Raw genomic sequence first — 50,267 nt, 5'->3', positions numbered from 1 at the left:
CCGGTGTCTGGAGGCGGGCCCGGCGTCCTGGTGTGACGCCCGTGGGCCCGGGTCCGGCGCTCGGCTCCCCGGTACGTCACCCACCATGGGCAACGACTGTCCGCCCTGGCAACCATGTGACCTGCGAAGACACTTCGTAGACGGAACCCGCGCCGACGGCCGGCCCCCACACCACAGCGCCCGTACGCGAACGGCCACTACTAACCGGCCCGGTCTATGACCCACGTCCTGTGCCCCACCCCACAGGACGGCGGCGCTTTTCCCCGGGCCGGGACACCGAGACATCGGCACTCAGCGACACGGCGCACACACACAGCCACCCCTCGAAGGCACACATCTTGTCCAGCCAGCCCACACGACAAGCCAAGAAAGGCGTGGGCCGGGGAACGGGCGCAGAGAGAGGGCGCGGCAGGATGGCCACGGCGTCGTCCCGAGGAGGAGCCAGGACACCAGGCCCACCAAGCCCCCGGCCGGGCGAGACCGCTGCGGTCATCCGGCCGCCGGGCCGGGGGCCAGGAAGTCCCAGGCCGCGATATCGCGGTAGCGCATCGGGCCGGGGCCACGGCCGATGTTGCTGCCGACCAGATGGAGGCGTTCGGCCGGCCAGTCACGGCCGGAGAACAGGGCGAGCCCGGCGGCCGCCTCCACCACGGCACGCTGCTCACCCCGGCGGGAGCGGGCCAGCGTCAGGTGGGGACGGAACGGGCGGTCCACGAACGAGACACCACATTCCCGCACCACCGCCCGGACCTCGGTGGCCAGCAGATGCAGCCCGGCGCGGTCTCCCTCGACCCCGCTCCACAGGACCCGGTCGTCGAAGTGGCCGCCCCCGCGCAACGCCAGCCGCAGACCGCTGCGCCGCGCCGCGAGCGCTGCCAGCGGGGGCATGAGGAGCGGGACGGTCGCGACCGGGTGCTCGCCGAGGAAGGCCAGGGTGATGTGCCAGTCCTCGACGCGATTCCAGCGCATGTGTGGAAACGCGTCGGTGACCGGCCGCAGTGCCCGGGTGAGCTCCTCCTTGGCTTCGTCGGGCGGAGCCAGCGCCAGGAACAGACGAGTCGTCGCGGTGCCGGGCAGCCCGTCCGCGAAGGGCTCGGGGCGGGCGGCTTCGGGCGGTTCTTGCACCCGCCCACCGTACCGACCGCTCACGGGCGCCCTCCCGCAGGACCGACGGTCCTCTCAGCAGTCCGCGTCGCGCACCTGTGCCCGGTCACCGAGGGGTGGCATCCGTCGGGTTGGTCAGTCGCCCTCCGGTACCTCGATGATGCTGCCGTGCCGGTCGAGGGTGTGGTCGCGCCAGTAGACGTCCCACTGGTCGTCGACCTTCCGCGGCACCTTGCCCTTCGGGTAACGCACGTACCCCTTCGGCGGTTCCTGTTCGTCAGCGACGCACGCGGAGCCGGTGGCTCCCACCGTCATGACGGGGTACTCGCCCCCGCTGCAGATGGCCTCCTCGTAAGCACACCCGGTCAGGGACAGGACCGCGGTCACACCGGCCAGGGCCATGGCCACGGACGGCCGGAGCAGGGTTCTTCCGCATACGGTGGTGCGACGGTGGGCGCTGAAGGGGGTGGACATCGAGGTCTCCTGTCGGTCGGTCCGTCACCCTCTACGCTTCCCTGTCACGTTCCCGGTGCCCTGAGCGGACGTACTCACGACCGGCGCCACACGTACTCACTCACTCACTGGACACCCCCCTCTCGACCGCCCGTCGCCGAGCCCGTCCGAACGTCTCCCCGAACGGCGCGCGCCGCGAGCCGCGCGGAGCCGCACCGCCTGGCCCACCGCCTGGCCGGTTACCGTCGGTCAGGATTCGGCGACCCACGCGTGAGCGCCGCTGTACTCGTTCGCCGCACTGGTCTGCCATGCCTGTTCCCAGCTACCGGGGTCCCGGGAGTGGTAGAGGCTCTCGGGGCTGTCGGGCACTGAGCCCCAGGGCAGGTCACCGCGGCGATGACGGCCGGAGCGGCTGGAGTCGACGGCCGCCGGGCGCGCCGCGAGCCGGCCTTCAGCGGCCAGCGCCTGTGCTCTGAGCAACAGGACCCTGATGTTGATCCCGAGTTCGTCCGCGACCGTCTGCAGGTCGAGACCGGACTGCCAGCTCCATTGCAGCACGGAGTCCATGCTGGCCGACCAGGTGACCGGATCGCCCGGACCGGGCACGGGGTCGGTGACGCTGACGGGGACGTAGGCCGCGGTCTCCGGCGCGGGAGGCTGCGGCTGGTCTCGCTGGGAGAGGAGCGAGGGCTCCGCGGGCGGGGGCGGCTGTTCGCCCTCCGGCGGCTGTGCGGCGGGCTCGGGCACCGGGGGGCCGGGGCGAGCGGCGAGGAATTCCTCGGCGACGGTGCGCGCGTCGCTCTTTCCCACTGTGCGTCGTGCGACACGCACTTCCCGCTCCTGCAGACCCATCAAGTCGGCGACGGCCCCGTCGCTGCCCACCGTGACGGCGAACGCGGCGAGCGTCCGGGTCCGTTCGGCCTGGGCCTCGTCGAGGACGGCCTGGGCTTGGCGCACCCTTTCGTCACTGCCGCAGAACGCCTCCGCCAGGCGGGTGTTGCGCTCCCATACTTCACGTAGTTCCACGCGCGCATCAACGTTTCTGCAGCCCACCCGACACCCGCTCCGACATCGCATCACTCAAAGGGGTTACTCGGCACGAGCTGTCGATACGGCATGACCGATCGGCTGTGTCGTCCGAATTGACTGCGGCGTGACGAGCGGGAGTCGCTGTGCCGGCCGCGTCGGATCGTCTCATGGAGCGTGGTCCCGGCGTGTGAGGGACGGGTCGGGGCGGCGGACTGTCCGCTAGGCTGACCTCCGCTATGCGTGCTGAGACTGACCTGCGGAAACTGCTGAGTGGCCTGAGCCCGGAGCTCAGGCCGGGCCGTTATGTCTTCGCCTTAGCCGAAGCGGGTGTTCCACCGGGGCTCGCGCCCGTCGTCACGGTCGCCGAGCGGGAAGGTCTGACGCTGGTCGTCCCTGGTGAGGACGCCGATGCGACCGGGCTCCCCTACGACTACGTGGCGGCCTGGATCACGTTGCGTGTCCATTCCGCCCTGGACGCCGTCGGGCTCACGGCCGTTGTCGCCCAGGAACTCGCCGCGGCGGGGCTGAGCTGCAACGTCGTCGCCGGGTTCCATCACGACCATCTTTTCGTCCCGCATGAGCGAGCAGCCGAGGCGGTCGCCCTGCTGGAGGACCTCGCGGAGCGGTCCGCATGACCTCTCCCGCGCGGGGCCCTCCGCCCCGGTCCGGGGCTCAGCGGTTCAGTGGACGGCGAGGGCCGGGTCACTCACGCCCGGCTGACCGGTCTCGACGTGTCCGGCGAGGCGGCGCAGGAACGTCGCGTCCTGGTCCGAGACCACGGACAGGTCGTACCAGCCTCCGCTGGACTTCGGGTCGATCCGATGGACGACTTCGGTGCCGGGGCGCACCGTGAGGGTCTGCTTCCTTCCGTCGTAGGCGTTGGTGACGGTCAGACGGCACGTCGAGGTACCCGCGTTGCCGAGGGTCAGCTCGACGTGGCCCGCCGGAAGGTGGCGGGCGCCCACCTCCGGCCCTGCTTCTCGACCCGGGGCCCTGAAGGCGCGCAGGAACCCGTTCGGCCCGTGCACCGTCAGGTCCACGACTCCGGCGGCGTAGGCCGTGTTCCAGGTGTCGGAGATCTCCTTGGCCGCCTCCGTGGTGTACGTCCACGGCCCGTCGGTGCGATTGCCCGCGGTGACGTGGAAGCACGCGCCCGCCTTGGGGCCGCCGCTGAAGGTGAGGCCGAAACGGCCGGTGTCCGGCGTGGCGGTCCCGCCCACGTGCGGCTCGTAGGCCAGCGGGCGGGTCGGGCGGGTGCCCGGTTCCTGGCGTGGCAGCGCGGGGTCGGCCGGGGGCCTCGGGACGTAGCTGGGGTGGCGGTCGCGGGCGGGCGGGCTCGTACGCCTCGGTGCCGGGCAGCGCGACGGGCCAGGTGTCGCCCAGCGAGAAGTCGAAGGCCGAGGTCCGGAGGGAGGTGTCGTCACCCACCGGTCCCGCCGCGTGTGCGAGGGGCCGTCTTGACGTCGGCCGGTTCCTGCTCGGCGGGAGGGGCGTGACGTGCGGGGGCCTGCCTCCCGGCAGGGCCGGGAGACACGACGGGCTCGCGTCGGGAGCATCCTCGTCAGAGGACGTCCAGCGGCTGCTTTCGGGTGGGCGGGGGGAAGGCCGCGTCCAGGGTCCGGAGGTCCTCGTCGGTGAGGTGCAGATCGAGCGCCGCCCGGTTGTCCTCCACGTGCGCGACGGTGGACGCCTTGGGAATGGCGATGACGTCGTCTCGCCGCAGTACCCAGGCCAGTGCCACCTGGGCCGGTGTCCTTCCGTGGGCGGCCGCCACGTCACGCAGCGCCTCGTGCCCGAGCAACCGGCCCTGTTCGACCGGTGAGTACGCCATCACGGGGATCGCCAGTTCCCCGCACCGGGGGAGCAGGGAGTACTCGGGGCCGCGGCGGGTGAGGTTGTAGAGCACCTGATCCGTCTGGAGGCCCGCTCCTTCGGGCAGGTCGGCGAGGTCGTCGACATCGAAGTTGCTGACCCCCCACGCCCCGACGCTGCCGTCGGCCACGAGTGCTTCGAGCGCCTCGACCGTCTCGGCGAGCGGCACCGCGCCACGCCAGTGCAGCAGGTAGAGGTCGATCCGGTCGGTGCCCAGGCGACGCAGGCTCGACCGGCAGGCTGCGACGGTCTTGCGGGCGTCGGCGTTGGACGGCAGCACCTTGCTCACCAGGAAGACCTCGTCGCGGCGGCCGCGGATCGCCTCGCCGACCAGTTCCTCGGCGGAGCCGTTTCCGTACATCTCCGCCGTGTCGATCAGCGTCATCCCGAGGTCGACGCCTCTGCGCAGCGCGGCGAGTTCGTCGGCACGCCGTGCGGGGTCGTCCCCCAGGCGCCAGGTGCCCTGCCCCAGAGCGGGCACCGCGGCTCCGGAAGGGAACGTCACTGTCCGGACCGCTGGCATGCGCATCCCTTTCGGTTCGGCTTCGGCAGGAGTTCGGGGGTCGTGGGAAGAAGGAACTCCGGACCAGGGTCCCAGGCCACTGGAGCGCGCGCACGTCCGTGCCCGTCAGGAGGTGGCGGGCCGGCACACGGTCCGGGCGAGTTCCTCCCGCAGGCCCTGGTGGCACCTTCGTCAGTGGTGCCCGCCGGATCGCGTCGGCGGTGTCCGCGGACTCGGACCGCTCCGCACCGAGGCGGCCGGCCGGTGCGGGAAGTCCGGTGCGGGAAGTGGTTCCCGGGGCATTTGTCCGGCCGTGGACGCACACTGGAGAGTGCGCGTCACCGTCAGGGTCGTGCGGGTTCTAGCCCATGGAGGCTTTCCATGCTGAACGCCATCGCGGATGTGTTGCGCAGTATCGGTGGTGCCGTCGCCACGCTGGTCACTCTGCCCTTCCGTGCGGTCGCACGGCTGTTCGGCGGGGCCTCGGCCAGTACGCGTGGACGGCACTGACCGGCAGACGCCACAGACCAGAGGCCGGGCCGGGCCGGTTCTCATCCGGCGCCCGGCAGCCGGACCTCCACCGTCCCGTCGTCGCGCACGCGGGTGAGGAAGGACGGCTGCGGGGCGGTCGCCGGGCCGCGGACGTTCCCGCCGTCCGACAAGCGGAACACGCTGCCGTGCCAGGGGCATTCCACGCAACCGTCCCGCACCGCGCCCTCGGAGAGCGGACCGGAGAAGTGGCTGCACCGGTCGGCGAGGACGTGGATCTCGCCGCCCGTCTGGCGGACGACGAGGAGGGGGACCTCGCCCAGTTCCCGGCGTACCGCCCGGCCGACCGGGAAGTCCTCCACCCGTCCGACGGGCTGCCAGTCCGGGCTCAGCAGATGCGCCACCGGCTCCGCCTTGTTGGCGCCCGCCGCCTGCCGGTAGGCGAGGTGGCCCCCGATCATGCCGCCGGCGCTCACCGCGAGGAGTCCGGCGAGGCCGAGAGATTTGCCGAGCGCCTGCCGCTCGCGGCCACGGGCCACCCAGGAGGCGGTGTACAGCCCCACGCCCGCGATGTTCGCCATGGCATGCACCAGCCCGGTACGCATCTGCTGCTCGTGCTGCTCGGCCCAGTCCACCCAGCCGGCCAGGCTCGCGGGGCCGGCGGCGAGGACGCCCGTGCCCACCAGCACGCGGGCCGCGCGCCCCGTGCCCGGTACGGCGTCCAGCACCGACGCGGAGATCCAGGCGCCCATGGGCACCTGCACGAGGACCGGGTGCAGGGGATGCCCCAGCGGGAGGCCGTGCAGCACATCGCGGTACCTGCCCAGGGGCAGGCCCCGGACGACTCGCTGCACACGGCCGACGGCGCCGTCGAGTCGCGAGGCGTCGCCCAGCGCGTCGAGGGAGCGCAGCAAGGCGGCGCCGGCACGGGCGAGAGCGCCCTCGGGCCGACCCTCGCCCGAGGTGGGTACCGCTGGTTTCCAGGACATCGGGGAGAACGGCATGGTGTCCGGTTAGCCGCTGCGACGGCCCGCCAAACAGCCGGAGCGGCCTTTCACCCCGCTGGTCGCCGGGCGGCGGGGGCCCGCCGTCCCGCGCTCCCTACGCCGGGAGCGGTCCGACGTGCCGGTTTCGCCGTACGCGAGCGTCAGGTCACCGCGACCGGCGCACCGGAGGAGGCGCGCATCCTGTGGCGGGCACCCGCCCCGGCGACACGCGGTGTGGTCACGCGCACCGTCCGGTCGGCAGCTCCTGCCGCGCCACCCGCTACGAGACCGGCCGCCTCCTCGGGCGGCCGGTGCCGGGGTCAGGGGTGGTCGGGCCGCTGGTCGGGCGGGGTTCCGCCGCCCCGGCCGCCGCCCTTGCGGCCTTTGTCGGTGCCGTGGGAGTGGCTGCCGGCACCCTTGCCGGGCGGTCCGGACTCGTGGGCCCTGTCCTCCCGCGCGTCGTGCGGCGCGGCGCTCCTCTTGTCGCCGCGGCGTTGGGCGGGCTGCTGGGAACTCGGCATGATGACGACTCCTTCCACAGGCGATGGGCGCCCCTGCCAACGTACAACGGGCCGATCGGGTCGGCGCGGGCAGTGACCGGCGCCCCGTCGCCCCGGTGACGGGACCGCCGCCCTGGCGCTCTACGGCACGGTCCCGCCGTGGTGGGGGGCACCGGGTGGTGCCCCCCCTGGTGGGCGGAGGGGCGGGGCGGACGCGGTCACACGCTTCCACGTCCACCGGGGCGGTGACCCGCGCGCGGTCCGTCGGTGGCACGGCTCATTCCGCGTGCACCAGGACCTCGTCCATCCCGGTGCCCTCGCGCCATTCCCGCAACAGGCGGTGGAAGGCGACCGGCCCGTCGCCGTAGCCGTTGGCGCGCCTGCGGGGCATCCCCTCGTTGTTGTAGTAGCCCGGCGTGCACTCGGCCTGGAACGCGTGCTGATCGGCGGCCTTCTCCTCGATGGTCGCCACCCAGGCGTCCTGCGCCTCCCGGGTCGGCTCGACGTACCGCGCGCCGCGCTTGCGTGCGGCGGCGACGATCTCGGCGACGTGGGTGGCCTGCTCGTCCAGCACGTGGAGGAAGTTGACACTGGCGGCGTTCTGCAGGGACCCGAGCTGGAAGAGGTTGGGGAAGCCGTGGGTGGTCAGGCCGTGCAGGGTCCGGGGGCCCTCCTCCCACGCCTCGGTGAGCGTGGTGCCGCCGCGTCCGTAGGCGGGGAACAGTCCGGAGGCCAGTCCGGAGACTCCTACGGCGAAACCGGTGGCGAAGACGAGGCAGTCCACTTCGTACTCCACACCGCCGACCACCACGGCGCGTTCGGTGAAGCGCTCGACGCCCTGGGTGTCGGCGGTGTCGACGAGGTGCACGTTCGGACGGTTGAAGGTCTGCAGATACGTGTCACTGAAGCCGGGCCGCTTGCACATGTAGCGGTACCAGGGCTGGAGCAGTCCGGCCGTCGCCGGGTCCTGGACGATTTCGGTCACCCGGGCCCGTATCTCGTTCATCTTGGCGAGGTCGGCCAGTTCCTCGGTCTCCTCGCGGACGCCGTCGGGGAGGTCGCGGTAGGCGTCGCTGGCGATGAGCTTCTGTTGCAGGCGCGCGGTGCCGGTCCACCCGTCGGCGACGAGGTCCTCCTCCACGCTGCCGCCCGTGACCAGGGTCAGGAAGTTGTCCCGGCGACGGCGGTGCCAGCCGGGGGCCAGCCCGGCCGCCCACCGCGGGTCCGTGCGCCGGTTGGCGCGTACGTCGACGGACGAGGGCGTGCGCTGGAAGACGTACAACTGGTGAGCGGACGCCCCGAGATGGGGCACGCACTGCAAGGCGGTGGCGCCCGTGCCGATCACTCCCACACGTTTGTCCCGCAGGCCCGTGAGGTCTCCGTTCGCGTCGCCGCCGGTGTAGGCGTAGTCCCAGCGGCTGGTGTGGAAGGTGTGGCCGCGGAAGGTCTCGATGCCCTCGATGGCCGGCAGTCTGGGCTCGCTGAGGGTGCCGGTGGCGCTGACGACGTAGCGGGCGCGGACGCGGTCGCCGCGGTCCGTGGACACCGTCCAGACGGCTGTCTCCTCGTCCCAGCGCAGTGCGGTGACCTGGGTGCGGAAGCAGGCGTCGCGGTAGAGGTCGAAGGTGCGTCCGACGGCGCGGGCGTGCTGCCGGATCTCCTCGCCGGGCGCGTACTTCCAGCCCGGAACGGTGCCGGTCTCCTCCAGGAGCGGCAGGTACACGTAGGACTCGATGTCGCAGTGGATGCCGGGATAGCGGTTCCAGTACCAAGTGCCTCCGAAGTCGGATCCCTTCTCGATGACCCGTACCGGCCCGACGCCCTGCTGGCGCAGCCGCGCGGCGGCGAGCAGACCGCCGAACCCGCCTCCGATCACGACCGCCTCGACGCTGTCGCGCAGGGGTTGGCGCGTTTTTTCCGGCGGGGCGTAGGGGTCTTCGTCCCAGTAGCCGAACTCTCCCGTCAGGCGCGTGTACCGGCGGCCGGGGCCGGTGGGCATCCGCCGGTCCCGCTCCGTGCGGTAGCGGACACGTGCCGCGGCGAGTTCCTGTGCGACCGGGGCCGCCTCGGGCACCTGTCCTTCGGCGGAGGGCGAGGAGCCGGAGGGGTCGGCTGGGGGCGGTGACGCGGTCATGTGGGGGCTCCTCGGGGGCGGTACCGGTGGGGGCATGAGGAAACAGCCGGTCCCTTGACCCGCGAACCCGACCGCATGTGCAGCGTACATGTTCTGTGTATGAAACACATGCGGTGTCCGCGCGGGGCGAGATAGCGGGATGAGCGGTACTCCCCCGTGTGTCAACGCGTCGGCCCCGCACGCTGACGAGGCGTGCGGGGCCGACGGGGTCGTTGTTCAGGGTCGTGCGAGGTCTCCCAGCCGGGCCTCTTCCGGCGAGGTGATCGCGGACCAGTTGAGAGGCGTCGGGCCCGTCGGCACCTTCAGGGGCGGAGTGTGGGACGCGGTGGCGCCCAGCTGCTGGCGCGCCGGTGGCACCACGCCGGTGTGGGGGACGGCGCCGTGCGGCAGGGAGCCGGGGAGGTCGGCGTCGGCGTAGCGGCGCACCTCGCGGTGCCAGTTCAGGATGCCGGCGAGCCAGTCGCGCAGCTCGCCCATGTAGGCGTCGAGCGCCGCGACGGCTTCCGGCTTCAGCGCGAAATCGGCGCAGAGAACGGGGAGTTCGTGGGCGACGGCGTGCTCGAACTGCTCCAGCCGGGAGCGCATGAGGTCCGCGACGATACCCAGGGCCGTCGGATAGTCGCAGTCGAAGAAGTTCTCCACGACCAGGACGCAGTTGTGCAGCTCCCCCTCGTACTGGATCTCCTTCTGGTACGAGAAGACGTCGTTGATGAGGAAGCCGTAGTCGCTGACGGCGTTCTCGATGGCGCGCAGCGTACCGCTCCGCAGCACCTCCTCGGGCAGGACTCCGGCGTGCCGCATGCGGCACAGGCTCATCGTCAGCTCCGAGCCGAAGGTCGCGCGCCGCATCTCCAGGTAGTCCACGGGGTCGGGGACACGGTGCTGGGCCTGGTTGAGCAGTTCCCACAGCCAGCTCTCCAGCATCGCGTCGACGGCCGCCCGGAAGGCGGTGCGGCGCGGGGCGTCCATCGGCCCGGCGGTCCTGGCCCACAGGTCCGCGAGGGACACCTCGATGGGGGCCTGGGCGGCGGCGGCGCCCGCGGCGGGATCCTCCAGCGGCATGCAGGCGAGGAGTCGTTCGTGTTGCGCGCGGGCGGCGGCCAGGCCGCGCGGGCGTCCGAAGACCAGGGGGTAGTAGTCGTCGCCGTAGGTGCCCCAGGTCAGCCACTGGGCGCTCAGTTCCAGTTCCTCGGGTTCGGCGTCGGGGTCGAGACCCGCCGAGCACAGGGCGAAGTCGTAGCCCGCGAGTTTCTCCCGGTCCCAGATGTCCTGGAGCAGGCCGGTGCGTTCGGCCCAGTCGAGGGAGGCGGTGCGGGCCTGCTCCAGGTGCGGGCTGAGGCTGACCGGGTAGGGGAGGGTGAACTCGGGCAGTACGGAGGGGCCCGTCCTGCGATGCGGGGTGCGGGTGTGGGAGCGCAGCCGGGCCCGGGACGGCTTGCCCAGGAGCGCGGCGAGGTGCATGGCGCTGGTCCCGAGTACGCCGAGGGCGCCGTCCGGGCCGCCGGTGAGCGCTCCTTCGTTCATGTAGCGGCTGGAGCGCAGGTGCCATTCGTGGCCACCGGACTGCCAGTCCTGAAGTCCCTTCACGTACGCGGCGAGAGCGGCGCACTCGGCCGGGTCGAGGCCGTGTTCGGCGCTCAGTGCGGGCAGTTCCGTCAGCGCCGTGTTCTCGAACTGCTGGAGACGTGAGGTGAGCAGGTCGTTGACGGCTTCGGCGGCCTCCGGGGTCGTGCACCCCAGGAAGGTCTCCAGGACCAGGACGCCGTTGCTGAGTTCGCCCTCGTCCTCGACTTCGCGCTGGTAGGAGAACAGGTCGTTGCGCAGGTGGACGGCGTCCGAGAAGGCGTCGGTCAGGACCCGCAGGGGCCGGGTGCCGGCGACGCGAGCGGGGAGTTCGGCTCCGGCCGCGTACTCCACCAGCCCGGCCGACCAGGGAGCGCCACCGACTTTGCGCCGCATCTCGATGTACTCGACGGGGTTGGAGATCCGGCCCGCGTTGATGTTCGAGAGCTCCCACATCGACTCGTTGAGGAGGTTGCGGGTGGAGCGGGCGAAGCGCTCCCGCCAGTGCGCCGACATCGCGGGGACGGTGCGCCGCCACAGGTCCGCGAGCCCTGCCTCGACGGGTGTGAGCGGTTCCGGGAAGCCCTCCGCGAGGTCCGCCGGCATGAAGGCGGGCAGCCGGTCCAGGTATGCCTTGGCTCCCTGGCGGTCCTGGGTGCGCTTGAACAGTTCGAGGAAGTGGTCGTCGAAGAAGAAAACCCACACGTACCAGTCGGTGACCAGGCACAACGCGTCTTCGTCGCAGTCCGGGTGCGTGTAGGCGCACAGCAGGGCGTAGTCATGGGCGTCCAGATCGCTCTGCTCCCACACCCCCGAGCCTTCGAGCATGCCCATGGAGCGCGCCCAGTCGCGGGCGTGCTCGCGGGCCGGGGCCACATGGCGGTTGAGGCGAGCCGGGTAGGGGACGTAGAAATCGGGAAGGGCAAAGGGCTGGGGCACGGAGAGACCAATACATTCCAGGGGCGGGCAATACCGACCCGGGAAGTATCCGCGGAGAATCCCCGGACCCGCAATACGTTCCTTTTTTCGGGCAACCGTACACACTGTTCGAACCATCCTCCGACCGGTCCCGCCTCTGGGCCTTCCTCCGCGTTTCCCCCGGTCAGCACGGCATCGTGAGACAGGGGACGCCACCCGGCGGCCGCACTCGCACAGCCATACGGCAATTCACTCCGGAGAGGACTGCCGGGAAATCCGATCGGCTGTAAAAATGGCACCGCATTTTCCTAACGAGGAGGCATTCTTTTGTCCGTCCGCACCGAATCCGAAGCACTGGACCAGCCCCAGCAGAGTCTCGGGGCCTCGGCGGCACGCAATCTCGCCACCACCACCAAGTCGGCCCCACAGATGCAGGAGATCACCTCCCGCTGGCTGCTGCGGGCGCTGCCGTGGGTCCAGGTGCAGGGCGGCACCTACCGGGTCAACCGTCGCCTCGCCTACACCGTCGGCGACGGCCGCGTCACCTTCGTCCAGACCGGGGACCGGGTCAGCGTCGTCCCCGAGGAACTGCGCGAACTTCCCCCTCTGCGGGACTTCGAGGACCAGGACGCGCTCCAGGAACTCGCCGGGCGCTGCGAACAACGCACCTACCCCGCCGGCAGCGTCGTCGCCGCGGCCGGCGATCTCGTCGACAGCGTGCACCTGCTCGCCCACGGGCGTATCGCCCGCGTCGGCACCGGCCCTTACGGCGACGAGACCAGCCTCGGCCTGCTCGCGGACGGCGCCTACTTCGGTGAGCAGGCCCTGCTGTCCGACGAGGCGGTCTGGGAGAGCTCCGCGCGCGCCGAGACCGAGTGCACCGTTCTGGTTCTCAGCCGCGCCGACGTCCTCAACCTCGCCGAGCGGGCCCCCTCGCTGGCGCAGCAGTTGCGACGCGCGGCGCTCGTGCCCGAGCAGCGCACCAACAAATACGGCGAGGCGGCCATCGACCTCGCCGCCGGTCACGTGGGCGAAGCCGTCATCCCGCACACGTACGTCGACTACGAGGCATCGCCGCGCGAGTACGAGCTGTCCGTCGCGCAGACGGTGCTCAAGGTCCACACCCGGGTCGCCGACCTCTACAACCAGCCCATGAACCAGACGGAGCACCAGCTCCGCCTGACCGTCGAGGCCCTGCGGGAACGCCAGGAGGACGAACTCGTCAACAACAAGGAGTTCGGCCTCCTGAGCAACTGCGCCTACGACCAGCGCCTGCAGCCGCACGCCGAGGTCCCGAGCCCCGACGACATGGACGAGCTCCTCTCCCGCCGGCGCGGCTCGAAGCTGTTCCTGGCGCACCCCCGTGCCATCGCCGCCTTCGGCCGTGAGTGCAACCGCCGGGGTCTCGTCCCCGAGAGCATCGACGTCAACGGGCACCGCATCCCCACCTGGCGCGGGGTCCCGATCTATCCCTGTAACAAGATCCCGGTAGCGGCCGACCGCACCACCTCGATCATCTGCATGCGTACCGGCGAGGAGGACCAGGGCGTCGTCGGGCTGCACCAGACCGGTCTGCCCGACGAGATCGAGCCCAGCCTCTCCGTACGCTTCATGGGCATCGACGAGCAGGCCATCATCTCCTACCTCGTCACCGCCTACTACTCCGCCGCGGTCCTCGTTCCCGACGCCCTCGGCATCCTGGAGAACGTCCAGACCAGCCGCTGGAGCTGATCAGGCACCAGCCCGCCGCGCGCCGCCCCCGCACCACCGTCATGGTGCGGGGGCGGCGCGCGTCCGCCGCGTGACGGCCGCCCCGCGAGCGCCCACAGGCCGCGGGACGCCGGTCAGGCCGGCCATGCCGTTCGGGCGCGAGGCCGCGGTCCGTTCAGTCGAGGCGGACCGCGAGCAGCGCGATGTCGTCGCCGTCGTCCGCGGGCAGGGCGTCCAGCAGTTCGGCGCAGATGTCCTCGGCCGGCTCCGGGGCACCGGCGAACGCGGTCCGCAGCGTCTCCATGCTGCTGTAGAGGTCCTCGCCACGCCGTTCGACGAGCCCGTCGGTGAACAGCAGCAGGCTCGTGCCCGGCTCGACCGCCACGGTCGTGGCCGGTGGCTGCGGCACCCCGACGCCGAGCAGGGTGCCGTGCTCCCGCACGTAGCGCGTCGTACCGTCCTCGGCGCGCAGCAGCGGCGGGAGGTGACCGGCGTTCGCGACCTGCACCGAGGAGCGGTCGGGGGCGACCAGTACGAGGCACAGCGTCGCCGTCATCGCGGGCTGGAGGGTGCGCAGGAGATGGTCGAGGCGCTCCAGGACGATGTGCGGCGGGTGGTTCTCCAGCGCGTAGGCGCGCAGCGCGTGGCGCAGTTGCCCCATGACCATGGCGGCGTCCAGCGAGTGCCCGGCGATGTCCCCGATCGCCAGGAGCATCCCCTCGGGCGTCGCCAGTGCCTCGTAGAAGTCGCCGCCGATCTCCGCGTGCGCCGAGGCGGGCCGGTAGCGCACCGCCATCTCCATACCGGCCTCCCGTGGCAGGCTCGCCGGGAGGAAGCTGCGCTGAAGGGTCAGGGCCAGCGTGTGCTCCTGGTCGAAGGAGCGCTGCGCTTCCAGGGCCAGCGCGCACCCGTGCACGAGCTGGGCCAGTACGTGGCGGTCGTCCACCGACCGCAGCGCCTGCGCGGGCACCGCGAGACACACCGGGGCCCGGCCCGCCTTCACCTGGGTCATCACCACCGCGTCGCGGCCCGCGAACCCCGGCAGCAGTCCCTCCGAGCGGGTCAGGAACGCCTGCCCGCCCGCCAGGTCGGCGAGGGCCTGGCCCGCCACGACGTCGAGCAGGCCCGTGGGCGCCGGCGACGGCCGGGCCCCCGCCTCGTCGGCGACCGCCTGCACGTCCCTGCCCCGGGGTGTCTGCAGCACCACCGAGGAAGGCGCGCCCAGCAGCCGGGTCGCGGCGCGCGCCGCGACCAGAGCGAGCTCCTCGGCACTGCTCGCGCGGTACAGGTCCAGGGTGAACGTGTTGAGCAGGGCCAGGCGTTCCGCGAGTCCTTCCGCGCGCGCACGGGCGCGGGCGTAGCGCAGCACGGCGTGCAGAGTGGCGACCAGTTCGTCCGGCTCTATGGGCTCGGTGAGGTAGGCGTCGGCGCCCCGCCTCAGCCCTTGCGTACGGTCGGCCGCCGCCACCGCGGAGGCGGAGATCTGGAGCACCGGCAGCCCCTCGGTCGCGGGCGCCGACCTGATTGCCTCGCACACGTCCAGGCCGCTCATGTCCGGCAGGCGCACGTCCACGACGGCCGCTTCGACCCCGTGTGCCGGATCGGCGAGCAGGGCGAGGCCCTCCTGTCCGTCCGCCGCCTCCAGCACGGTGTGGCCGGCGCGGCGCAGCCAGGTGCCGACGAGGTAGCGGTTGTCCGCGCTGTCGTCGACGACCAGGACGACGGCCGAGTCGTCGTCGGAGGACTCGGTGACCGTCGCCACGGCGGGCGCCAGCAGGAACGGCCCGTTCGCCGACCGGCCGGGCTGCTGCGGCACGCCGCCCCCCTCCGGGACGCCGTCCGGGAACGCGGTGGGCCGGTGCTGGGCGCGGGAAGGGTCCGGTCCGCCGGGTGCGGCGGTGTCCGGTCGTGTGTGGTCCCCTCTCATGGCCTCTCGGCCACCCCCTCGTGGGCGGAGCGCCGCCCGTGAATCAGTGCGGACAGCGTCGGCAGGGACACCGACGCCTTGTCGAGGACGGCTCGGGCGGGCGCGAGTCGCGCGTGGTCGAGACTGTCGCGTGCGGCGGCCGTGACGACGATCACCGGCGTCTGCGACAGTTCGGGATCGGCGGCGAGCGCGGCGAGGATCTCGTAGCCGTCCGGTCCGGGCATCTGCAGGTCGAGGACGACGGCCGAGGGGCGTCGCGCGCGGATCGTGTCGAGGGCCTCGCCCGGCTCCGTGACCTCGACGACCTCGTCCGCGAGCCGGCGGACCGTCGGGCGCAGCGCGGCGAGGAAGGCGGGGTCGTCGTCGACCGCGACCAGCCGGGCGAGCCGGGGCGGGTCGGGCTCCTCCTCGCGGGCGGGCGCGGGGCGTCCGGCGGGGGCGAGCGGGATGTCGACGCGCGCGGTGGTGCCCCGGCCCGGTGTGCTCTCCAGCCGCAGGGTGCCGCCGAGGAGTTCACTGAGGCGCCGGGCGTACGGCAGGCCCAGGCCGGTGCCGGGCCGGCCGCGTTGGTGGACGCCGCGCACCTGATAGAACTCCTCGAAGATCTTTTCCTGTTCCTCGGGCGGGATGCCCACCCCGGTGTCGGACACGGTGAGGAGCAGCCGCGTTCCCTCGGTGGTCTCGCGGGTGTCGACGGAGAGCCGCACCTCGCCGGTCTCGGTGAACTTGACGCTGTTGGACAGCAGGTTGCGCAGGACGCGGGTGAGCATCACCTCGTCGGTGACCAGACCGGGTACGGCCGTCTCCGGGCCGCCCGGCACGATCAGCGTGACCTGCGGCCGGTCGACCGTGCCCTGGACGGTGCCGCGCAGCTGCAGCAGCAGCGCCCTCAGGTCCACCGGGCTCCACTGCGGTTCCAGGCGGCCGGACTCGGCCTTGGCCACGTCGAGGAGTTCCTCCACGAGGGCCAGCAGTGTCGCGCCGGAGCCGGCGATGAGGGAGACCTGGCGCCGTTGTTCCTCGGTCAGTTCCTGTTCGGGGGCCGCCGCGTCGGCGGGGGTGAGCAGGAGCCGGGCCAGGCCGATCACGGCGTTGACGGGTGAGCGCAGTTCGTGGCTGACGTTGGCCCAGAACCGCGTCTTGGCCTCGCTCGCCTCGCGCAGCTGGCGGCTCTTGTCCTCCAGTTCGGAGTACAGGGCGACCACGCCCTGGTTGGTGCGCTCCAGTTCGGCGGACAGCTCGGTGTACAGGGCCATGACGCCCTGGTTGGTGTTCTCCAGTTCCTCGTTGAGGCGCCGCAGTTCCTCCTGTTGGCTGCGGGCCTCCTCCAGCGCGGCGATGAGGTCTCGTGTCTGGGCGTTCGAGTCCTCCTGGGCGCTGGCTCCGCCCTCGGCGTCGAGCGCTCGGCGGGTGCCTTCCAGCATCGCGTCCCAGTCCCCTCCACGGTCCGGCAACGGCTGGCCCACCGTCACCACCCCGTCGGCTTCACGCACGTCGAGGTGGGCGACGAGCCGGCCGACGGCCTCCAGCGCCCCCGTCGGCGGTGTTTCCCCGCCGTCCCAGGTGAACTCGGCGACCAGCAAAGGGGCGGGCCGCAGCCGGACGGCGAGCGACACGCGCAGCAGCGGTGCCGGCAGCAGCGCCCGGCCCAGCTCGCTCAGGGAGGTGACGAGCCGGACCTGATCGAGTCCTTCGAGGCCGAGCAGCCGGCAGGCCGTCCGGCCGTGTCTGCGCAGCGCGAAGACCTCCTGCTCGGAGAAGATCCGCAGGCGCAGGAGTACCTCGTGGTCCGCCGCGGGGCGCGGCTGCCCGTTCATCCGGGCACCTTGACGACGACGATGCCCGCGTCGTCCCTGCGCACCGCGGCCTGGTTGAGGATCTGGGCCGCGATCGTCACCGGGCTCTGCCCGAGCAGCCCGGGGAGATCCTCCATGGTCCACCGGGGTGTGAGTCCGTCCGAGTGCATGACGAGGGCGCCCCCGGGTGGCAGGGGCTCCTCGAAGGTGCGCAGTGTGGGCAGTTGGTGTCCGACGATGCCCGGAGCGGAGCTGAGGGCGCGCCTCCGGTCGTCGCCCACCACGAACACGCTGATGTTGCCGACGCCGCAGAAGCGCACGAGGCGGTCGGCGATCTCCACCCTGGCGACGCCGAGCGCCGCGCCGCGCGTTCCGCGCAGTGCGGTGTGCAGCTCGTCGACGAGGTCGTCGGGACGTCTGCCACGGCTTCTGCGGAAGGTGTCCCTGGCCAGGTCCCCGGCGCGGGCGGCGAGCGGCCCGTGCCCGAGGCCGTCGCACATCAGCACCAGCAGGGCCGGTCCCGCGGAGGACACGGTCATGGCGGAGAACGCCGAGGAGGCCGCCCCGGGTACGAAGGGCCGTCCCGCTCGTGGTCGGGGCGGCGGCAGGGGGCCCGGGTCGTGGTCGGTGTGCGCGGTCCAGGAGTCGCCGCACGCGCTCTCGCCGCCGATGGGCCTGGTCACGCCGGCCACCATCTGTTCGGGATGCCGCTGTCCGCCCTCCCGGGCGCGGACGGGCCAGAACCGGGCGGTGAGGACGGTTCCCCGGCCGGGCAGTGAGTGGATGGTGAAGTGGTCGGCGAGCCGGTTGATGGTACCCAGGCCCACCCCCATGGTGCCCCTGCTGGACATGCCGTCCACGAGGGCGCTCGCCACGTCGGTCATGCCGGGGCCGCTGTCGACCGCGAGGAACTCGACGGCGGCCTCGTCGGTCGTGCGCAGAAGACGGATCAGCAGCGCGCCGTCCACCGCGTGCCGCTGGAGATTGGTGGCGGCCTCGGTCACGGCGAGTTCGACCTCCGAGGTACGCCGCGGGCCGAAGCCGGCGCGCCGCGCCAGATCGGCGGCGGCGCGCCGGGCCTGGGCCGCGAGGGCCACGTCGACCCGCAGCCAGGCCACGTCCTCGGTCTCCAGGACGGCGTCCTCGTCTACCGTCCCCACTTGGTCACCGTCACTGTCGTGCCGCTTCCGACGGTGGTGTCGAGCGCGAACTCGTCGACGAGCCGGCGTGAACCGCTCAGGCCGAGGCCCATGCCGTTGCCGGAGGTCCAGCCGTCCGTCAGGGCGAGATCCAGGTCGGGGATGCCCGGACCGGAGTCGCGGAACACCAGCCGTACCCCTTGCCGTGCCCCGTCGGTGACCTTGGCGACCTCCATCTCGCCGCCGCCCGCGTGCACGAGGGTGTTGCGGGCCAGTTCGCTGGCCGCGGTCACCAGTTTGGTCTGGTCGACCAGGGACAGCTTGCTCTCCTGGGCCAGTGTGCGCACCAGTTGCCTCGCCTTGACGACGTCGTTGTTGCCGGTGATGCCGACGACCTGTCCCGGTGTCGCGGCCGGGCCCGGGTGCGTCATCCGAGGGCCGGACCGAGTCGGGCGGCGCGGCGCAGCATGACGAGGCCCTGTTCCAGGTTGAGCGCGGTGCGCACTCCGCCGAGCGAGAGCCCCAGCTCCACCAGCGTCATCGCGACGGCCGGGCGCATCCCGATGACGACCGTCTCGGCGTCGAGGACGCGCGAGACGGACGCCGTCGTGGCGAGCATCCTGCCGACGAAGGAGTCGACGATCTCCAGCGCCGAGATGTCGATCACGACGCCGCGGGCGCCGGTGGCGACGATCCGTTCGGACAGGTCCTCCTGGAGGTCGAGGACCGTCTGGTCCTCCAGGTCCGTCTGGATCGACACGAGGAGCACGTTGCCGATCTTCAGGATGGGCACGCGGTCGCTCACAGCAGTCCCCCGAGCTCGACCGTGTCCTCACCCACGGCCTTGATACGGCGCAGGGCGTGAGCCAGGGCGTCGGCGAGCGTCGCCTTGGTGACGATGTCCCCGAACTCGATTCCCAGGCCCACGATGGTCTGCGCGATCTGCGGGCGGATGCCCGAGATGGTGCACTCCGCGCCCATCATGCGGGCCGCCACGACGGTCTTGAGCAGGTGCTGCGCGACCTGGGTGTCCACGGCGGGGACCCCGGTGATGTCGATGATGGCCTGCTGCGAGTTGTTGTCGAGCAGCGCCTGGAGCAGCTTCTCCATGACGACCTGGGTGCGGGCCGAGTCGAGGGTGCCGACCAGGGGTACGGCGATGACGCCGTCCCAGAGTTTGACGACGGGGGTGGACAGCTCGAGGAGCTGTTCCGCCTGGGCGCTGATGATGGCCTCGCGGGTCGTGGCGTGGGCCTCGACGGTGAACAGGCCCAGTCCGTCGATCAGGTGCGAGAAGTCCAGGAAGGCGGTGATGTCCGCGCCCGAACCGGACAGCGCGGGCTGGAGCACCTCTTTGAGGGCGAAGATACCGACGGCGGTCTCGCTCGGGGTGAATCCCTGCCGGGCCCGGTTGCGGGACAGTTCGAGCAGCAGGCCGCGGACCTCGGTGAACGTCTCGCTCCGGTGGTCGAGGCTGCCGCCGCGCAGGGCGTCGACTATCGCCCCGTACAGCTCGCCGAGTTCCCTCTCGACCTCGGCGGTGCTGACCCGTCCGGTGACCGAGGGGAGTGTCTTCGCCACCCATTGGGCCGACAGTGCCTCGCTCTGGTCCGAAAGAAGGGCCACCAGTCTTTCGTTGCTGCCGGTTCCTGCCATCACGTCCCATTCTTCGGAAGTTGTGCATGCGATCAGCCAGAGCCTACGCCAGATGGGTGATCCCCCACGCGTGCGTGGGGGTTTCCCGGCGAACCGGCATGGGTGGGCTCCGGACCGGCGCACCGGTCCCCCCGGGAGAGGGTGGTACCCCCGAATCACGTCTCCACGCGTAGGCTGCCGTATCGGGGGGAATCGAACAGGCGGCAGTGACGGACGAGGACGGGCGGGGGCCGGTGGACCAGGCAGAGACGAAGGCGGCGCCACCCGTGGAGGAGGTGGCCCACTGGGCCGCCGACCTGGACGAGAGCCGCAGCGAACTCATCGCGCAAGCCCGCTGGTTCGCCGCGGAGGCGCTCGCCGCGGCGAGCCCCGCCCTGCCGGTGGCGACCGTGGGCACGGTGAAGCTGGTGGTGAGCGAGCTGATCACCAATGCCTGCAAGTACGCTCCGGGGCCGTGCCGACTGGAGGTGACGGTGGACGCGGAAGCGGTGGTCGTACGGTTCGCCGACACCTCCTCGGCGCTGCCTCAGCCCCAGGATGCCTGTCCCGAACGCGTAGGCCGCCACGGCCTGGAGATCGTCCGGGCCGTCGCGGACTCCTACCGCACGCGCCTGGTGCCGGGCGGCAAGCGCACCACAGTGCGCCTGAATCTGCCTCCGCTGGTCTGAGACTGAGACGACTGGCCGGGGCCGTAGCGGGCCCCGGCGGCAGCAGGAGGCCCGGCTCGCCCGCGGTGGGCTCTGTTGCCGGTGCGGCGTCCGCCGGCCCGGTGGCGAGGTCGGGCACCGACCAGGCCGTGCGGAACCGCGATGCCGCGCGGGCGCGGCCCGGAAAACGCTTTGACAGTGGCAGCCGGCTCTTCGAGGGTGTTCCCGGGTGTTCCGGACGGTACGGAACGGACCGTCGTCCGACGTGCGCGGCCGCCGGGGTGGAGGGGGAATTGCCTGTGATCGTCGTCTCGGCGGCTTCCGGCGCCTTCGGGCGGTTGGTCATCGACCGCTTGCTGGCCCGTTGTCCCCCCGGCCGGATAGTCGCCGCCGTGCGCCGCCCGGACCGAGTCGCGTACCTCGCCGCGCGGGGCGTCGAGGTACGGCACGCCGACTACGACGCACCGGCCACCCTGCGCGCGGCGTTCGCGGACGCCGACCGGCTGCTGCTGATCTCCTCCCCGGAACTCGGCCTCGCGCGTCGCGTCGCCCAGCACGAGGCCGCCGTCGAGGCCGCCCGCGGCGCCGGGGTGGGCGCGCTCGTCTACACCAGCTTCCTGGGCGCCGACACGCAGGCATCGGGGGTCGCGGAGGCCCATCACATGACCGAGCGGGCGTTGCGTGCCAGCGGAGTGCCCCGCACCGTGTTGCGCCACCCCTTCTACAGTGAGGCATTTCTCCATCCGGGCCTGCGCGCCGCCGTCGCCGCCGGTGAACTCTCCGACGCGACGGGTGGGCGGGGCATCAACACCGCCCTGCGCGCCGACCTCGCCGAAGCGGCCGCCCGGGTCCTGACCGAGAACCACCACATCGGCCGCGCCTACGACTTCACGGGCGAGCCGTGGACCTTCCCCCGGCTCGCGGAGGTCCTCACCCGGGTGACCGGCACCGCTGTGGTCCGTCGCGAGCGGGAGCCCGCTCCGGGCGCTCAGGGCTGGCTGGAGGGCCAGGTACGTGCCGGGGCCCTGGAACGGTGGACCGGCGATCTGTCCGGCGTGCTCGGCCGCCCCGCCACCAGCCTCGAACAGGTGGTCGCCGGTCTCTTCCCTCCCTGCGCCTGAGGTACGGCGCCGCCCGCGAGGCCGTCCCGGGCCGGGCGAGCCGACGCGCCGCCCGGCAGTGCGCGCGTGCGCGGTGGGGCGGTCGCCCCTGTCCGTCGGCACGTGAGAAGCGAACCGCTGTGGACGGCGCCTCGTTGTCGACCCCGCCCCGCCAGACGCAGGTGATCGTCGCGGGCCGAGGCTGTGCCGGGCCCGGGGCTGGCCGGAACGGGCCGTGGCCGGCGCCAGGACGCTCTAAGCGTCCGGCACCGGCCACCGCTGCCGTCCCGAGGGGGCCGCCAAGGGTCGCGGCAGGTGGCTGCCGCCGGCCGTGCTCTCAGGCGGCTTCGCGTCGCGGGAGCTTCCAGTTCGGGCGGGGGAAGTGGCAGGTGTAGCCCTCGGGGTACTTCTCCAGGTAGTCCTGGTGCTCGGGCTCCGCCTCCCAGAAGTCACCGGCCGGCTCGACCTCGGTCACCACCCGGCCCGGCCACAGGCCACTGGCCTCGACGTCGGCGATGGTGTCCTTCGCGACGGCGTGCTGCCCCTCGTCCGTGTAGTAGATCGCGGAGCGGTAGCTGCGGCCCAGGTCGTTGCCCTGGCGGTCCTTCGTGGTCGGGTCGTGGATCTGGAAGAAGAACTCCAGCAGGTCGCGGTAGCTGGTGACCACCGGGTCGTACAGGATCTCGATGGCCTCGGCGTGGTCGCCGTGGTTGCGGTATGTGGCGTGCGGAGTGTCACCACCCGTGTACCCCACGCGGGTCGCCGTGACCCCGGGCAGCTTGCGGACCAGATCCTGCATGCCCCAGAAGCATCCGCCGGCCAGGACGGCCTTCTCGGTCTCGGTGCTCATCTCGCCTCTCCTTGCTGCCGCCGCCGACAAGGCGACGAGCGCTCGTCGTGTGAACAAGGCGGACCCGCGTCCGTGTTCCCCCGTGGTCAGGGGGGAGGAGCACTGCCCGGCGGACGGCTCACGACGCGCGCTGCTGCGCCTGCTGGTCCCTCTTCTCCTTGAGGAGTTCCGCGTCCTTGCGGACTCCCTCCTGGATGTCGCGCTCCCGCCGCAGCCACTCGGGGTTCTCCTCGGCGAGCGCCTCGATCTGCTCGGTGGTGAGGGCCTCGGTGACGCCGCCCCGTGCCAGACCGGAGATGGAGACGCCCAGCTTCTCCGCGACCACGGGGCGGGGGTGCGGCCCGGTGGCGCGCAGCTCGCGCAGCCACTCCGGCGGGTTCGTCCGCAGCGCGTTCAGTTCGGCGCGCGTGACGACACCCTCCTGGAACTCGGCGGGGGTGGCCTCAAGGTACACACCCAGTTTCTTCGCCGCGGTCGCGGGCTTCATGGTCTGGGTGGTCTGGTGCGACGTCATGGTGCCAGGGTAACGAGTGTGCGCCGCCCCTTCGACCACGGCCGGTAGCCTGGTGACGTGACAGGTTCGGATACCTCCCCCTCCCCCGCCACGCCTTCGGCGTCCCCCTCCTTCCGGCTCGCGTTCGTGCCGGGGGTGACCCCCTCGAAATGGGTGCGGGTCTGGGAGGAGCGGTCGCCCGACGTCCCTCTGGAACTCCTCCCGGTCGCCGTGGCCGACATGTTCTCGGTGCTGCGCGGGGGCCTCGCCGACGCGGGTCTCGTGCGGCTGCCCGTCGACGGCGAGGATCTCAGCGCCATCCCCCTGTACACGGAGACCACCGTGGTGGTGGTGCCCAGGGACCATCTGGTGACGGCGGTCGAGGAGGTCGCTCTTGAGGACCTCGCCGAGGACCTCGTGCTGCATCCCGCGGACGACGTGCTGGGCTGGGAGGCCCTGCCCGGCCGGCCCGCGCTGGAGCGTCCGGCCACGACGGCGGACGCGGTCGAGCTGGTCGCGGCCGGGGTGGGGGTGCTGCTGGTGCCGCAGTCGGTCGCCCGGCTCCACCACCGCAGGGATCTGACCTACCGGCCGGTGCCGGAGGCGCCCACCTCGCGCGTCGCCCTGGCCTGGCCGCAGGAGGCGACCACCGATCTGGTCGAGGACTTCATCGGGATCGTCCGCGGCCGTACCGTCAACAGCTCGCGGGGCCGCTCGGCCGCCGCCTTTGAGGCCCGGGGCAAGGGCGCCGCACGGACCGACAAGGGCACCGCCAAGACCTCGGCCCGCCGTGCGAGCCCGGCGAAGGGCGGCGCGGGCGGCCGCTCCGGTCGGGGTGGGGCGGGCGGCTCGGGCAAGGCGGGCGGCAAGAGTGGTCAGCGTCGCGGAAAACCACGTCGGCGCTCCTGAGCCCGGCGGCCCCCGGGCTCTGGGGGCGTGGTGGGCCTGCGTGCCCGCACGGCGCGCGGGTACGCGCCCGGAGGAGGGCCGGGAGACCTGTCGTGCGGCGTGGTGGCCGCGCGTCGTAGAGTCGGCCCGGTACCGGAACCGAGCGTGAGGAAACACAGTGTCCCGTCCTGTCGCCGCTGTTCAGCGGGAGATCGCCCAGGCTCTTGAGGTGTCCGCCTCCTTCGACGCGGAAGCGGAGATCGAGCGGCGCACGGAGTTCCTGGCACAGCGGCTCCTGTCGACCGGGCTGCGTTCGCTGGTTCTCGGCATCAGTGGGGGCGTGGACTCCACGACGGCGGGCCGGCTGTCGCAGCTTGCCGTGGAGCGGGCGCGCGCCGAGGGGCACGACGCGACCTTCTTCGCGATGCGGCTCCCGTACGGGGTGCAGGCCGACGAGTCCGACGCCCAGCGGGCGCTGGACTTCATCCGGGCCGACAAGGTGCTGACCGTGGACGTGAAGCCGGCGAGCGACGCGGCTCTGGCGGCCTGTGTCGCCGCGGACGTCGCTTTCCGGGACGAGGCGCACCAGGACTTCGTGCTGGGCAACATCAAGGCGCGTGAGCGCATGGTCGTGCAGTACGCGGTGGCCGGCGCGCACGGCGGGCTGGTGGTGGGGACCGATCACGCGGCCGAGGCGGTGTCCGGGTTCTTCACGAAGTTCGGCGACGGCGCCGCGGACGTCGTGCCGCTGACCGGGCTGACCAAGCGCCGGGTGCGCGCCGTCGCGGCCCGGCTGGGCGCACCGGCCGAGCTGGTCGGGAAGGTGCCGACCGCCGACCTGGAGACGCTGTCGCCCGGCCGGGCCGACGAGGACGCGCTGGGGGTCACGTACGAGAACATCGACGACTTCCTTGAGGGCAGGCCGGTGGACGAGGACGTGGCCCGCAGGATCGTGGACCGCTACCGCCTGACGGAGCACAAGCGGCAGCTTCCGCTCGGTCCCTGAGGGCCGGAGCCCACCGGCGGAACGCGGCGGCGGCACCCCCACTCGCGGGGTGCCGCCGCCGCGTTCCGCTCCCTGTCACGCCACGTACTCGCTGAGGTCGATGGCGTGGACGTGGAGGTCGTGGCCGTATCCCGGGTGGACGGTCTCACGGTCGAGGGTCATACCGAGTTTGCGCGTCACGTTCTCGGAGGCGGTGTCGCCGATCCTGACGACGCTCACGACACGGTCGACGCCGCGGTCGGTGAGGGCGAACTCCAGTACGGCCTGTGCCGCTTCGGAGGCGTACCCCTGGCCCCAGAACGGGCGGCCCAGGCGCCAGGCGAGGCCGACGGCCGGCAGGATCTCGGGGAGGTCCTCGGGTACCGAGAGCCCGACGAGGCCGATGAGTTCGCCCGAGGCGAGAAGCTCGACGGCGAAGGGCCCGAAGCCCTCGTCGTCCCACGTCTCCTCCCAAGTCTCGATGTCCTCGGCGGTGTCCTCCAGGTCGCGGACGCGGCCGTCGTCGATCCACCGCATCACTTCGGGGTCGGCGTTGATCTCCGCCATGGGGACGAGGTCGTCGTCGGTCCAGCGGCGCAGCAGGAGGCGGGGGGTGCGGATCTCGGTCATGCCCCCATCCTGCCGAAGCTGTCGCGGCTCGCCACGCCGGGGTGACGTGGCGGCCCGCTCGCGGGCGGGGTCCACGCTTCGGCCCGCGCCGAAGGGTCGCGACCGTAGGGTGAGGGGCCGGTGATCGGCGTGAGGCGAGGGAGTGGACGGTGGGCGAGAGAGACACGGGCGCGGGGGCGGGGGAAGAAGGGGCGAGTGCCGGGGCACCTGGGCGTGACGCCGAGGTGTCCTCCGGCCACGCCCGGTCCTCGTTCCGGGCGCTGCACGAGGGAGAGCTCCCGCTCGTGCTGCCCAACGCGTGGGACGTGGCCTCCGCCCTCGCTTTCGTCGAGGCGGGGTTTCCCGCACTCGGTACGACCAGTCTGGGGGTGGCCGCCTCCCGTGGTCTGCCCGACGGTGGACGTGACTCGCTGGCGGCGAGCGTCCGGCTGGCCCGGCGGCTCGCCCCGTTCGGGGTGCCGCTGAGCGTGGACGTCGAGGACGGCGGTTTCGACGACCCCTCGCAGGTCGCGGATCAGGTGGCGGCGCTCGCGGAGACGGGGCCGCACGTCGTGGGGGTCAACATCGAGGACAGCAGTGCGGGACGGCTCGTGGCGCCCGCCGCGCACGCCGCCAAGGTGGCGGCCGTGAAGGAGCGGGCGCCCGGGATCTTCCTCAACGCGCGGGTGGACACGTACTGGACGGGGCAGGACGCGACGGTGGGCGCGACGGTGGACCGGGCGCGCGCGTATGTCGCCGCGGGGGCGGACGGGATCTTCGTGCCCGGTGTCGCCGAGCCCTCGGTGATCAGGGAACTGGCCGGCGCGCTGCCCGTTCCGCTCAATGTGCTGCCCGTCGCGGGCGTGGACGTGCGCCAACTCGCCGCGTGGGGTGTGCGACGGGTCAGTACGGGGTCCTTGCCCTACCGTGCCGCGCTGCGCGCCGCGGTGGACGTCGCCGAGGCGGTGCGGGGCGGCTGGGCGCCGCCGGCCGCCGAGCCGTACGCGGCCGTGCAGGACCGTCTCGCCGTCATGCCGCCAGCGTGACCGCCGCCCCGGCGCGGGCGACGGCGATGTGCCAGGCCGAGGTGACGGCGGCGCGCGCCGCCGCGGTGGCCACGGGCAGCGGTCCTTCGAGCCGGAGCGGCGCGCCGAGGTGCACGTGCAGGGCGGGTCGGCGCACGGGCGCTGTCAGGGCGCCGGCGAGGTGCTTCGCCGGGCCTCCCGAGAGCAGGCGGCGGGCCCCGGCCTGGCCGAGGGGGACGACGGGTGCCTCCGTGGTACGGGCGAGCCGGGCCAGTCCGCTGCGGAAGGCGCGTGGCGCGTGCTCCTCGGCCCCCGCGTGGTGGGGCAGTCCGCCTTCTCCGTAGATCAGGACGGTGCGTCCGGACCGCAGCGCGTCGGCCGCGTCCGCGAGGGCGCGGGTGGCGGCGTGGCGGTCGCCCCGGTGCACGGGTATGTGTCCCTCGCGGCGCAGGGCGGTGCCGAGCAGCGGGATGCGCCACAGTCCGGCGGTGGCCAGCACGACCGGTCGTACGTCCAGGCGGTGCAGGGCGGCGAGCACGACGGCCGGATCGGCGAGGGAGCTGTGGTTGGCGGCGAGGATGCTGCCGGGCAGCACGCTCGGCGGTGCCTCGCTGCTGACGGTGAGCCGTCCGCAGCGGTGGATCAGGGTGTCGGCGAGGTGGCTGAGCACGGGTGGCCTTCCGGTCGGGGTGAAAGGGGCGTCGGCGGTCGCGGGTGTCGTGCTCATCGTCCGCGTCCGGCCGTGGGCGACGCGTGAGCACGGGTACTCGGTTCGGTGGGAGCGGCCGGGCTCAGCAGGTCCGCCGGACGTGCCCCCCGGTGCCCGAGGGGCGCACGTCGAGGTCGCGGCGGACGATGCTCAGGCGGTCGCCGTACGCGGCGCACGCGCGGCCCAGGCCGCGGGCGGTGTACTCGACGACGAGGACCCTGCCGTCGAAGGCCCGGTCGTAGACCGCGCACTCCTCGTAGGCCCCGCACTCCTCGGCGACGGCGAAGTCGAGCCCGACGCGGGTGCGCCGGGAGGCGAGTTGGGGGGTGTTCTTCTGGGCGACGGCGAGGCCGTGCTCGTGGGCGACGCGGGTCAGAAGGCCGAGGTAGGCGGTGGCGTCGGAGGCGCTGAGCAGGGAGTGCGAGCGGGTGTAGCTGTCGTAGTTGTCGGGCTCCACCGCCTGGTACCCGGACCGGGCGCACCCCTCGATCCAGCGGGCCACGCGCTCGGCGGCCCGGCGGCGCAGCGCGTCGGTGCGCAGGTCGAGGAGGGGCTCGTCCCAGTCGCGGTCGATGACGAGTCGCCGGTGGCCGTCGCGCAGCAGGAGGTCGGCGGGCCAGTCGTCGCTCTCCTGCGGCTGGGCCTGGAAGGCGTTGACGTAGCACACGTTGTAGAGGCCCTTCACGGGCCGGGCCTGCCGGTCGCGCACGACGACGCGCACGTCCTCGGCCGGGCGGTAGGCCCCGCCGATCTGGTAGTCGAGGCCGGCCCCGCGCGGTGGAAGGGTCCAGGGCCGCGCCGCCGCCGTGGCACCGTGGTCGGCCGTGGCCGACGGGCGGGTGTTCTCCGACGCCGCGCAGGCGCTGAGGGAGAGCAGCGCGGCGGCCGCGAGGGCGAGGGCGGTCACGCGGTGGATCATGGGCACGGTGGCTGAGCCTACGGGGTGGCCGGGGGTGCCTTCCGCTCAGGTGGCGCCTCCGGCCCGTGCCGTGGTGGGTGTCAGTGTGCGTCGAGGCCCAGGTCGGGGCCGAAGACCTCGTAGTGGACGCGGTCGGCGGGTATTCCGCGGGCCAGCAGTGCGGCGCGGGTGGTCCGCATGAAGGGCAGGGGGCCGCACAGGTAGGCGGTGAGGTCCTCGGGCAGGTCGAGTGCCGTGAGGTCCATGCGACCGGTGGCCGTGCGGGGCGCGGTGCCGGGCTGTCGGTCACCGGGCCGGGGCTGCTCGTCGTCCGTGGCGTCCGGGTTCTCGTACCACAGGTGCAGACGGGCCTCGGGGAGCGCGGCGACGAGGTCGCGCTGCTGGACGCGGTGGGCGTGGTCGGCGGGGCGGCGGTCGGCGTGCAGGGCGAGGACGGGCCGCGCGGAGGAGGTCTCCTTGAGGTGGTCGAGGACGGACAGCATGGGGGTGATGCCGATTCCGGCGGAGGCGAGCAGCAGGGGGCCGGTGCCCTGGGCGAGGTCGAGGTCGCCGAAGGGCGCGGAGACGTCCAGTTCGTCCCCCACGGCGGCCTTCTCCCACAGGTGGGTGGACACCTCGCCGGCGGGGGCGGTGCCGTGGCCGACGATCCGTTTCACGGTGATGCGCCAGTCGCCTCCCGTCGGGGCCGAGGAGAGGCTGTACTGCCGTATCTGGTGGGCTGCGTCGGGGAGTTCGACCCGCACACTCACGTACTGCCCGGGGCGGAAGGTACCGGCCGGGTGCCCGTCGGTCCGGCGCAGTGTGAGGGAGGCGACGTCGGGAGTCTCCTCGGTGCGGGCGACGATCCGCAAGGGGCGCCAGGCCGGGCCGCCGGCCTGTTCCCGCAGGCGCGTCTCCTGGGCGATGAGGGCGCCGGCCATGAGCCAGTAGACCTCGTCCCAGGCGGCCGCCACCTCGGGGGTGACGGCTTCGCCGAGCGTGTCGGCGATGGCCGAGAAGAGGTGGCGGTGCACGAGTTCGTACTGCTCGGGGGTGATCCCGAGGGAGGCGTGCTTGTGGGCGATCCTGGCGAGCAGCGTGTCCGGGCGGATCTCCTCCTGCTCGACGAGGAGACGCGCGAAGGAGGCGACGGACCCGGCCAGCGCCTTCTGCTGGGTGCCCTCCGCCTGGTTGCCCCGGTTGAAGAGGTCGCGGAGGAGTTCGGGGCGCTCCGCGAACAGCTTGCGGTAGAAGAGGGCGGCGATGTCCTCGATGGCCGCGCCGACGGCCGGAAGTGTGGCGCGCACGACGGGCAGGGACTGCTCGGACAGCATCACGGCTCCAAGTGGTAGATGAGGTGCGTGTTCTCTTTTCCTGCTTCCCGGCCGCCGAAGGGGCGCCGTCCCCCGGCCGTCAGGACGGCTTCGTCCCGGGACCGCGCAGGGCCGGTCCGGTGGGCGAGGCGACGAGGTCGTGGACGGTGGGCGGGTCGAGGCTCTCGTAGAGGGCGCGCCGGGCCCGGCGAAGCGCACCCGGCAGGCGGCAGGTGTCCCGCAGCGGGCAGGACGGGGCACCGTCGCGGTCGGCCACTTCCCCCCTCCAGCCCTCTGATCAGCCGGCCCACGGAGGCGGTGCCCCTGGGGGCCGTGAGCCGGAGGCCACCGCCACGGCCGCCCCCGGGGGCCGTGAGCCGGAGGCCACCGCCACGGCCGCGCCTGGCCTCCACCACCCCGAGGTGCCGCGGCCGGATGACGACCTTGGCCGGACGGCTGTACGGCACACCGAGCGAGTCGGCCGTCGCGCGGGGCGTGGGGGCCTGTGCCCCCTCGGCCACGGTGAGGCGCGTGCCGGCGCGCAGGGACGGCTCGGTGAACTTCGTCAGTCTCACGGCCAGGACTCTAGGGAATGCGCGTCCCGGATTCGTCTTAATGAGTCACGAAGGTGGGTGAGGTGCGTCTCGTGGGTGGCGCCGCGGCGGACTCGCGGAGCACGTGCGCGGGATGCGAGGGGTTTCGAGCGGTGCGACGGTCGTAACCGGTGCAGGACGCGCGCGGCACACGGCCGCCACCCCACAGGAGGACGCCATGCCGAGGATCACCCCGAATCTGTGGTTCGACACCGAGGGTCTGGAGGCCGCCGAGTTCTACGTGTCGGTCTTCCCAAACTCGCAGATCGAGAACGTGACCTACTACAACGAGGCGGGGCCCCGCCCGGCCGGGACCGTCCTGACGGTGGAGTTCCGTCTCGACGGGCAGGAGTACACGGCCGTCAACGGCGGTCCGCAGTTCACCTTCGACGAGGCGATCTCCCTGTTGGTCAACTGCGCCGACCAGAAGGAGGTGGACTACTACTGGGAGAAGTTGTCGGAGGGCGGCTCCGAAGGGCCTTGCGGCTGGCTCAAGGACAAGTACGGGCTGTCTTGGCAGGTCGCACCGGTCGGCCTGGGCGAACTGCTGGCGGACCCGGACTCCGGACGCGCGCGCCGTGCGATGGCCGCGATGCTGCGGATGGGGAAGCTCGACCTGGCGGCGCTGCGCGCGGCGGCGGACGCCGAGGACTGACGGGCGGCGCGGGCGGCGCGGGCGGCGGGGCGGCGCACTTCGGGCGGGCCGGGCCTTTCTCCGCGCCCGGTACTCCGCGCGCTGCTGGTCGCCGACGAGGAGGGCCGCTTCCGGGCCCGGCCGGCCGGGCCGTAGGTCGGCCGGTCGGTCGGTAGGTCGGTCGGTCGTCTCAAGGCAGGGGGCCGCGGGTGGACCCCGTCAGGGACGCGGGTCGCTCCGCCCGGCCCGGGGCGCGCCGCCGGTAGGTGCCCGGGGGTACGCCGTGTACGCGCCGGAACGCCTTGGCGAACGCGAACTCCGCGGTGTATCCCGTCCGCTGGGCGATGCCCCGCAGACTCTCCTCACTTCCCCTCAGCAGCCGGGCGGCGAGCACCATGCGCCACCACGTGAGGTAGCCGAGGGGCGGGACTGCGAGCACCGAGGTGAAGCGGCGCGCGAAGGCCGCGCGGGAGAGACCCGCCTCCGCCGCCAGGCTCGCCACCGTCCAGGGTCTGCCGGGGTGTTCGTGCATCGCGCGCAGAGCCGTGGTCAGGGCGGCGTCCCCGAGGGCCGCCGCCCAGCCGGTGGGCGGCGGCGGCCCTTGACGGGTCCGTTCGGTGAGCCACCAGGCCCGCAGTACGTACAGCAGCAGCGTGTCCAGGAGTGCGTGGACGGCCCCGGCCGATCCGGCCCGGGGCGCGGCGAGTTCGCCGTCGAGCAGGTCCAGGACCGCGCGCACCTGCGGGTACCGGCCCTCGTCCGTCGACAGGTGGACGACGTCCGGGAGTTCGGCGAGAAGCGGGTGTGCGGCACCGCGATCGAGATGGTAGGCGCCGCACAGGACGAGCGTGCCCGCGGCCTCCTTGGGGGAACCGGGGTGTTCCGCTGGGGTGCCGGGGTCTTCCGCGTCGCTCGGCCGGTCCTCGGCGAAGGGCACGAGTGGCGCCGACAGGTCGCTTGCCAGCGCGTAGGCGGCGCCCTGGGCCAGGAAGACGAGGTCTCCCGGGCGCAGGCGCAGCGCCGGGGTCTTCTCCCCCGGTGGCAGGAGCCAGACCGTTCCCGCCAGGACGGCGTGGACGCCGGCTCCGGGCGAGGCGGGGAACTGAATCCCCCAGGGGCCTTCGCGGCGGTTGCGTGAGGCGTGCGGGGTGCCGACGCGCATCGCGGCGACGGCGTCACTCAGTACGTCCATGAGGGCAGCGTAGGTCGGCGGCCGGAGCGACGGGAGGGGTGCGGGTTTGAGGGGCCCGCAGCCGGCGAGTCGGCCGGTGGCGCGTGCGACTTGGCCGCGGCGGTGGGCCGTAGTCGGCTCGCCCCCGGTGGCGGTCGTGGACCTCGACGAGAGTTCGGGACGAGACGTTCGGGCAGGAACGCGAGAGCGTGTGACATGGTGCGCGGCCCAGGCGCTCCCTAGCGTCGTCGGCATGACAACGAACGGTGTGGCCGGCCTGACGACCGGTGGTGCAAAGCGGGGAACGGACGCGGACGCGGAGAGGAACGAGCCGGGTAAGGAAGCGGAGACCGTGCGGGGGACGGCGGGGCAGCCGGGGGCGGTCGGCCGGGACGTGGTCACCGGCACCGTCGTCTTCGACGCCCTGGGTGGCCCGGAGGTGTTGTCGGTGCGGCAGCTGCCCTTGCGCACGCCTGCCGCGGGCGAGGTGCTGGTACGGGTCGAAGCCCTGGGCGTCAACCGCGCGGAGGCCCTGTTCCGTTCGGGGGGCTACTATTACCTGCCGACGCTGCCGGGTTCCCGGCTCGGTTACGAGGCCGCCGGCGTCGTGGAGGCGGTGGGTGAGGAGGTGACGCGTTTCCGGGCGGGTGACGCGGTGCTCACCGGCCCCGGCATCGAGATGAGCGCTCAGGGGGTGTACGCCGAACGCGTGGTACTCCCCGAGGACAGCGTGGTGCGGCGGCCGGCCGGGGTGGACGCCGTGGCGGGGGCGGCGAGCTGGCTCGCCTACTCCACGGCGTACGGCGGGCTGCTGGAGACCGGTGGACTGCGGCCGGGGGACGTCGTGTTGATCACCGCCGCGAGCAGCGGGGTCGGGATCGCCGCGCTCCAGACGGCCGCGCGGATCGGGGCCGTGCCGGTCGCGGTGACCCGTACGGTGCGCAAGCGCGAGGCGCTGTTCACGGCGGGCGCCGCCCACATCGTGGTGACCGGGGAGGAGGACACGGTGGCCTCGGTCAAGGCGCTGACCGGCGGTCTCGGTGCCGACCTGCTCTTCGACGCGGTGGGCGGCGCCGGCCTGGCCGGGCTGGCGACGGCGTTGCGCGTCGACGGCACGGTCGTGGTGTACGGGTGGCTGGACGGCACTTCGTCGGTCATGCCCATGAACTGGCCGCTGACGGTGCGGGGTTACGCGAACCAGGCGCTGTCCGGCAGCGCCCCGGGCCGCCGCAGGATCGACGCGTGGCTTGCCTCGGGACTGCGCGACGGTACGCTGCGGCCGGTGATCGCCGAGGAGTTCGAGGGGCTTGCCTCGATGCCCGACGCGCATCGGCGGCTGGAGGAGAACCGGCACACCGGGAAGCTCGTGGTGCGCCTGTCCTGAAACAGGCCGCCGGCTCCCCCGGCGCGACGCACGCGCCGGGGGGGCCGGACCGGGGCATCGTTACTTGACGAGGCCGCCGCCCTCCCCGGCCGTACCGCCTTGCGGACCGCCCCCGGGCGGGGAACCGCCCTCGTTCTGAGCGGTCTCGAAGCTCAGGTGGTCGTCCGTGACGTCCACCACCAGGGCGCTGTGCGAGGGCAGTTCACCGCGCAGCAGTTTGCGGGACAGCTCGTTGGTGATCTCGCGCTGGATGGTGCGGCGCAAGGGGCGCGCGCCGTACTCCGGTTCGTAGCCGCGCTGGGCGATCCAGTCGACGGCGGCCGGGGTGAAGGTCACGTCGACGTCCTGGGAGCGCAGTCCGCGGCGGGTCTCGTCGAGCATCATGTCGGTGATCTGCCGCAGTTGGCGGTCGTCGAGCTGGCGGAAGATGACGATCTCGTCGATGCGGTTGAGGAACTCGGGGCGGAAGTGCTCGCGCAGGGGGCGCAGGACGCGTTCCCTGCGCGCCTCCTCGTCGCTGTCGGCACCGCCGCTGCCGAAGCCGAGCTGCCCCTTGTTGGTGATCGCCTCGGAACCGAGGTTGCTCGTCATGACGATGACGGCGTTGGTGAAGTTGACGGTACGGCCCTGGGAATCGGTGAGCCGGCCGTCGTCGAGCACCTGGAGCAGGATGTTGAACACGTCCGGGTGTGCCTTCTCGATCTCGTCGAGCAGCAGCAGCGAGTAGGGGTTGCGGCGCACGGCCTCGGTGAGCTGTCCGGCCTCCTCGTGACCGACGTATCCGGGCGGGGCGCCGACCAGACGGCTGACGGTGTGCCGTTCCTGGTACTCGCTCATGTCGAGGCGGATCATGCGGTCCTCGCTGCCGAACAGCGCCTCGGCGAGCGCCCTGGCCAGTTCGGTCTTGCCGACGCCGGTGGGGCCGAGGAAGAGGAAACTGCCGATGGGCCGGTCCCCGGTGGACAGTCCGGCGCGTGAACGCAGGACCGCGTCGGAGACGGCGGTCACCGCCTCGTCCTGGCCGACGACCCGCGCGTGCAGGTGTTGCTCCAGGCCGAGCAGACGCTCCTTCTCCTCCTGGGTCAGGCTGCTGACGGGGATGCCGGTCTGGCGGGAGACGACGTCGGCGATGGACTCGACGGTGACCTCGGCGATCGTGTCGCGCGAGGGGTGCCGTTCCCCGCTGGCCTCGATGCGCCGCTCCAGGTCGGTGAGTTTGTCCCGCAGTTCGGTGGCGCGCTCGTACTGTTCGGCGGCGACCGCCTGGTCCTTGTCGCGGCGCACCTGCTCGGCCTCCCGCTGGAGGGCCCTCACGTCGGTGCCGCGCGTCGAGGAACTCATCCGCACCCGCGCCCCGGCCTGGTCGATGAGGTCGATGGCCTTGTCGGGCAGGAAGCGGTCGGCGAGGTAGCGGTCGGACATCTCCACGGCGGCGACCAGCGCCTCGTCGGTGTAGCGGACCTGATGGTGGGCCTCGTAGCGGTCGCGCAGTCCGCGCAGGATGTCGATGGCGTCCGGAATCGTCGGCTCGGGCACCAGGATGGGCTGGAAGCGGCGGGCGAGGGCCGCGTCCTTCTCGATGTAGCGCCGGTACTCCTCCAGCGTGGTCGCGCCGATGACATGCAGTTCACCGCGGGCCAGGGCGGGCTTGAGCATGTTGCTCGCGTCCATGGCCCCGCCGCCCTCGCCGCCCCCGCCGCCACCCGCGCCGACGACGGTGTGCAGTTCGTCGACGAAGACGATGACCTCGTCGGAGTGCGCGCGGATCTCGTCGATGAGTCCGGTGAGCCGTTCCTCGAAGTCGCCCCGGTAGCGGGTGCCGGCCACGAGGGCGGAGAAGTTGAGCTGGACCACGCGCCGGTCGGCGAGGACGTCGGGGACGTCGCCGTCCGCCATGCGCTGGGCGAGCCCTTCGACGACGGCGGTCTTGCCGACACCGGCCTCGCCGATCAGGACCGGGTTGTTCTTCCCCCGCCGGGCCAGGACCTCGACGGTCTGCTCGATCTCGTTCTCCCGGCCGATGACCGGGTCGATCCGGCCCTCGCGAGCCATCTCCGTGAGGTCCCGGCCGTACTTGTCGAGGTGGGGGGTCGTGCTGTTCCCGCGCGCACCGGTGTGGTTTCCGGGGCCGGGGTGCCGTTCCTGGCCGGCCCACTGGCCGCCGCCGTTCTCCTGGCCCTGGCCTCCGGCGTCCGGGGCGAACCGCGCCGCGTCCAGAATCCGCCCGGCCGTGGCGTCCTTGTTCGTGGCGAGCGCGGCGAGCAGGTGCTCGGGGCCGATGTAGGAGGACCCGGAGGCGCGGGCGATCTCGTGGGAGTCCATGAGGGCGCGCTTGGCGGCCGGGCTGACCGCGATGGAGCTGCGGGCCGGCCCCAGTTCGGCGTGCTCGTCGATCTCGGCGGCGATCGCCTCCGGATCGGCCCCGGACCTGGCCACGAGGCTGCGGGTGGGCTCGGCGGCGAGGGCGGCGCGCAACAGGTGCTCGGTGCCCAGGTCGCTGCTGCCGTTCTGCGCGGCGTAGTTGGCGGCCTGCTGTACGAGCTGCCGGGTGGGCTCGCTCATCAGGCGCAGGAAGTCGTAGTAACGCGGTCCGGGGCGGGGGCCGCCCGAGGAGGGGGTCCCGCCGCCGAAGAAGCGCGCGAGGAACTCCCCGAGCGGGTCCTGGCCGTAGTCCTCTGGTCCCTGGAACGAACTCGTCATCACTGCCACCTGTCGGCCCGGCGCACCGGGCCGGTCTCACTCGTGCTGGTCAGGTACGCAGCACGGATTCCCCACTCCCCCGGTGGCCACACCTGTGCCGCGCTCGTCCCGGCCCCGGTCCGCGGCCACGAACCGTGCGGGCGCTGGCGCGTCCGGGCGGGGCGTGTCGCGGGCGAACACCCGATCGGCCGCCCGCCGGGCGGGGCGCCGCCCCGCCGTGTCCCTCCGGTCGCAATTTTTGGCATGTACCCCACATGCATCGACCGGGACGCCTACGCTCGCCTCCGAACGTCTCCCCCCACCGTTCCGTCCGAGGAGTGATCTCATGCCGGGTCTGCCCCGCGCGTCCGCCGCCCTTGCCACGTTCCTCACGCTGTGCGCCCTCGTCCTGAGCCCCGCCGGGCCGGCCGGGGCGGCGACGGCCCCACACCATCGTCCCGGAGGCCGCTTCGTCGTCAGTGAGCGACAGTTCGCCCGCATGTTCCCGGACCGGGACCCCTTCTTCACCTACGGGGGCCTGGTCGAGGCCACGCGGTCCTATCCGGGCTTCGCGCACGACGGCGGCCCCGGGGTGGCCCGCCAGGAGGCCGCCGCCTTCCTCGCCAACGTCAGCCACGAGACGGGCGGGCTCCATTACGTCGTGGCGCAGAACGAGTCGACCTACCCGGTCTTCTGCGACGCGACCCAGCCCTACGGCTGCCCGGCGGGACAGTCCGCCTACTACGGCCGTGGGGCGATCATGCTGAGCTGGAACTTCAACTACAAGGCGGCGGGCGACGCCCTGGGCCTCGACCTGCTGAACGACCCGTGGCTCGTCGAGCGGGACGCGGCCGTGGCCTGGAAGACGGCGCTCTGGTACTGGAACACGCAGACGGGTCCGGGCACGCTCACCGGCCACCAGGCGATGGTCCGCCGGGCCGGCTTCGGGGAGACGATCCGCAGCCTCAACGGGACCGCCGAGTGCGAGGGCGGCAACCCGGCCCAGATGGAGCACCGCGTCTCGTTGTATCGCACGTTCGCGCGGGTGCTGAAGGTCGGCCCGGGGCGCGGTCTCACCTGCTGAGGCCCGGGGCATACCGGACCGGGCGAGGGCGGGTCCCTTCCGCCGGGCGAGGCGCACCGCAGTCGTGCCGCGGTCACCACGTGGGGAGGCAGCGGTGGATGCCGGACAGGCGGAAACGGAGCTGCCCCGCTTCGTCGCAGTACGGGGGCGGGCGCTCCCGGTCGAGGCGCTCTGGGCGCACGGTTCACTCGCCCCCGGTCCTCGCCGGCCTCCGGCAGCGCGGGTACGGGCCGCGCGAGCGGCGCCGCCGCCCTGGCGGGTGCGCCGGGCGAACTGGCGTGCCGGTGCACCCCCGGGCCGTTCGGGAGTCGCCGACGCGGTAGGCGGGAGTGGGCCGGGGCCGACAGGCTCCCGTCCCGCCCCTCGCGACCGCGCTCAGGCTTGTGCGATCCGCGCCTCCGCCTCCGCGAGGATCTCGGTGAGCCGGACACCGAAGCGCACGTCGCAGGGGTGCGGCTCGCCCGTTTCGGCGGCCTTGAGCAGGGCGTCGACGGCCGCGGTGAAGGAGGTGACGGCGGAGTCGGCCCCGGGTGGCAGGACGGCGGTGCCGCTGTCGCCCCGGAAGGTGACGCCGACGCCCGCTCCGGCCTTGGGCGCGCTCAGGCTCAGGGTGGCCGAACTGGTGACGCCGGTGGTGTGGCGCAGAACGAGATGCGTGAGGTCGGGTTCGCCGCGTACCGCCGTGACCTCGGTGACGTCGCCGAGTACCGGGATCAGGACGGAGAGGGCGTGCGGGCCGACGTCCCACAGCCCGCCCTTGTCGCGGCGCCAGGGCGAGTCCGCGCTGGGCGCCGCGCCGTGGCCGTAGAGCGCCCCGAGCCAGTCGGCGTGACCGGTGAACCAGTCCTTCTTCGCGGACTGCTCGGCGATCCACGCGGCGCTGCCGGGCGCGAAGCGCATGGTGCAGAAGACGACGGAGGCGACGCCCGCGGCCTCGGCGGCCCCGGCGACGGCGCGGGCCCCGGCCACGTCGGTGGCCACCGGCTTGTCGAGGAGCAGATGACAGCCGGCCGCCGCCGCACGGGCCGCGAGGGGGGCCTGGACATCGGGCGGCAGGGCGACGGCCACGGCCTCGCTCGCCGCGAGCAGCGCGTCGAGTCCGTCCTCCCCCTCCCCCGAGTACGCGCGGGTGCCATGGGCCTGTGCGAGGGCGGCCGCGGCCTCGGGCCGACGGCCCCAGACGCCGGTCAGCTCGACGCCGGGGTGCGCGGCGAGGGCGGGGGCGTGGGTGCGCTCGGCCCAGGAGCCGGTGCCGAGCAGGCCGATCCGTAGCTTGGTCATGCGCCCAGTCTGCCTCCTTGTGATCTTCGGGACCAGGGCGGGTGCGTGGCCGGCGCCACGCGTTCCGGGGTGCGCGCCGTGAGCGGGCGGGGGACACTGACGGCTGCGGGCGGTCACACGCCCGCGTGCCGGGCGCGGCGGCAGCGGGCAGGTCCCGCCCCGGCGTGACGGCGGGCCGGGGCGGGCTCGCCCCGGGCGGCAGGGTGGGAGGAGAGGGCATGAGCGGCACCGCGACGAGTGGTACGGCGGACGAGCCGGCCGCGGCCTCCGGGCACGCGGGCACCGACGAGGACGGGGTCGCGGGCCGGTACCTGCCCATCGCCGAGCACGGCGTCATCGGCGATCTGCGGACCGCGGCGCTCGTGGGCACCGACGGCCGCGTCGACTGGTTCTGCGCCCCGCGCTTCGACTCGCCGAGCGTCTTCGGTTCGCTGCTCGACACCGATCGCGGCGGTTTCTGGGAGATCTCCGCGGCCTGCGGGGACGTGACCCGGCACCAGTTCTACTTCCCCGACACCAACATCCTGGTGACCCGGATGCTCACCGAGGACGGCATCGTCGAGGTGCAGGACTTCATGCCGCTGCTGCGGCCCAAGGACCGGGGCCACCGGCAGCGGCTGGTGCGCCGCGTGGTGTGCGTACGGGGCGGGCTGCGGATGACGACGCGGGTCGCGCCGCGGATGAACTACGGGCGGGACCGGCACGAGAGCGTCCGGACCCCGGACGGGGCCCGGTTCACGGGGCCCTCGCTGGGCCTCGTCCTGCGCTCCGACGTACCCCTGACCGTGGAGGGCCTGGACGCGCTCGGCGAGTTCGCCCTGACGGCCGGGCAGTCGGCGGTGTTCGTCCTGGAGAGCGACGGTGACACCCCAGCGGGGAGCGAGGACCTCGGCCAGGAGGTCGAGGAGTTGTTCCGGGCGACCGTCGGCTTCTGGCGCGGCTGGCTGAACCACTCGGTCTACCGGGGGCGGTGGCGCGAGCGGGTGCACCGCTCGGCGCTCCTGCTGAAGCTGCTCACGCACGAGCCGACCGGGGCGGTCGTCGCCGCCCCCACCATGGGGCTGCCGGAGCGGGTGGGCGGTGCCCGCAACTGGGACTACCGCTACGTGTGGATCAGGGACGCGGCCTTCACGCTGTACGCCCTGCTGCGCATGGGTTTCACCGAGGAGGCTGAGGCCTTCATGGGGTGGCTGACCCGGCTGCTGAGCGACGCCTGCGCGGGCGGTACCGGTCCGCTGCGCGCGCTGTACACGATCGACGGGCAGGCGGTACGCGCGGAGGAGGTGCTCGACCACTGGGAGGGCTACCGGGGCTCCTCCCCGGTGCGCGTGGGCAACGGGGCCAAAGATCAGCTCCAGCTCGACATCTACGGTGAACTCATCGACTCCGTCTACCTGTTCAACAAGTACGGCAAGGGCATCTCGCACGAGGCGTGGACGGATCTGTCCACGGTGGTCGACTGGTTGCTGGAGCACTGGGACACGACGGACGAGAGTATCTGGGAGACCCGCGCGGGCCGCCAGCACCACACGTACTCGCGGCTGATGTGCTGGGTGGCGGTGGAGCGCATGGTGCGGATGGCGCGCCAGCGGGGCCTGCCCGGTGACCTCGACCGGTGGACGTGGACGCGGGACGAGATCTACCGGCAGATCATGGAACGCGGCTGGAACCCGCAGGCCGGTACGTTCACACAGCGGCTGTGCGACGAGGAGGACGCGGCGCGGGGCCGGTATCCCCGGCCGGTCCTCGACGCCTCGCTGCTGCTCATGCCGATGGTCAAGTTCGTCTCCCCCACCGATCCCCGTTTCCTGTCCACGGTCGAGGCGATCGGCCGGGAACTGGTCGCCGACAGCCTCGTCTTCCGGTACGACCCGCGGCAGGCCCCGGACGGTCTGTCGGGCTCCGAGGGGACCTTCTCGATCTGCTCGTTCTGGTGGGTGGAGGCGCTGACCCGCTCCGGGGAGGTGGAGAGCGCCCGGCTGGCGCTGGAGAAGATGTTCTCCTACGCCAACCACCTGGGGCTGTACGGGGAGCAGATCGGGATGACCGGCGAGCACCTGGGCAATTTCCCGCAGGCGTTCACCCACCTCGCGCTGATCAGTTCCGCGGTCAATCTGGACCGGGTGCTGGGCGGCTGACCCGCCTGCCGCCCCTCACTCCTCGGCGCCCATGGCCTTGCGGTCGGCCTCGTTCCAGGCGCTGGTGTCCCGGGGCTCGACGTAGGGCTCCTCACCGGCGGGCATCCCGTCGGCGATGGCGTGTTCCCTGGCCATCTCGGAGTCGAACTCCAGGCCGAGGAGGATGGCGAGGTTCGTGATCCACAGCCACATCAGGAAGACGATGACTCCGGCGAGCGCCCCGTAGGTCTTGTTGTACGAGCCGAAGTTCGCGACGTAGAGGGCGAAGCCGCCCGAGGCGATCAGCCACAGGACGAGGGCGAGGACGCTGCCGGGCGATATCCAGCGCAGCCCGCGTCCCTTCGCGTTGGGCGAGGCCCAGTAGAGGGTCGCGATCATGCTGACGACGAGGACGATGAGGACCGGCCACTTCGCGAAGGACCACACCGTCAGCGCGGCGTCGCCCATGCCGAGCAGGTCGCCGGCCTCCCGGGCGAGCGAGCCGGTGAAGACGATGATGAGGGCGCTCGCGGCGGCCAGCACCATGAGCAGCACGGTGACGCCCAGCCGGATCGGGGTGACCTTCCACAGCGGGCGGCCCTCCCGCACGTCGTAGACGGCGTTGGCGCAGCGGATGAAGGCGCCGACGTAGCCGGAGGCGGACCACAGGGCCAGCAGGAGGCCGATGACGGCGAAGACGGAGCCGAGCCCGCCGTTGTCCTGGAGCTGTTTCACGGCGCTCGTCAGGATGTCGCGCGCGGCGCCGGGCGTCAGTTTCTCGACGTTCTCCAGGACCTTGTCGGTGGCGGAGCGGCCCGCGACGCCGAGCAGCGAGACGAGCACCAGCATCGCGGGGAACAGGGAGAGCACGCTGTAGTACGTGAGGGCGGCGGCCCGGTCGGCGAGCTGGTCCTCCACGAACTCGCCGGCGGTCCGGCGCAGGATCGCCCACCACGAGGAACCGCCGAGTTCGTGTGGCCCGTCGGGGCCGTCACCCGCATCGGGGCTCCCGTGCCGTGCCCGCTCCTTCCCCGACTTCTTCGCTTCGTCCGCCTCCGCTCGCCGCGCCGTCATGCTCTCGTCACCACTGCTGGTCAGGTCCATGAGGTACGGCTGACCCGGATCGCGCCGAACGAACCTGTCGGGACCCGGCCAATACCGGGAGGATCGGCCGGGGACGCCGTCCCGTCCCCATCGGCGGGGGGGCGGGACGGCGTCGGTGAGGCGGGCCGGGTGGCCTGGCGGGCGCGGCCCGGGTCCGCGCGGGGGCGCCGTGGTCAGGACGTCCAGGCCGCGTCGAGCGCGAGGGCGCGGATCCGGGCGAGGCTCAGGACGGGCTTCTGCCTGCTGGGGGCCGACTGGTGGCCCGGCGCGTTGTAGGCGCTGACGACGACGCGGCGGCCGTCCGTCCGCAGCACCTGCACGCTCCAGTCGACCACTCCCTCACGCCCCTTCTCGGCGGGGCCCTGACGGACGGTGACGAAGGTGCCGTCGGGCAGTTCCTCCCCGGCGTCCTCGAAGTCGGACGGGCTGAACCCGCTGTCGGCGTTGATCTCGACGAGTCCGGCCCCCTTGCCGTCGTCCACGACGAGGTAGCCGTAGCCCTTGTAGTCCTTCGCCTCGCGCACCGTGAGGGAGGCCGGCAGGAGCGACTTGGCGATCTTCGTGATGTCGGCGCGGGCGGCGGGCCCCTTGGGGACCTCCGTGATCTTGTACTCCTTGGGGGTCTTGAGCTTGTGCAGCAGTGGCTGCCACTGCGCGGACCGGGCCAGGGCGGCGAGCCGGTCGAGGGAGAGCGGCGGATCGGTGCGGGTGGCCGGCTTGTCCTTCTCGGCGGGCGTGTTGTGCTCGTTGACGTGCACCGCGTATCCCTCGCGGGTCACGACGTACGCGTCCCAGCTCTTGTTGTCGCCACGCCGGTCGGGGTACTCGTAGCCGGCGATGGTCATGAGGCGGGTGCCGTCGGGCAGGGTCCGGGCCGTGCACCGGTCGAAGGGGACGTAGACCTTGGACGGGCAGGTCGTGCTCTCCTTGATCTGCGCGTCGTCCTTGGCATAGCGGTTGAGGTCGACGCCCATCGCGGCCTTGCCCTTGCCGTCGTCGAAGACGAGGGAGGCGGCCGGGGGGCCGTAGGAGCCGGAGTGGGTGCGACCGGTGACGGAGCCCTCGGGCAGCAGGTCCTCGAAGACCGCGAGGACCTGCTGACCGGAGACCGGGCTCTTCTGCTGCTTTCGCCGCTCCGCCGCGCTCCCGCCCTCCTTCGGCCAGGACGACTTGTGCGCGGTGGGTGTCGGTGTGGCCGGGGTGGCGGGGGCGGCGGCGGGTCCGGCCGTCGCCGCGGGGCCGTCGCCGCCGACGAGTCCTGTGGCGAGCGCGCCACCGGCTCCGACGAGGGCGAGGGCGAGCACGCTGCCGGTCACGGCCGCGGTGCGGCGCCTGCGCAGGCGGACCCGGCCGGCGCCCAGGCCCCGTTCGGCGAGTTCGGCGCGTCGGCCGGGTGCGGGCTCCAGTCCCGGTGCGGTCTCGCGCAGGGCTCGTTCGAGCGCCTGGGCGAAGTCCTCGTCGGTGTGCGGCCCGGTGTGCGGGCTGCCGTGGTCTTCGGGTACGGGCATGCTGCGTTCCTTTCTGGAACGGCGGTTCGAGGTTTGCAGGTGCGGCGCGAGGGCCGGGAGGCCCGGGACGGGCGACGCGTCGACCGCGGTGCCCCCCGGCACCCGGGCGGCACGCGTCGCCGTCGGCTTCAGGCCGCCAGTTCGGTGATGCTGCTTCCCAGTTGCTCGCGCAGACGGGCCAGCGCCCGGTTCGCCCGGGTGCGCACCGCGGCCGAACTGACGTGCAGTACCGCGGCGGTCTCCGCGATGCTGCGGTCCTCCCAGTAGCGCAGCACCACGACGGCCCGGTCCCGGGGAGCGAGGCGGCTGAGGGCGTCGAGCAGGGCCACCCTCAGGGCGGGATCACCCGCCCGCTGCGGGGACTCCGCGTCGGACACGGTGTCGACGGGGCGCTCGCGCGAGGAGAACTTGCGCCGGTGGGCGAGGAAGGTGCGGACGAGGACCGTCTGGGCGTAGGCCGCGGGGTTGTCTATCCGGTGCATCCGGCCCCACACGAGGTACATACGGGCCAGCGTCTCCTGGACCAGATCCTCGGCGAGATGCGCGTCGCCCCCCGTCAGCAGGGACGCGGAACGGAAGAGCTGGCCCGCCCTGCCGACCGCGAACTCCCGGAACTCCTCGGCGCGCGACTGCCGGGTACCCATCACCCCGTGCCCCCTGTTGATCGTGCTCTACTCGGCTTCACACCTCACTGATGCGGCGAGGGGCACGGAATGTTTCACCGCGCGCGGACTTCTCCGTCCGGTGCCGCGCCGGGTGTGTCGTCCCGGCACGTTGGTGACACGCGTGCCGGGACAGCACGCCTAGGGCATCGCCCCGGCACGCCCCCCGGGGAAGGGCGGGGGCGCGACTGCGCCTCGTACGGGCCCGGGGGCGGTGCCCGGCCGGGGCGGCGTGGTTCAGCCTTCGGCGCGGTCGCGGACCCTCAGGGCCCACAGGACGAGCGGCGCCTGGAGGGGGACACGGACCCAGGCGGCCGTCCGCAGGGGCGCCGGCTTGTCGTTCCAGTCCAGGGCCATGCGGACGTTCGCGGGCAGCACGGTCACGAACAGGGCGGCCGCCCCGCCGGCCGCGATCCTGCGGGTGGCCGGGAGCGCGACGCCGGCACCCACCGCGCATTCCGCGAGTCCGCTCAGCCGGGTCCATGTACGCGCCCGTCCCGGAAGGGACTTGGGGACGATGGAGTCGAAGGGGCCCGGCCGCAGGAAGTGGAGCGCCCCGGCCCCGAGCAGCACTCCGGCCAGCAGGGCGGCGGAACGATCGGGCGCGGTGCGGGACATGGTTCCTCCGGAGGCCGTGGCACAGGGACGGCACCGATGTTACTCACGAGTCAGGTGCGCGGCGAGACCGGCGTTCCCCTCGGCGCCCCGTCATCGAAGACCCCGCCGGAAAGGCAAACAAACAGCAAACACGGGTAGGCGGTGAGAACAAACGAGCGAGCCCCCGGTCGGCAGCGGTCGGCCCGGGGGCTCCATGAATGGGGAGGGCAGATGGCCTCGCACACCATCGCAGGACCGACGGACCAGACCGGCGGGGACGATGCCGGCGAGTCGGCGCGCGCGTCAGGGGCGGGGCGTGAGGAGACCGAGGTCGAACGCGCTGACCGGCAGTGGGGTGAACTCATGCAGGAGGTCCGCGTGGCCCAGACCGGGGTGCAGATCCTCTTCGGCTTCCTGCTGACCGTGGTCTTCACGCCGCTGTTCGGCGACCTGTCGCAGACGGACAAGAACATCTACATCCTGACGGTGGTGCTCGGCGCGACCGCGACCGGCGCCCTCATCTCCCCGGTCCCCTTCCACCGCCTCGTGTCCGGGCGCCGGATCAAGGCGCAGGCGGTGCGCTGGGCGGCCCGGATGACCTTCCTCGGGCTGCTCCTGCTCATCGCGACCCTCACCTCGGCGTTGTTCCTCGTGCTGCGGGTCGCGGTCCACGACTCCTTCGTCCCGTGGCTCGTGGCGGCGGTCGTCGGCTGGTACCTGCTGTGCTGGATAGGGCTGCCGCTGTGGGCACGCGGGCGCTACACCGAGAAGGAGAGCCCCGAGGCGGCCCCGGGGGCCCGGGACTGAGCAACGGGGCCGGCGACCACGTCGCGCGGGCCCCCCTCCCCCGGCCCGGCGCGGCGTCCCCCGGGGGCCGCCGCGCCGGGCCGGAACGGCTCAGGCCAGGTCGATGCCCGGGTACAGCGGGTGCTTGGCGAGCAGGTCGGCGGCGCGGGCGGCGACCTTGGCGGGCAGACCGTCCTCCACGGTGTACTGCGCCTTGGAGGGCTTGCCGGAGGCGGTGCTGCCCGGACGGGTGCCGCGCAGCACCGTGTCGATGAGGTCGGCGACCTCGTCGAGTTCGGCGGTGCCCAGGCCGCGCGTGGTGAGCGCGGGGGTGCCCAGGCGGACGCCGGAGGTGTACCAGGCGCCGTTGGGGTCCTGCGGGACGGCGTTGCGGTTGGTCACGATCTCGGCGTCGAGCAGCGCCGACTCGGCCTGTCGGCCGGTGAGACCGTAGCCGGAGACGTCGAGCAGCACGAGGTGGTTGTCGGTGCCGTCGGTGACGAGCTTGGCGCCACGCCGCTTGAGCCCTTCGGCGAGGGCACCCGCGTTCTCGACGATCCGCCGCGCGTAGTCCTGGAAGGAGGGCCGGCGCGCCTCGGCGAGGGCGACGGCCTTGGCGGCCATGACGTGCGGCAGCGGACCGCCCAGCACCATGGGGCAGCCGCGGTCGACGTGCTCGGCGAGTGCGCTGTCGCACAGCACCATGCCACCACGCGGTCCGCGCAGCGACTTGTGGGTCGTGGTGGTGACGATGTTGGCGTGCGGTACCGGGTCGAAGTCGCCGGTGAGGACCTTGCCCGCGACGAGGCCCGCGAAGTGCGCCATGTCGACCATGAGGGTCGCGCCGACCTCGTCGGCGATCTCGCGCATGATCCGGAAGTTCACCAGGCGCGGGTAGGCGGAGTAGCCGGCGATCAGGACGAGCGGCCGGAACTCGCGGGCGGCGGCCCGCACGGCCTCGTAGTCGATGCGGCCGGTGACCGGGTCGGTGCCGTAGCTGCGCTGCTCGAACATCTTGCCGCTGATGTTGGGCCGGAAGCCGTGGGTGAGGTGGCCGCCCGCGTCGAGGGACATACCGAGCATGCGCTGATCACCCAGGGCGCGGCGCAGCTGCGCCCAGTCCTCCTCGGTGAGGTCGTTGACGTGCTTGGCCCCGGCCCGCTCCAGAGCGGGACTTTCGACGCGTTGGGCGAGGACGGACCAGAACGCCACGAGGTTCGCGTCGATTCCGGAGTGCGGCTGGACGTAGGCGTGGTCGGCGCCGAACAGGGCGCGGGCGTGTTCGGCGGCGATCGACTCGACGGTGTCGACGTTCCGGCAGCCCGCGTAGAAGCGGCGGCCGACGGTGCCCTCGGCGTACTTGTCGCTCATCCAGTTGCCCATGGCGAGCAGGACGGCGGGCGAGGCGTAGTTCTCGCTCGCGATGAGCTTGAGCGACTCGCGCTGGTCGGTGAGCTCCCTGCCGATGGCGTCGGCGATCCGCGGTTCGACGGAGCGGACCACGTCGAGGGCGTCGCGGAAGGCGGAGGAGGCGGTGGGGGCGAGCTGCTCGGGTGTCACGGGTACGGACATAACGGTCTCCCAGGTCAGTGTCAGTGGCCCAGGCGCACGACCGCACACCGGGTGGGTCCGGCCCGCCCGTGTCGGGGCCGCTTCCTCGTGGTCGGTTCCACGTAAGCGCCAGTCACGGCCCCGGGTGCAGGCTAGCAAGACCCCGGGGGTGGCGGGTGTGGACGGTTCACGATGCGGAACGGCGTCGACGCGACGGAGGGACGAAGAGGATCATGGGGGACAGATCCGCACACCGGTGCGGACCCCGGCTCGACGGCCGGGGTTCCGACGACTTACGGAGTCCTCTGTGCAGTACGTGAAACTCGGCTCGACCGGTCTGGACGTCTCCCGGGTGACCCTGGGGTGCATGAGCTTCGGCGTCCCTGAACGCGGCAACCACGCCTGGACCCTCGACGAGGAGCACTCCCGGCCGCTGATCCGGCAGGCGGTGGACGGCGGCGTCAACTTCTTCGACACGGCCGACGTGTACTCGGACGGCACGAGCGAGGAGATCGTCGGGCGGGCGCTGAAGGAGTTCACCCGCCGCGAGGAGACCGTCATCGCGACGAAGGTGCACGGCCGGATGCGTCCGGGCCCCAACGGCGGCGGTCTCTCGCGCAAGGCGATCATGACGGCGATCGACGCGAGCCTGGCCCGGCTGGGCACCGACTACGTGGACCTCTACCAGATCCACCGCTGGGACCCCGCGACCCCGGTCGAGGAGACGATGGAGGCGCTGCATGACGTCGTCCGGGCGGGCAAGGCGCGCTACATCGGGGCGAGTTCCATGTACGCCTGGCAGTTCTCGAAGGCGCAGTACACGGCGCGGGAGCACGGCTGGACCCGGTTCGTGTCGATGCAGGACCACTACAACCTGCTCTACCGGGAGGAGGAGCGGGAGATGCTGCCGCTGTGCGCGGACCAGGGCGTCGGTGTGCTGCCCTGGAGCCCGCTCGCGCGCGGACGGCTGGCGCGCGCCTGGGACACGGAGACGGAGCGGACCCGCACCGACGAGTTCGGCAAGACGCTCTACGCCGAGGGCGACCGGGAGATCGTCGGCGCGGTGGGCCGGGTCGCCGAGGAGCGGGGTGTGTCGCGGGCCCAGGTGGCGCTGGCCTGGCTGCTGCACCGTCCGGGCGTGACCTCGCCGATCGTCGGGGCGACCAGGCCGGGGCATCTGTCGGACGCGCTCGCGGCGGTGGAGCTGTCCCTGGACGACACGGAGACCGAGCGCCTGGAGGCGGCCTACACGCCGCATCCGGTAGCGGGGCACTGAGCCCGCCGCCTCCCGTGCGAGCACCGGGCCCCGTGGAAGGCGGCCCGGCGCTCGCCCCGTCCGGGGCGGCCACCCCACCGCGGACCGCGCGCGCGACGGTACGATCGCACTGCTGTCCGACGTCGCACAGCGCACCCCCGCGACGAGCCGAGGCGAGGCATGACGCTACAGATCAGCGCGACCAATCCGGAGCATCCGGCGCTCCTGCTGGACCTGCCCTGGGAACTGCCGCTGGAGGAGTGGCCGGAACGCCATCTCGTGCCGCTGCCGCGCGGCATCTCCCGGCACGTGGTGCGCTACGCGCGCGCCGGTGACGAGGTGCTCGCGGTGAAGGAACTCGCGCAGCGCCCCGCCGAGCGCGAGTACGGGCTGCTGCGCGACCTGGACCGGCTGGGCATCCCGGCCGTCGATCCCCTGGCCGTCGTCACCGGACGGACCACGCCCGGGGGTGATCCGCTGGAGACGGCGCTGATCACGCGGCACCTGGGCGGGTCGATGCCGTACCGCTCCATGTTCGAGACGACCATGCGCCCCACCACGATGAACCGGCTCATGGACGCGCTCGCGGTCCTGCTCGTACGGCTGCACCTCGTCGGCTTCGCCTGGGGCGACTGCTCCTTGTCGAACACCCTGTTCCGCCGGGACGCGGGCGCCTTCGCGGCCTATCTGGTGGACGCCGAGACCGGGGAGACGCACCAGCGGCTCAGCCGCGGCCAGCGCGAGTACGACATCGATCTGGCCCGGGTCAACATCGCCGGGGAGCTGCTGGACCTGGAGGCGTCCGGGGCGCTGCACCCCTCGGTGGACCCGGTGGAGTTCTCGGCGGCGCTCGCCGCGCGGTACGAGGAACTGTGGACGGAGCTGACCCGGCAGTCGGTGTACCCGGCGGACAAGCGGCACTACATCGACCGGCGCATCCGGCGGCTCAACGCGCTCGGTTTCGACGTCGCGGAGATGCAGATCGGCTCGACCTCCGACGGGGAGCGGATCACCTTCCTGCCGAAGGTCGTCGACGCGGGGCACCACCAGCGGCAGTTGCTGCGGCTGACCGGGCTGGACGCGGAGGAGAACCAGGCGCGCCGACTCCTGAACGACCTGGAGTCCTGGATGGCGACCCAGGAGGACTACGCGCCGGGCGATCCGGCGGGCGCGCGCACCGAGGTGCTCGCCCACCGGTGGGTACGGGAGGTCTTCCGCCCGGCCGTGCGCGCCGTGCCGCTCGAACTGCGGCGGGAGGCGGATCCCGCGCAGGTGTACCACGAACTTCTCGAACACCGCTGGTACTTGTCCGAGCAGGCGGGAACCGACGTCGGCTTCGAGGCGGCGACGAAGGACTACGTGACCCACGTCCTGCCGCACGGGTCGGCGGACCGTACCTGACCGGGACAAGAGGTCCTGACGCATGTCTTGACGTGCGTCACAAGCGCTTCTTAAATCAACAATTGAACGGAGCGCACGACGCACCCCGTTCCATGGCTTCACTTTTCGGCATGCCTTGTCATGGGCATGTCCCCCCACCGAAAGTGATGTGGTGTTCCATGCACGCGTCCCTGCGTCGCCGGCCTCTCGTGTGGCTGGCCACCGCCCTGTGCTGCGGGGCGGTACTCGCCCCGACCGCCGCGCAGGCCGCACGTCCCCCGGCCGATCCCGCCCCGCGGGCGGCGGCCGCCAACTTCACCGACGACTTCGACGGCCCGGCCGGGTCCGGGGTCGACGGGTCGAAGTGGCAGACCGAGACGGGCGACAACGTCAACAACCACGAAGGGCAGTACTACACGGCGGGCACGAACAACGCCTCGCTCGACGGACAGGGCCATCTGGTCATCACCGCCAGGAAGGAGAACCCGAACAATTACCAGTGCTGGTACGGCACCTGCGAGTACACCTCGGCCCGGCTGAACACGTCCGGCAAGTTCACGACGCAGTACGGGCACGTCGAGACGCGCATGAAGATCCCGCGCGGACAGGGCATCTGGCCCGCGTTCTGGATGCTGGGCGACGACATGGGCTCGGTGGGCTGGCCGAACTCCGGTGAGATCGACATCATGGAGAACGTCGGCTTCGAGCCCAACACCGTCCACGGCACGATCCACGGACCCGGCTACTCGGGCGCCGGCGGGATCGGCGCGGGCTACAGCCTGCCGGGCGGAGAGGCGTTCGCGGACGACTTCCACACCTTCGCGATCGACTGGTCGCCGGACAAGATCTCCTGGTCCGTGGACGGCAACGTCTACCAGGAGCGGACCCCCGCCGACGTGAACGGCAACGAGTGGGTGTTCAACAAGCCCTTCTACATCATCCTCAACCTCGCCGTGGGCGGGGACTGGCCCGGTAACCCGGACGGCTCGACGTCCTTCCCGCAGGAACTCGTCGTGGACTACGTGCACGTGTCCACCGGCGACAGCGCGGCCCACTGAGCGAACACCGGTGGCCGGGGGCCCCCCCCGGGGGGGCCCGCCCCCCCGGGTGGCCGGGGGGGGGGGGCGGGGGGACCCGGCCCGCCCGGGGGGGCCCCCCCCGGGGGGGCGGGGGCGGGACCGGCCGC

At 72.7% G+C, this 50,267-nt stretch carries 44 protein-coding genes, 2 pseudogenes and 1 riboswitch; of the genes and pseudogenes, 16 read left to right on the top strand and 30 right to left on the bottom strand.

The window, feature by feature from the left end; translation table 11 throughout:
- Positions 1-489: 489 nt before the first annotated feature.
- From thpR to ACFYMP_RS30595, 3 genes are all read right to left on the bottom strand, one after another.
- Positions 490-1,125 carry an RNA 2',3'-cyclic phosphodiesterase gene (gene thpR, locus ACFYMP_RS30605; RefSeq protein ID WP_388863648.1) on the bottom strand — a complete coding sequence of 212 codons (636 nt, stop codon included), beginning with the start codon at positions 1,123-1,125 and terminating at the stop codon, positions 490-492.
- Positions 1,126-1,239: 114 nt separating this feature from the next.
- On the bottom strand, positions 1,240-1,578 hold the full coding sequence (locus ACFYMP_RS30600; RefSeq protein ID WP_388863646.1) for an SCO0607 family lipoprotein: 339 nt from the start codon (positions 1,576-1,578) through the stop codon (positions 1,240-1,242).
- A gap of 228 nt (positions 1,579-1,806) precedes the next feature.
- Positions 1,807-2,583: a hypothetical protein gene (locus ACFYMP_RS30595; RefSeq protein WP_388863644.1), complete on the bottom strand. Its 777-nt coding sequence runs from the start codon at positions 2,581-2,583 to the stop codon at positions 1,807-1,809.
- 239 nt (positions 2,584-2,822) lie between these two features.
- Between ACFYMP_RS30595 and ACFYMP_RS30590 the strand changes: the two genes are divergently transcribed.
- Complete coding sequence (locus ACFYMP_RS30590) at positions 2,823-3,221, top strand: ACT domain-containing protein (protein ID WP_388863642.1); 399 nt, start codon at positions 2,823-2,825, stop codon at positions 3,219-3,221.
- Between the two features lie 45 nt (positions 3,222-3,266).
- Here the strand turns inward: ACFYMP_RS30590 and ACFYMP_RS30585 are convergent.
- Both ACFYMP_RS30585 and ACFYMP_RS30580 read right to left on the bottom strand, forming a co-directional pair.
- Positions 3,267-3,990 (bottom strand): annotated as a pseudogene (locus tag ACFYMP_RS30585) (phospholipase domain-containing protein); the annotation flags it as partial.
- Positions 3,991-4,147: 157 nt separating this feature from the next.
- A complete protein-coding gene (locus ACFYMP_RS30580) occupies positions 4,148-4,981 on the bottom strand; it encodes an aldo/keto reductase (protein ID WP_388863640.1) in 834 nt (277 codons plus the stop codon).
- A 360-nt stretch (positions 4,982-5,341) separates the two neighbouring features.
- Here ACFYMP_RS30580 and ACFYMP_RS30575 point away from each other — a divergent pair, with 360 nt between their 5' ends.
- The gene (locus tag ACFYMP_RS30575; protein ID WP_388863638.1) at positions 5,342-5,470 is read left to right on the top strand and encodes an LPFR motif small protein; all 129 of its coding nucleotides are present in this window, start codon (positions 5,342-5,344) and stop codon (positions 5,468-5,470) included.
- Between the two features lie 41 nt (positions 5,471-5,511).
- Here the strand turns inward: ACFYMP_RS30575 and ACFYMP_RS30570 are convergent, their stop codons facing one another.
- The 4 genes from ACFYMP_RS30570 to ACFYMP_RS30555 form a co-directional block, all read right to left on the bottom strand.
- Entirely contained in the window at positions 5,512-6,453 is a 942-nt protein-coding gene (locus ACFYMP_RS30570) for a Rieske 2Fe-2S domain-containing protein (RefSeq protein ID WP_388863636.1), read from the bottom strand.
- Between the two features lie 302 nt (positions 6,454-6,755).
- Positions 6,756-6,956 carry a hypothetical protein gene (locus ACFYMP_RS30565; protein WP_388863634.1) on the bottom strand — a complete coding sequence of 67 codons (201 nt, stop codon included), beginning with the start codon at positions 6,954-6,956 and terminating at the stop codon, positions 6,756-6,758.
- 256 nt (positions 6,957-7,212) lie between these two features.
- Positions 7,213-9,069: a flavin-containing monooxygenase gene (locus ACFYMP_RS30560; protein WP_388863632.1), complete on the bottom strand. Its 1,857-nt coding sequence runs from the start codon at positions 9,067-9,069 to the stop codon at positions 7,213-7,215.
- A gap of 216 nt (positions 9,070-9,285) precedes the next feature.
- A complete protein-coding gene (locus tag ACFYMP_RS30555) occupies positions 9,286-11,571 on the bottom strand; it encodes a germacradienol/geosmin synthase (RefSeq protein ID WP_388863630.1) in 2,286 nt (761 codons plus the stop codon).
- 306 nt (positions 11,572-11,877) lie between these two features.
- Between ACFYMP_RS30555 and ACFYMP_RS30550 the strand changes: the two genes are divergently transcribed.
- Positions 11,878-13,281 (top strand): family 2B encapsulin nanocompartment shell protein, encoded by a 1,404-nt coding sequence (locus ACFYMP_RS30550; RefSeq protein WP_388863628.1) that lies wholly within the window; start codon positions 11,878-11,880, stop codon positions 13,279-13,281.
- A 154-nt stretch (positions 13,282-13,435) separates the two neighbouring features.
- On the opposite strand, the gene ACFYMP_RS30545 is transcribed toward ACFYMP_RS30550, so the two are convergent.
- From ACFYMP_RS30545 to ACFYMP_RS30520, 6 genes are all read right to left on the bottom strand, one after another.
- Positions 13,436-15,022, bottom strand: coding sequence for a SpoIIE family protein phosphatase (locus ACFYMP_RS30545; protein WP_388863656.1), 1,587 nt, complete (start codon positions 15,020-15,022; stop codon positions 13,436-13,438).
- Positions 15,023-15,183: 161 nt separating this feature from the next.
- Entirely contained in the window at positions 15,184-17,004 is a 1,821-nt protein-coding gene (locus ACFYMP_RS30540) for a hybrid sensor histidine kinase/response regulator (RefSeq protein WP_388863626.1), read from the bottom strand.
- The gene (locus tag ACFYMP_RS30535; RefSeq protein WP_388863624.1) at positions 17,001-18,143 is read right to left on the bottom strand and encodes an ATP-binding protein; all 1,143 of its coding nucleotides are present in this window, start codon (positions 18,141-18,143) and stop codon (positions 17,001-17,003) included. The genes ACFYMP_RS30540 and ACFYMP_RS30535 overlap by 4 nt, the downstream gene beginning before the upstream one ends.
- A complete protein-coding gene (locus tag ACFYMP_RS30530) occupies positions 18,131-18,553 on the bottom strand; it encodes an anti-sigma regulatory factor (protein ID WP_388863622.1) in 423 nt (140 codons plus the stop codon). Before ACFYMP_RS30530 ends, ACFYMP_RS30535 begins: the two co-directional genes overlap by 13 nt.
- Entirely contained in the window at positions 18,550-18,927 is a 378-nt protein-coding gene (locus ACFYMP_RS30525) for an STAS domain-containing protein (RefSeq protein WP_388863620.1), read from the bottom strand. The genes ACFYMP_RS30530 and ACFYMP_RS30525 overlap by 4 nt, the downstream gene beginning before the upstream one ends.
- Entirely contained in the window at positions 18,924-19,778 is an 855-nt protein-coding gene (locus ACFYMP_RS30520; protein WP_388863618.1) for an STAS domain-containing protein, read from the bottom strand. Before ACFYMP_RS30520 ends, ACFYMP_RS30525 begins: the two co-directional genes overlap by 4 nt.
- A gap of 233 nt (positions 19,779-20,011) precedes the next feature.
- Between ACFYMP_RS30520 and ACFYMP_RS30515 the strand changes: the two genes are divergently transcribed.
- Positions 20,012-20,446, top strand: coding sequence for an ATP-binding protein (locus ACFYMP_RS30515; protein ID WP_388863616.1), 435 nt, complete (start codon positions 20,012-20,014; stop codon positions 20,444-20,446).
- 278 nt (positions 20,447-20,724) lie between these two features.
- Positions 20,725-21,546: an NAD(P)H-binding protein gene (locus ACFYMP_RS30510; RefSeq protein WP_388863654.1), complete on the top strand. Its 822-nt coding sequence runs from the start codon at positions 20,725-20,727 to the stop codon at positions 21,544-21,546.
- 316 nt (positions 21,547-21,862) lie between these two features.
- Here ACFYMP_RS30510 and msrA read toward each other — a convergent pair whose 3' ends face one another.
- Positions 21,863-22,375, bottom strand: coding sequence for a peptide-methionine (S)-S-oxide reductase MsrA (gene msrA / locus ACFYMP_RS30505; RefSeq protein ID WP_388863614.1), 513 nt, complete (start codon positions 22,373-22,375; stop codon positions 21,863-21,865).
- A gap of 118 nt (positions 22,376-22,493) precedes the next feature.
- Positions 22,494-22,889 carry a DUF5997 family protein gene (locus ACFYMP_RS30500; protein WP_388863612.1) on the bottom strand — a complete coding sequence of 132 codons (396 nt, stop codon included), beginning with the start codon at positions 22,887-22,889 and terminating at the stop codon, positions 22,494-22,496.
- Between the two features lie 57 nt (positions 22,890-22,946).
- Here ACFYMP_RS30500 and ACFYMP_RS30495 point away from each other — a divergent pair, with 57 nt between their 5' ends.
- Both ACFYMP_RS30495 and nadE read left to right on the top strand, forming a co-directional pair.
- Positions 22,947-23,777, top strand: a complete 831-nt coding sequence (locus ACFYMP_RS30495) for a LysR family substrate-binding domain-containing protein (RefSeq protein WP_388863610.1) — start codon at positions 22,947-22,949, stop codon at positions 23,775-23,777.
- 157 nt (positions 23,778-23,934) lie between these two features.
- A complete protein-coding gene (gene nadE, locus ACFYMP_RS30490) occupies positions 23,935-24,762 on the top strand; it encodes an ammonia-dependent NAD(+) synthetase (RefSeq protein ID WP_388863608.1) in 828 nt (275 codons plus the stop codon).
- Between the two features lie 75 nt (positions 24,763-24,837).
- Here nadE and ACFYMP_RS30485 read toward each other — a convergent pair whose 3' ends face one another.
- Complete coding sequence (locus tag ACFYMP_RS30485; protein WP_388863606.1) at positions 24,838-25,371, bottom strand: GNAT family N-acetyltransferase; 534 nt, start codon at positions 25,369-25,371, stop codon at positions 24,838-24,840.
- Between the two features lie 149 nt (positions 25,372-25,520).
- Between ACFYMP_RS30485 and ACFYMP_RS30480 the strand changes: the two genes are divergently transcribed.
- The gene (locus ACFYMP_RS30480; protein WP_388863604.1) at positions 25,521-26,396 is read left to right on the top strand and encodes an isocitrate lyase/phosphoenolpyruvate mutase family protein; all 876 of its coding nucleotides are present in this window, start codon (positions 25,521-25,523) and stop codon (positions 26,394-26,396) included.
- Here ACFYMP_RS30480 and ACFYMP_RS30475 read toward each other — a convergent pair.
- The 4 genes and pseudogenes from ACFYMP_RS30475 to ACFYMP_RS30460 all read right to left on the bottom strand — a co-directional run bounded on the left by ACFYMP_RS30475 (position 26,380) and on the right by ACFYMP_RS30460 (position 29,870).
- On the bottom strand, positions 26,380-27,045 hold the full coding sequence (locus tag ACFYMP_RS30475) for a lysophospholipid acyltransferase family protein (RefSeq protein ID WP_388863652.1): 666 nt from the start codon (positions 27,043-27,045) through the stop codon (positions 26,380-26,382). The genes ACFYMP_RS30480 and ACFYMP_RS30475 overlap by 17 nt on opposite strands.
- Before the next feature lie 121 nt (positions 27,046-27,166).
- Positions 27,167-28,003: an endo alpha-1,4 polygalactosaminidase gene (locus tag ACFYMP_RS30470; RefSeq protein ID WP_388863650.1), complete on the bottom strand. Its 837-nt coding sequence runs from the start codon at positions 28,001-28,003 to the stop codon at positions 27,167-27,169.
- A gap of 80 nt (positions 28,004-28,083) precedes the next feature.
- Positions 28,084-29,316, bottom strand: a complete 1,233-nt coding sequence (locus tag ACFYMP_RS30465) for a globin domain-containing protein (RefSeq protein ID WP_388863602.1) — start codon at positions 29,314-29,316, stop codon at positions 28,084-28,086.
- Positions 29,317-29,395: 79 nt separating this feature from the next.
- Positions 29,396-29,870: pseudogene (locus tag ACFYMP_RS30460) on the bottom strand (Rrf2 family transcriptional regulator).
- A 196-nt stretch (positions 29,871-30,066) separates the two neighbouring features.
- Here ACFYMP_RS30460 and ACFYMP_RS30455 point away from each other — a divergent pair.
- Positions 30,067-30,543, top strand: a complete 477-nt coding sequence (locus tag ACFYMP_RS30455; RefSeq protein ID WP_388863600.1) for a VOC family protein — start codon at positions 30,067-30,069, stop codon at positions 30,541-30,543.
- A 169-nt stretch (positions 30,544-30,712) separates the two neighbouring features.
- Here ACFYMP_RS30455 and ACFYMP_RS30450 read toward each other — a convergent pair whose 3' ends face one another.
- Positions 30,713-31,714 (bottom strand): AraC family transcriptional regulator, encoded by a 1,002-nt coding sequence (locus ACFYMP_RS30450; protein ID WP_388863598.1) that lies wholly within the window; start codon positions 31,712-31,714, stop codon positions 30,713-30,715.
- 232 nt (positions 31,715-31,946) lie between these two features.
- Between ACFYMP_RS30450 and ACFYMP_RS30445 the strand changes: the two genes are divergently transcribed.
- On the top strand, positions 31,947-33,077 hold the full coding sequence (locus tag ACFYMP_RS30445; RefSeq protein WP_388863596.1) for a zinc-dependent alcohol dehydrogenase family protein: 1,131 nt from the start codon (positions 31,947-31,949) through the stop codon (positions 33,075-33,077).
- A gap of 60 nt (positions 33,078-33,137) precedes the next feature.
- Here ACFYMP_RS30445 and ACFYMP_RS30440 read toward each other — a convergent pair whose 3' ends face one another.
- Positions 33,138-35,777 (bottom strand): ATP-dependent Clp protease ATP-binding subunit, encoded by a 2,640-nt coding sequence (locus ACFYMP_RS30440; protein WP_388863594.1) that lies wholly within the window; start codon positions 35,775-35,777, stop codon positions 33,138-33,140.
- A 325-nt stretch (positions 35,778-36,102) separates the two neighbouring features.
- Between ACFYMP_RS30440 and ACFYMP_RS30435 the strand changes: the two genes are divergently transcribed.
- On the top strand, positions 36,103-36,840 hold the full coding sequence (locus ACFYMP_RS30435; protein ID WP_388863592.1) for a chitinase: 738 nt from the start codon (positions 36,103-36,105) through the stop codon (positions 36,838-36,840).
- 375 nt (positions 36,841-37,215) lie between these two features.
- Here ACFYMP_RS30435 and ACFYMP_RS30430 read toward each other — a convergent pair whose 3' ends face one another.
- Positions 37,216-38,121, bottom strand: coding sequence for a Gfo/Idh/MocA family protein (locus tag ACFYMP_RS30430; protein ID WP_388863590.1), 906 nt, complete (start codon positions 38,119-38,121; stop codon positions 37,216-37,218).
- 218 nt (positions 38,122-38,339) lie between these two features.
- On the opposite strand from ACFYMP_RS30430, the gene ACFYMP_RS30425 reads away from it, so the two are divergent.
- Positions 38,340-40,259 (top strand): glycoside hydrolase family 15 protein, encoded by a 1,920-nt coding sequence (locus tag ACFYMP_RS30425; RefSeq protein WP_388863588.1) that lies wholly within the window; start codon positions 38,340-38,342, stop codon positions 40,257-40,259.
- Between the two features lie 15 nt (positions 40,260-40,274).
- Here the strand turns inward: ACFYMP_RS30425 and ACFYMP_RS30420 are convergent, their stop codons facing one another.
- The 4 genes from ACFYMP_RS30420 to ACFYMP_RS30405 form a co-directional block, all read right to left on the bottom strand.
- The gene (locus ACFYMP_RS30420; protein ID WP_388863586.1) at positions 40,275-41,342 is read right to left on the bottom strand and encodes a YihY/virulence factor BrkB family protein; all 1,068 of its coding nucleotides are present in this window, start codon (positions 41,340-41,342) and stop codon (positions 40,275-40,277) included.
- Positions 41,343-41,515: 173 nt separating this feature from the next.
- A complete protein-coding gene (locus tag ACFYMP_RS30415; protein ID WP_388863584.1) occupies positions 41,516-42,850 on the bottom strand; it encodes a hypothetical protein in 1,335 nt (444 codons plus the stop codon).
- 128 nt (positions 42,851-42,978) lie between these two features.
- The gene (locus ACFYMP_RS30410; RefSeq protein ID WP_388863582.1) at positions 42,979-43,494 is read right to left on the bottom strand and encodes a SigE family RNA polymerase sigma factor; all 516 of its coding nucleotides are present in this window, start codon (positions 43,492-43,494) and stop codon (positions 42,979-42,981) included.
- 255 nt (positions 43,495-43,749) lie between these two features.
- Positions 43,750-44,130 (bottom strand): hypothetical protein, encoded by a 381-nt coding sequence (locus tag ACFYMP_RS30405; RefSeq protein WP_388863580.1) that lies wholly within the window; start codon positions 44,128-44,130, stop codon positions 43,750-43,752.
- Between the two features lie 210 nt (positions 44,131-44,340).
- Here ACFYMP_RS30405 and ACFYMP_RS30400 point away from each other — a divergent pair, with 210 nt between their 5' ends.
- On the top strand, positions 44,341-44,916 hold the full coding sequence (locus tag ACFYMP_RS30400; RefSeq protein WP_388863578.1) for a DUF6328 family protein: 576 nt from the start codon (positions 44,341-44,343) through the stop codon (positions 44,914-44,916).
- A gap of 90 nt (positions 44,917-45,006) precedes the next feature.
- Here the strand turns inward: ACFYMP_RS30400 and ACFYMP_RS30395 are convergent, their stop codons facing one another.
- Entirely contained in the window at positions 45,007-46,467 is a 1,461-nt protein-coding gene (locus ACFYMP_RS30395) for a glycine hydroxymethyltransferase (RefSeq protein ID WP_388863576.1), read from the bottom strand.
- 19 nt (positions 46,468-46,486) lie between these two features.
- Positions 46,487-46,593: riboswitch (ZMP/ZTP riboswitch) on the bottom strand.
- A 160-nt stretch (positions 46,594-46,753) separates the two neighbouring features.
- Here ACFYMP_RS30395 and ACFYMP_RS30390 point away from each other — a divergent pair.
- The 3 genes from ACFYMP_RS30390 to ACFYMP_RS30380 all read left to right on the top strand — a co-directional run bounded on the left by ACFYMP_RS30390 (position 46,754) and on the right by ACFYMP_RS30380 (position 50,139).
- Positions 46,754-47,722 carry an aldo/keto reductase gene (locus ACFYMP_RS30390; RefSeq protein ID WP_388863574.1) on the top strand — a complete coding sequence of 323 codons (969 nt, stop codon included), beginning with the start codon at positions 46,754-46,756 and terminating at the stop codon, positions 47,720-47,722.
- A 159-nt stretch (positions 47,723-47,881) separates the two neighbouring features.
- Entirely contained in the window at positions 47,882-49,102 is a 1,221-nt protein-coding gene (locus ACFYMP_RS30385) for a DUF4032 domain-containing protein (RefSeq protein ID WP_388863572.1), read from the top strand.
- A gap of 158 nt (positions 49,103-49,260) precedes the next feature.
- Positions 49,261-50,139: a family 16 glycosylhydrolase gene (locus tag ACFYMP_RS30380; RefSeq protein WP_388863570.1), complete on the top strand. Its 879-nt coding sequence runs from the start codon at positions 49,261-49,263 to the stop codon at positions 50,137-50,139.
- Positions 50,140-50,267 lie beyond the last annotated feature (128 nt).

The sequence above is a fragment of the Streptomyces sp. NPDC007088 genome (assembly GCF_042869355.1).
Taxonomy (GTDB): Bacteria; Actinomycetota; Actinomycetes; order Streptomycetales; family Streptomycetaceae; genus Streptomyces.
Note: the sequence above shows the minus strand (reverse complement) of the source record. Positions and strands in the feature narration are given on the sequence as shown.

What these genes read in the sequence shown, in the direction of transcription:
- ACFYMP_RS30430 (WP_388863590.1), bottom strand. Translation starts at nt 38,121, where the DNA reads ATGACCAAGCTACGGATCGGCCTGCTCGGCACCGGCTCCTGGGCCGAG.
- ACFYMP_RS30380 (WP_388863570.1), top strand. Translation starts at nt 49,261, where the DNA reads ATGCACGCGTCCCTGCGTCGCCGGCCTCTCGTGTGGCTGGCCACCGCC.
- ACFYMP_RS30445 (WP_388863596.1), top strand. Translation starts at nt 31,947, where the DNA reads ATGACAACGAACGGTGTGGCCGGCCTGACGACCGGTGGTGCAAAGCGG.
- ACFYMP_RS30485 (WP_388863606.1), bottom strand. Translation starts at nt 25,371, where the DNA reads ATGACCGAGATCCGCACCCCCCGCCTCCTGCTGCGCCGCTGGACCGAC.
- ACFYMP_RS30500 (WP_388863612.1), bottom strand. Translation starts at nt 22,889, where the DNA reads ATGACGTCGCACCAGACCACCCAGACCATGAAGCCCGCGACCGCGGCG.
- ACFYMP_RS30400 (WP_388863578.1), top strand. Translation starts at nt 44,341, where the DNA reads ATGGCCTCGCACACCATCGCAGGACCGACGGACCAGACCGGCGGGGAC.
- ACFYMP_RS30590 (WP_388863642.1), top strand. Translation starts at nt 2,823, where the DNA reads ATGCGTGCTGAGACTGACCTGCGGAAACTGCTGAGTGGCCTGAGCCCG.
- ACFYMP_RS30530 (WP_388863622.1), bottom strand. Translation starts at nt 18,553, where the DNA reads ATGACGCACCCGGGCCCGGCCGCGACACCGGGACAGGTCGTCGGCATC.
- ACFYMP_RS30440 (WP_388863594.1), bottom strand. Translation starts at nt 35,777, where the DNA reads ATGACGAGTTCGTTCCAGGGACCAGAGGACTACGGCCAGGACCCGCTC.
- ACFYMP_RS30465 (WP_388863602.1), bottom strand. Translation starts at nt 29,316, where the DNA reads ATGCTGTCCGAGCAGTCCCTGCCCGTCGTGCGCGCCACACTTCCGGCC.
- ACFYMP_RS30575 (WP_388863638.1), top strand. Translation starts at nt 5,342, where the DNA reads ATGCTGAACGCCATCGCGGATGTGTTGCGCAGTATCGGTGGTGCCGTC.
- ACFYMP_RS30385 (WP_388863572.1), top strand. Translation starts at nt 47,882, where the DNA reads ATGACGCTACAGATCAGCGCGACCAATCCGGAGCATCCGGCGCTCCTG.
- ACFYMP_RS30405 (WP_388863580.1), bottom strand. Translation starts at nt 44,130, where the DNA reads ATGTCCCGCACCGCGCCCGATCGTTCCGCCGCCCTGCTGGCCGGAGTG.
- ACFYMP_RS30520 (WP_388863618.1), bottom strand. Translation starts at nt 19,778, where the DNA reads ATGGCAGGAACCGGCAGCAACGAAAGACTGGTGGCCCTTCTTTCGGAC.
- ACFYMP_RS30455 (WP_388863600.1), top strand. Translation starts at nt 30,067, where the DNA reads ATGCCGAGGATCACCCCGAATCTGTGGTTCGACACCGAGGGTCTGGAG.
- ACFYMP_RS30565 (WP_388863634.1), bottom strand. Translation starts at nt 6,956, where the DNA reads ATGCCGAGTTCCCAGCAGCCCGCCCAACGCCGCGGCGACAAGAGGAGC.
- ACFYMP_RS30420 (WP_388863586.1), bottom strand. Translation starts at nt 41,342, where the DNA reads ATGGACCTGACCAGCAGTGGTGACGAGAGCATGACGGCGCGGCGAGCG.
- ACFYMP_RS30600 (WP_388863646.1), bottom strand. Translation starts at nt 1,578, where the DNA reads ATGTCCACCCCCTTCAGCGCCCACCGTCGCACCACCGTATGCGGAAGA.
- ACFYMP_RS30540 (WP_388863626.1), bottom strand. Translation starts at nt 17,004, where the DNA reads ATGAACGGGCAGCCGCGCCCCGCGGCGGACCACGAGGTACTCCTGCGC.
- ACFYMP_RS30570 (WP_388863636.1), bottom strand. Translation starts at nt 6,453, where the DNA reads ATGCCGTTCTCCCCGATGTCCTGGAAACCAGCGGTACCCACCTCGGGC.
- ACFYMP_RS30410 (WP_388863582.1), bottom strand. Translation starts at nt 43,494, where the DNA reads ATGGGTACCCGGCAGTCGCGCGCCGAGGAGTTCCGGGAGTTCGCGGTC.
- ACFYMP_RS30395 (WP_388863576.1), bottom strand. Translation starts at nt 46,467, where the DNA reads ATGTCCGTACCCGTGACACCCGAGCAGCTCGCCCCCACCGCCTCCTCC.
- ACFYMP_RS30435 (WP_388863592.1), top strand. Translation starts at nt 36,103, where the DNA reads ATGCCGGGTCTGCCCCGCGCGTCCGCCGCCCTTGCCACGTTCCTCACG.
- ACFYMP_RS30470 (WP_388863650.1), bottom strand. Translation starts at nt 28,003, where the DNA reads ATGATCCACCGCGTGACCGCCCTCGCCCTCGCGGCCGCCGCGCTGCTC.
- ACFYMP_RS30580 (WP_388863640.1), bottom strand. Translation starts at nt 4,981, where the DNA reads ATGCCAGCGGTCCGGACAGTGACGTTCCCTTCCGGAGCCGCGGTGCCC.
- ACFYMP_RS30415 (WP_388863584.1), bottom strand. Translation starts at nt 42,850, where the DNA reads ATGCCCGTACCCGAAGACCACGGCAGCCCGCACACCGGGCCGCACACC.
- ACFYMP_RS30450 (WP_388863598.1), bottom strand. Translation starts at nt 31,714, where the DNA reads ATGGACGTACTGAGTGACGCCGTCGCCGCGATGCGCGTCGGCACCCCG.
- ACFYMP_RS30425 (WP_388863588.1), top strand. Translation starts at nt 38,340, where the DNA reads ATGAGCGGCACCGCGACGAGTGGTACGGCGGACGAGCCGGCCGCGGCC.
- msrA (WP_388863614.1), bottom strand. Translation starts at nt 22,375, where the DNA reads ATGAGCACCGAGACCGAGAAGGCCGTCCTGGCCGGCGGATGCTTCTGG.
- ACFYMP_RS30560 (WP_388863632.1), bottom strand. Translation starts at nt 9,069, where the DNA reads ATGACCGCGTCACCGCCCCCAGCCGACCCCTCCGGCTCCTCGCCCTCC.